This is a genomic window from Psychrobacter pasteurii, assembly GCF_900162815.1.
Lineage (GTDB): Bacteria > Pseudomonadota > Gammaproteobacteria > Pseudomonadales > Moraxellaceae > Psychrobacter > Psychrobacter pasteurii.
Genome location: NZ_FUGD01000024.1, coordinates 1 through 45,659, shown reverse-complemented (window position 1 = coordinate 45,659; position 45,659 = coordinate 1). Strand labels below are relative to the sequence as shown.

General features: G+C 44.1%; 34 protein-coding genes and 2 tRNA genes. 13 read left to right on the top strand and 23 right to left on the bottom strand.

Annotated features, from left to right (window positions below; translation table 11 throughout):
• Nucleotides 1-141 precede the first annotated feature (141 nt).
• Complete coding sequence (locus A1232T_RS00445; RefSeq protein WP_077447524.1) at nt 142-978, bottom strand: TrmH family RNA methyltransferase; 837 nt, start codon at nt 976-978, stop codon at nt 142-144.
• Between the two features lie 213 nt (nt 979-1,191).
• Nucleotides 1,192-2,211, bottom strand: a complete 1,020-nt coding sequence (locus tag A1232T_RS00440; protein WP_077447523.1) for a class 1 fructose-bisphosphatase — start codon at nt 2,209-2,211, stop codon at nt 1,192-1,194.
• A gap of 495 nt (nt 2,212-2,706) precedes the next feature.
• Between A1232T_RS00440 and A1232T_RS00435 the strand changes: the two genes are divergently transcribed.
• From A1232T_RS00435 to A1232T_RS00425, 3 genes are all read left to right on the top strand, one after another.
• Entirely contained in the window at nt 2,707-3,699 is a 993-nt protein-coding gene (locus A1232T_RS00435; RefSeq protein WP_095532704.1) for an aspartate carbamoyltransferase catalytic subunit, read from the top strand.
• A gap of 83 nt (nt 3,700-3,782) precedes the next feature.
• Nucleotides 3,783-4,934, top strand: coding sequence for a dihydroorotase (locus tag A1232T_RS00430; RefSeq protein WP_077447521.1), 1,152 nt, complete (start codon nt 3,783-3,785; stop codon nt 4,932-4,934).
• Nucleotides 4,927-5,397 (top strand): DUF2127 domain-containing protein, encoded by a 471-nt coding sequence (locus A1232T_RS00425; RefSeq protein ID WP_077447520.1) that lies wholly within the window; start codon nt 4,927-4,929, stop codon nt 5,395-5,397. The genes A1232T_RS00430 and A1232T_RS00425 overlap by 8 nt, the downstream gene beginning before the upstream one ends.
• Here the strand turns inward: A1232T_RS00425 and A1232T_RS00420 are convergent.
• The 5 genes from A1232T_RS00420 to paeA all read right to left on the bottom strand — a co-directional run bounded on the left by A1232T_RS00420 (nt 5,394) and on the right by paeA (nt 11,977).
• Nucleotides 5,394-6,194, bottom strand: a complete 801-nt coding sequence (locus tag A1232T_RS00420) for an SGNH/GDSL hydrolase family protein (protein ID WP_077447519.1) — start codon at nt 6,192-6,194, stop codon at nt 5,394-5,396. The two genes, A1232T_RS00425 and A1232T_RS00420, sit on opposite strands and share 4 nt — an antisense overlap.
• 251 nt (nt 6,195-6,445) lie before the next feature.
• Nucleotides 6,446-7,846, bottom strand: a complete 1,401-nt coding sequence (locus A1232T_RS00415) for a nicotinate phosphoribosyltransferase (RefSeq protein ID WP_077447518.1) — start codon at nt 7,844-7,846, stop codon at nt 6,446-6,448.
• A 145-nt stretch (nt 7,847-7,991) separates the two neighbouring features.
• A complete protein-coding gene (locus A1232T_RS00410; protein WP_077447517.1) occupies nt 7,992-9,074 on the bottom strand; it encodes a bifunctional nicotinamide-nucleotide adenylyltransferase/Nudix hydroxylase in 1,083 nt (360 codons plus the stop codon).
• Nucleotides 9,075-9,340: 266 nt separating this feature from the next.
• Nucleotides 9,341-10,339 carry an EamA family transporter RarD gene (gene rarD, locus A1232T_RS00405; RefSeq protein WP_077447526.1) on the bottom strand — a complete coding sequence of 333 codons (999 nt, stop codon included), beginning with the start codon at nt 10,337-10,339 and terminating at the stop codon, nt 9,341-9,343.
• 330 nt (nt 10,340-10,669) lie between these two features.
• On the bottom strand, nt 10,670-11,977 hold the full coding sequence (paeA, locus tag A1232T_RS00400; protein WP_077447516.1) for a polyamine export protein PaeA: 1,308 nt from the start codon (nt 11,975-11,977) through the stop codon (nt 10,670-10,672).
• 360 nt (nt 11,978-12,337) lie between these two features.
• Here paeA and nfuA point away from each other — a divergent pair, with 360 nt between their 5' ends.
• Nucleotides 12,338-12,988 (top strand): Fe-S biogenesis protein NfuA, encoded by a 651-nt coding sequence (nfuA, locus tag A1232T_RS00395; RefSeq protein WP_077447515.1) that lies wholly within the window; start codon nt 12,338-12,340, stop codon nt 12,986-12,988.
• 204 nt (nt 12,989-13,192) lie between these two features.
• A complete protein-coding gene (locus A1232T_RS00390; protein WP_077447514.1) occupies nt 13,193-14,494 on the top strand; it encodes an O-acetylhomoserine aminocarboxypropyltransferase/cysteine synthase family protein in 1,302 nt (433 codons plus the stop codon).
• A gap of 108 nt (nt 14,495-14,602) precedes the next feature.
• On the opposite strand, the gene A1232T_RS00385 is transcribed toward A1232T_RS00390, so the two are convergent.
• Nucleotides 14,603-15,619 (bottom strand): adenosine kinase, encoded by a 1,017-nt coding sequence (locus A1232T_RS00385; protein WP_077447513.1) that lies wholly within the window; start codon nt 15,617-15,619, stop codon nt 14,603-14,605.
• Between the two features lie 576 nt (nt 15,620-16,195).
• Here A1232T_RS00385 and A1232T_RS00380 point away from each other — a divergent pair.
• From A1232T_RS00380 to A1232T_RS00370, 3 genes are all read left to right on the top strand, one after another.
• On the top strand, nt 16,196-16,873 hold the full coding sequence (locus A1232T_RS00380) for a histidine phosphatase family protein (protein ID WP_077447512.1): 678 nt from the start codon (nt 16,196-16,198) through the stop codon (nt 16,871-16,873).
• A 168-nt stretch (nt 16,874-17,041) separates the two neighbouring features.
• On the top strand, nt 17,042-20,062 hold the full coding sequence (locus tag A1232T_RS00375) for an insulinase family protein (protein WP_077447511.1): 3,021 nt from the start codon (nt 17,042-17,044) through the stop codon (nt 20,060-20,062).
• 180 nt (nt 20,063-20,242) lie between these two features.
• Nucleotides 20,243-20,752: a hypothetical protein gene (locus A1232T_RS00370; protein WP_077447510.1), complete on the top strand. Its 510-nt coding sequence runs from the start codon at nt 20,243-20,245 to the stop codon at nt 20,750-20,752.
• Nucleotides 20,753-20,779: 27 nt separating this feature from the next.
• Here A1232T_RS00370 and A1232T_RS00365 read toward each other — a convergent pair whose 3' ends face one another.
• The 3 genes from A1232T_RS00365 to A1232T_RS00355 all read right to left on the bottom strand — a co-directional run bounded on the left by A1232T_RS00365 (nt 20,780) and on the right by A1232T_RS00355 (nt 24,634).
• Nucleotides 20,780-22,138 carry a WS/DGAT/MGAT family O-acyltransferase gene (locus tag A1232T_RS00365; RefSeq protein WP_077447509.1) on the bottom strand — a complete coding sequence of 453 codons (1,359 nt, stop codon included), beginning with the start codon at nt 22,136-22,138 and terminating at the stop codon, nt 20,780-20,782.
• A 38-nt stretch (nt 22,139-22,176) separates the two neighbouring features.
• Nucleotides 22,177-23,565, bottom strand: a complete 1,389-nt coding sequence (locus A1232T_RS00360; RefSeq protein WP_077447508.1) for a WS/DGAT/MGAT family O-acyltransferase — start codon at nt 23,563-23,565, stop codon at nt 22,177-22,179.
• A gap of 229 nt (nt 23,566-23,794) precedes the next feature.
• Nucleotides 23,795-24,634, bottom strand: a complete 840-nt coding sequence (locus tag A1232T_RS00355) for a thiazole synthase (protein WP_425272047.1) — start codon at nt 24,632-24,634, stop codon at nt 23,795-23,797.
• Between the two features lie 342 nt (nt 24,635-24,976).
• Here A1232T_RS00355 and A1232T_RS00350 point away from each other — a divergent pair, with 342 nt between their 5' ends.
• From A1232T_RS00350 to A1232T_RS00335, 4 genes are all read left to right on the top strand, one after another.
• A complete protein-coding gene (locus A1232T_RS00350) occupies nt 24,977-26,308 on the top strand; it encodes a LysM peptidoglycan-binding domain-containing protein (protein ID WP_167367013.1) in 1,332 nt (443 codons plus the stop codon).
• Between the two features lie 283 nt (nt 26,309-26,591).
• Nucleotides 26,592-27,113 (top strand): DUF2726 domain-containing protein, encoded by a 522-nt coding sequence (locus tag A1232T_RS00345; protein ID WP_077447525.1) that lies wholly within the window; start codon nt 26,592-26,594, stop codon nt 27,111-27,113.
• Nucleotides 27,114-27,337: 224 nt separating this feature from the next.
• Complete coding sequence (locus tag A1232T_RS00340; RefSeq protein WP_077447505.1) at nt 27,338-29,425, top strand: catalase; 2,088 nt, start codon at nt 27,338-27,340, stop codon at nt 29,423-29,425.
• A gap of 193 nt (nt 29,426-29,618) precedes the next feature.
• Nucleotides 29,619-30,371, top strand: coding sequence for an MBL fold metallo-hydrolase (locus A1232T_RS00335; protein ID WP_077447504.1), 753 nt, complete (start codon nt 29,619-29,621; stop codon nt 30,369-30,371).
• A 62-nt stretch (nt 30,372-30,433) separates the two neighbouring features.
• Here the strand turns inward: A1232T_RS00335 and A1232T_RS00330 are convergent.
• From A1232T_RS00330 to leuS, 7 genes are all read right to left on the bottom strand, one after another.
• Nucleotides 30,434-30,509 (bottom strand) — tRNA-Lys (locus A1232T_RS00330).
• A gap of 214 nt (nt 30,510-30,723) precedes the next feature.
• Nucleotides 30,724-30,799 (bottom strand) — tRNA-Lys (locus tag A1232T_RS00325).
• Between the two features lie 181 nt (nt 30,800-30,980).
• Entirely contained in the window at nt 30,981-32,975 is a 1,995-nt protein-coding gene (locus tag A1232T_RS00320; protein ID WP_244152314.1) for a MacB family efflux pump subunit, read from the bottom strand.
• A 197-nt stretch (nt 32,976-33,172) separates the two neighbouring features.
• Nucleotides 33,173-34,501, bottom strand: coding sequence for an efflux RND transporter periplasmic adaptor subunit (locus tag A1232T_RS00315; RefSeq protein WP_077447502.1), 1,329 nt, complete (start codon nt 34,499-34,501; stop codon nt 33,173-33,175).
• 220 nt (nt 34,502-34,721) lie between these two features.
• Nucleotides 34,722-35,807: a DNA polymerase III subunit delta gene (gene holA, locus A1232T_RS00310; protein WP_077447501.1), complete on the bottom strand. Its 1,086-nt coding sequence runs from the start codon at nt 35,805-35,807 to the stop codon at nt 34,722-34,724.
• 3 nt (nt 35,808-35,810) lie between these two features.
• Entirely contained in the window at nt 35,811-36,503 is a 693-nt protein-coding gene (locus A1232T_RS00305; RefSeq protein ID WP_077447500.1) for an LPS-assembly lipoprotein LptE, read from the bottom strand.
• A gap of 3 nt (nt 36,504-36,506) precedes the next feature.
• Nucleotides 36,507-39,164: a leucine--tRNA ligase gene (leuS, locus tag A1232T_RS00300; protein ID WP_077447499.1), complete on the bottom strand. Its 2,658-nt coding sequence runs from the start codon at nt 39,162-39,164 to the stop codon at nt 36,507-36,509.
• 223 nt (nt 39,165-39,387) lie between these two features.
• Here leuS and A1232T_RS00295 point away from each other — a divergent pair, with 223 nt between their 5' ends.
• The gene (locus A1232T_RS00295) at nt 39,388-39,756 is read left to right on the top strand and encodes an arsenate reductase (protein ID WP_077447498.1); all 369 of its coding nucleotides are present in this window, start codon (nt 39,388-39,390) and stop codon (nt 39,754-39,756) included.
• A gap of 136 nt (nt 39,757-39,892) precedes the next feature.
• On the opposite strand, the gene argB is transcribed toward A1232T_RS00295, so the two are convergent.
• The 5 genes from argB to A1232T_RS00270 form a co-directional block, all read right to left on the bottom strand.
• Nucleotides 39,893-40,804: an acetylglutamate kinase gene (argB, locus tag A1232T_RS00290; protein ID WP_077447497.1), complete on the bottom strand. Its 912-nt coding sequence runs from the start codon at nt 40,802-40,804 to the stop codon at nt 39,893-39,895.
• 68 nt (nt 40,805-40,872) lie between these two features.
• Nucleotides 40,873-42,558 carry a phosphomannomutase/phosphoglucomutase gene (locus tag A1232T_RS00285; protein ID WP_095532702.1) on the bottom strand — a complete coding sequence of 562 codons (1,686 nt, stop codon included), beginning with the start codon at nt 42,556-42,558 and terminating at the stop codon, nt 40,873-40,875.
• 122 nt (nt 42,559-42,680) lie between these two features.
• Entirely contained in the window at nt 42,681-43,145 is a 465-nt protein-coding gene (gene dut / locus A1232T_RS00280) for a dUTP diphosphatase (RefSeq protein ID WP_077447495.1), read from the bottom strand.
• Nucleotides 43,146-43,324: 179 nt separating this feature from the next.
• On the bottom strand, nt 43,325-44,716 hold the full coding sequence (gene mgtE, locus A1232T_RS00275; RefSeq protein WP_077447494.1) for a magnesium transporter: 1,392 nt from the start codon (nt 44,714-44,716) through the stop codon (nt 43,325-43,327).
• A 298-nt stretch (nt 44,717-45,014) separates the two neighbouring features.
• On the bottom strand, nt 45,015-45,659 hold a 645-nt coding region (locus A1232T_RS00270; RefSeq protein WP_143513923.1), incomplete at its 5' end, for an RNA-guided endonuclease InsQ/TnpB family protein.

Here is a 45,659-nt window from a genome sequence, read left to right as displayed (position 1 = left end):
GTCCTTGCCTATAGTATGCTATGACTTTTATCTTAAAGTCTAGGTCGTAACGCATAAAAATACCCCATAAGTTGTGTCCAACTTATGGGGTTCAGTTCAAAATAGACCCTCCCTTTTTTGTACTTATAAGACAGTGATTAACTAATCAGCATACTGTCTCTGACGCAAGGTCTCATACATACATAAAGCACCAGCAATGGCCACATTTAAGCTTTCTTGACCATTAGGCTGAGGCAGTGCCACTGGGGTAGCTTGCTTCATAATGTCTTCACACACGCCTTGACCTTCGTGGCCCATCACCCAAGCTACTGGACGATTTAGATTTTGCTTATAGATAATATTATCTGTGTGAGAGCTGGTCGCATAGATTGGTAGTCTTAAATAGCTCAAGACTTCATCGGCCTCAATACCTTCATAGATAGTAAGACCAAACTGTGCTCCCATACCGGCACGCATCGTTTTTGGTGACCACGCTTGGGCGCTGCCTTTGGTACAGATGATGTTTTTGATACCCACTGCAGCGGCGGTACGTAATAAAGTGCCAACATTACCATTGTCTTGCACATCATTTAAGATTAAGCAGTCTGTGGTAATAGGCGACTTTAAGGTATGTAAATTGTGCTCTGGCACGTCCACAATGGCCATAATTTCAACGCCATTACCTAAGGTAGTAATACCTTGGTAAACACTGTCACTGACCACAGTGAGTCGGTTATCAAGGTTGTAGTCATTAAGAGAGGCCAGTAATGCCTGAACCTCTGGATGAGATAGACCACTATACGAGATGATAATTTGCTGAGGTAAATGATTGGCTTGAAGGGCGGCTTCAATAAGATGGACACCCTCAAGGACAGTTTGACCTGCTTTTTTACGTTGGCGTGATTGTGTTAGCAAGGCTTTTGCTAACTTTGCCGTTGGGTTTTTGTCTGAAGTAATAACTGGGTTATTAGAAAATTTGTTGCTGATTGCGTCGGTCATTATTTGCTCATTTGATTTAGATATTAAAATATATGGCTGTGATCGGATGGTATGTCTATCTGTACAGCTGTCTATATAAACAGTCAGGTAGACAAAGATCAAACATATAGGGTGTAGGGTAACACACCTAGTGGCAAATGAAGTGATGGAGTTTTGAAATAAAAAAGGCCAACCCGGATTAGGTTGACCTTTATAGGCATAAAATAAGGCTAATTAAGCTTGTTGATGTAGCTTCTGCACCTGTTCAACTTCATTTTTTGCGCCCAGTACAACCGCCACACGCTGGTGGATATCGGTTGGCTCATAATCCATAATGCGATTAACGGCATCGGTAGAAGCGCCGCCTGCACGTTCAATAAGTAGGCTCATTGGGTTGGCTTCATACATCAAGCGCAGTTTGCCGGCTTTGTTTGGGTCTTTGGTATCTTTTGGATAAATGAAGATACCACCACGGCACAAGATACGGTGCACATCACCCACCATAGCCGCTACCCAACGGGTGTTAAAGTTCTTACCACGTGGACCAGTCGTTCCGGCTAATAGCTCATTGATGTACTGCTGCATAGGTGGCAACCAATGGCGCGCGTTAGAAGCATTAATCGCATACTCTTTGGTGTCTTCATCAATAGTAATGTTCTTTTTAACCAGTTCAAACTCACCCGTGGTTGGATTTAAGCTAAACATTACCACGCCATCATTATTGGCGTCTAAAGCGTCAGAGAAGGTGAACGCCAACATCGCTGATGATCCGTAGAGTAAGTAACCGGCTGCAAGTTGCTCAGTGCCTTTTTGTAGGAAGTCAGCATTTTTAGCCGCCTGACCTTTATTGATATGCGGTAGGATAGAGAAGATGGTACCGGTAGGCATGTTAATATCAATATTTGATGAACCATCTAACGGGTCAAATAAAACCAAAAGCTCACCTGATTCATTGGCAGGAGTAGCATCATCAAGCTCTTCACTGGCCACACCAGCACAGTGCTCATTAGCGGTTAGGGCGTTTAGCAATAAGTCGTTAGCAATAACATCCAGTTTCTTTTGTTGTTCACCTTGTACGTTTTCAGCACCAGCTTCACCATGAATATCTGCCAAAGCCCCTTTGCGTAGAAGCTCTGTAATCTCTTTACCAACCGTGGTAATGGTGTTAATCACATCAATGACAGCAGATTTTTCACTGCTGTCTGCAGAAGTGGCCGTTAGGTAACTTTGGAAGTAGTCGTTAAGCGTAGTCATCATGCATTCCTTTAACCAAGGGTCGGGAAGTAGAGGGTTTGTCTATCAATGAATTTTTTTACATAAATTTAGTACGAGAAAATCAATACGGTCACTTTTTGAAAGGCAGCAAATCAGCTAAACTATACCAGCTTCTGATAACCCAGTATGATGTGGGTTAAAGACGGCCACTTGTGCTTTGTTTTGGTATAAAAAAGTGACTTTCAGACTCTCTAAAACTACTGACTATAATTAGCAGTAATGCGTCTGCGCAAAGTGTAGCAAAAACCATGCAATATTTCTTGTGCAAGTTAACTATAATAGCCGATATAAAGAATAATCCTGATAATGGATTGTACAATCTAATACGGTTTGGCCCTAGTTTTACCCGCCCAACCACCCATCTGCTCATAAAGGATACCTCTAACTGCCATGACTGACTCAACACAGAAACCTGAGGCTGGACATCCGTCACAGTCGACCCTATCTGCTAACTTTGACTCGACAACGGCAAGAATGAATGCCTCATTGAGTAAACCCCAATTAAATGAAGACGGTCATATCCGTCATTTTTTGGGTATTGAAGGCTTAAGTCGTGAACAGTTGAAAGCAATTATTGCTAAAGCTGAATCTTTTTTTGATGCCAATGGCCAACTAATTAACAGCCCTGAGCTTGATGGCTGTACGGTTATGAACCTGTTCTTTGAGCCCTCAACCCGTACTCGTACCACATTTGAAGTGGCCGAAAAGCGTCTGGGTGCCAACGTTCTAAATATTGATATTGCCCGCTCTAGCACTCAAAAAGGCGAGAGTCTGCGTGATACCTTGTGGAATCTTCAGGCGATGACGGCAGACATATTCGTGGTGCGTCACTCAGCTTCTGGAGCGGCACACTTTATGGCAACTGAGGTAACTCCAGAGATTGCTATTATTAACGGCGGTGATGGTTGGCATGCCCATCCCACCCAAGGCATGCTGGATATGTTGACCATTCACCGTGAAGCACCTCGTCCGTTTGAAGAGCTAACGGTCGCCATTATTGGGGATATCAAACACTCTCGTGTGGCCCGCTCTGATATTGCTGCCCTAAAGACCCTAGGTGTGAAAGAAATTCGTGTCATTGCCCCTCGTACCTTATTGCCAAAAGGAATTGAGCGTTATGGGGTTAAAGTGTTTGAGGATATCGATGAGGGTGTGGTTGATTGTGATGTGTTGATGGGGCTACGTATTCAAAATGAACGCATTGGCTCTCCATTGATGGCGGCATCAGGGGAGTATTTTAAGAAGTATGGGATTACTCCAGAACGTGTGGCCAAAGCTAAGCCAGACGCCATTGTCATGCACCCAGGACCTATGAACCGAGGAGTGGAAATTGCCTCAACGGTTGCTGACGGTCCGCAGTCAGTAATTTTAAAGCAGGTCAATAATGGCATCGCGATTCGTATGGCTGTATTGTCTATGGCGATGCAAGGGCAACGTGAATATCAAGCGTTGCAAGCCTTATTATAAATTCAGACATTGACTGAATTACCCTTGCTTATAGCTCATAAACAAAAGTCTATTTCTCATACAAAAAAAATACTGGATTTATCATGCTTAACTTACTGCCTAAAGAGTTTACCCAGCCTAAGATCGAAGCCAAAGAAAACCACTGGTTGTTACCGCCACTGGTGGATTTATGTGCTCGTTTACGCGAACCTGGCTTGCAACAACACGGTACTTTAAAAACAGAAGGTCATGCGGCTCGTGCCAATGGCTTTTTGCACGTGGTTACCCCGCCAGATACTAACCCTATATTAGAAAACGGCTCCTTATTAAAAGGCTTAAGAGAACGTGCCAAGCAAGATGGTGGCATCTACCTGCATATCTTAGGCGCTCTAACTGCAGAGCTAAAAGGGGAGCGCCCAGCCAATGTTGCTGGTCTTAAAAAAGGCGGCTGTATTGCAGTGACCAATGCTGGTCGTCCCTTTACCAATGATTTAGTGATGCTGCGTACGTTAGAGTATGCTGCGACTTTTGGCCTAAAGGTGTTTTTCTATCCCAATGAGCCCAGCCTATCAGAAGGTGGCGTAGCTCATGAAGGCTATATTGCCTCTTTCCATGGCTTACAAGGTATTCCTTGGTTGGCAGAGACCGTTGCCTTGTCGACTCAGCTGTTGATGGTAGAAGAAACAGGGATCTCAGCTCACTTTAGTCAGCTAACTTGTAAGTCTTCTATTAGTTTAATGCGTTTGGCGAAAGCTCAAGGCCTGCCAGTGACCTGTGATGTGGCCATGCATCAGCTGCATTTAACCGATGACAATTTAGAAGGCTTTAATGCTCAGGCTTATGTGATACCTCCTCTACGCAGTAACACTGACCAAAATGCACTAATTAGAGGTCTGCAAGATGGCACTATCGATGCTATTTGTAGTCATCATGAGCCGTTAAATGACACGGCCAAGCAAGCGCCTTTCGCGGAGTCTACTCCAGGTATTTCAAACTTCGATACCTTTATGGCACTAGGCTGTAAACTGGTGCGAGATAATATCTTGACCCCTGAGCAATTGGTGGAGAAGATTTGTTTGGCTCCTGCTCGAATTGCTGGCATTGAAGAGCAGTACCATCAAGTTGGGGGTGCGGTGTTGGTTGATCCTAACCAGGAGTGGCAGCTTACCCGAGACAGTATGTTGTCAAAAGGTAAAAATACGCCTTTCTTAAATCAGACCTTACAAGGTAAGGTGGTGGAGACCTATTTTGACTGAGCCCACTAAAGTTAGTGGTTCAATTAAAGCAGTTACCTTTTATGAAGTAATCAAAGGGGTGGGGGCAGTGGTTACTGCCCTTGCTTTATGGGCCTGGCATAATAACGTGCCGCTGTTAATTCAGTCGGCCAATAATGCTTGGGTTCAACATTTTGGCACCTTATTTAGCACACAAGTTGAGGCCCTTACTCGAGTGGCGCAGCAAGCGTCTGAGAACTGGGCTTTATTCACTTTATTTATTTTTGGTTATGCCAGTCTACGCTTCATCGAAGCCTATGGGCTATGGACAGACAAGACCTGGGCGTATTGGTTTAGTGTGCTAGGTTACGGCGTTTTCATACCCGCTGAAATTTATTACCTCATCGCTCGTCCTTTTGATTGGTTTAAGCTAGTGGTACTTCTTCTAAACGTTCTGGTAGTGGTCGTGGTGTACAAGCACATGCGCCGTAAAGGGCTTATCTAAACCAGCTCAGAAATGGTATTGGCCAGATTTTTTGCTAACAATAAGTAAGCGTTTGAGTTGGGGTGAAAGCCATCTTCAGCAAAAAAGTTTTGGTTCTTTAGCTCACTGTCCTCCACCTGAATCTGCAAAGCCAACACCTTCTCATATTGCTCACAAACCTGAATTAACTTCTCATTCATTATCTGTGTTTTTTGTCCCATTAATTTATTTAAAGGGCTAGGGATAGCTGGCATGTTTTGCATCGGCGGTAAGCAAGGGAAAATAACCTGTTTGGCCCCAAATTTACGCTTACTTAAGCTAATGATTTCGCGCAGTTGTTGTTGCCATTTTGTGGTCGAGACATTGGACGTGGTGTCATTTACTCCAATCATTACGATCATGATGTCCACAGGGGTAGAGGGTGTGGGCAACACATAAAGTCTACGTAGCGCATCGAAGCTGGTATGGCCTGAGGTGGCATGCAGTGACCACTCTAGCTGTGAGAATTTTTGTTGAATCTGTGGCAGTAATTGCAGCTGTTCAATCAGTTGACCGGCAAGCGCTTGTTGCTGCGAGCTAACCCCAACGCCAGCTGCTGAAGAATCGCCTAGTAGCATGATATTAAGGGTAGGCTTATCTGGTGATGCATTATCATTTACTTGACTGTTTTCCAATGCATTGTCATTTGCCGCAAGGGTTAATCGGCCCCTACGTTCACCCTCTGCTTCTGGCAGCCTTAAAGCCGTCTTTTTTAGTTTTAGACCTTGATAGAGATAAACAGGAGCTAAAGCGATGTGTTTGGGTTGTAAAGGAATCATAAGTTTTTCACTTAAATAAAGGGTATTTGGCTGTGTTAGGGAGCTATGAGTGTAATACATTTCAAAATTGCAGGCTAGAGCATAGCCACTAGTCCGGCTTTTTACTCTTTTGTCAGGGTTCTTATTGTTAGGGAGTATTTTGAGGTGGTATCTTTTATTTCTCAGACAAAAGATTTAAATCCACCTATAAAAAAGCTTCGCCATAGTAGATGACGAAGCTCTTTTTTAGTTTTTATCTGGTCTTTTAAATCCTACCAACTGCCCGTACGCTGACGAATGGTAGTTAAGGTGTCATCAACCAGTAGCTTACCATCGACAAACACATCGCGTAGTAAGTTATCAGCACTGTTTTGTAGCTTGTCTTCTTTTATGGTGTTCAAGTTACCTTGATTGTCTTTAACCAAGGCCAAACGTCCTTTTTTCGAGCGTTTTGAGCGGCTAGTAATGGGGTCTTTAAAGATATCTTTCCACTCGCCATCAATTTGAATAGCGCTGGCTTTCATTGCCCAGCTCATGGTATCTCGGGTCACTTGTTGTAGTAAGCCACCGCCCATACCAAAGGTGACGTTGTCCGCACTAAAGCCGGCCTTCATTACTGTCTGTAGTATCTTTCCTAGGCTTTGCGGGCTGATACCATCGCCTTGGATGAGACGCACATAATCAGGTAGGATTTTATAGCCTTTACTGTTTACGCTGTAGCCAAATTTGACTGACAAACGCTCTAGGGCTTCACGGACCACTTTAGCCGGATCGCCACTGTCAGGACGAATGACCAAAGTGCCCCCCATGGTTTCGATCTGTTGCTTTAATTCATCGCCCCAAATGTTATCAATGGCATTCCATAAGTCGTAACTGTCTGAGACCACTGCCACCGTATTACCTTCACCCCCAAATTGCTTTAGCATATTGGCATAGGCTTGGCTTTCACGTTCACGGCCCCAAGCGGTCATGGTGCTGTGCTCAGCAGCTGGGATAGAGAAAGCAGGCATCTCCTGATCCATACCATACCAGCGACTGGCAGAAACTAAGGCAGTAATGCTGTCAGTGCCAGAGAAGTTGACCAGATGAGCCAAGCTGCCTAGAGCCACAGACTCTAAGCTTGAAGCACCCCGTGCCCCAAAGTCATGCAACTTAAAGGGCAGGCCAGCTTGACTGTCTGCTGACTTATCTAATGCGGCCTTGATAACGTTTTTACAGTAATAAGATAAGCTTGATACGGTCGAGGGGTACCAAATGGCTCGTAATAAAGAGGTTTCTAAGTAGCTAGGTAGCCAATAAAATTCAGGATCGGTGTTGATAATCTGACACACTACGTTAGAGACAGGAACAATACTGCCCTCTGGTACGGCCTGAATTCTAATAGGCAGATAGCCGCCATGCTTCTCTACTAAGCGCTCCCAGCCTGAGCGGTTGAAAGGAAGACCATGGGCGGTAATGACCTGCTCGGCTTCTTCAATATCTGCGGTGGTAATGGGCTTGCTAAGATACTCTTTGATATAAGCTTGTAAGCCAAAAAATACCACGTCATAGTCGCCTTTACGGGCTTCGACATAGCTCGACATATATTCGCTGCCTGGGGGATATTGTAGCCAGTGCGAAGTTTTGTAGCTGTCAGAGTTTAGAATTAAATTATTCAAATTACTGGTGTACATTACAGAGCTCCTCTGAGGGGTGAAACGACATTAAAGATAAGCTTGAGGCCGTAATGGCTAGAATAAGTAAGCTCAAGTAGCCTCAAGTGTCGTAATGGGGTTTACCGTCTATCGGCTTAGCTGTAAAGGATAGTAGAGTATCAAATCACAGACCTACCATCTTAGTGATAATGGCATAGTGATCTTCAAACATCTTTTTGGAGTCAAGCTCAGCCAAGGGGAGCCAAAAAGCTTTGGCAGCATCATCGCCCCCTTGCACTTTAGGCAAGCCTTTGGGGTCGTTTTTTAATTTAAAGTAAAAAGCATGGGTGATAGTGCGACCTCGTGATGAGCGGTAAGGGTCATCAAAAGTATGCTGACTATGACGAGAGCCATACAGCACAGAGGCAGGCACATCGAGCTTGGTTTCTTCAGCCAACTCACGGATACAAGCGTCAAGTAGGGTTTCTTTTTGATCCACAAACCCTCCTGGCAGTGCCCACAGGCCTCGACCAGGCATACCTCGGCGCTCTACCAGTAAGATATGACCAGACTGTACTACCAAAGCATCAGCGGTCATAAAGGTAGGGGGATAAGGGGCATCACGCCACTGCTTCATATAATCATCAACAAACCAAGCTTCTTCATGAAGGTGTTGGTAGTCTTCAGTTTGTTTGAAAGCATCCATAACTTCACGCGTTGACACTGGGGTGCGCTCACCAGTTGGGGTGGCGCCCATAAGATAGCCTTCGCGAATGGGCGTAGCAGATAGGTTCTTGTAATTGGGAACAGAGATCGACTCCCAAGTTGGGAATAAAGATAAGTAGTAAGATGAGCTGTCCTTGGAGTGACCAATTAACGCAATGTCTTCGCTCAAATCATGAGTCACTGTCTTGATAGAAGCTTGTACATATTGTAGCCAACGGGTGTCATTGTATAGCGCATCATCAAGACCTACACAGTGGATTCTAGCGGCGTCCTCATCCGAGTAAGCGCCTTTAATCATCTGCGAGCGCTCTTCAACCGTGAAAGGGTTACGAAGGCTTCTGGGCATATTGGCTGAACCGATTAGCATGATGACGTTCTCGGCTCTTTTTAAAGCCTCATCCACCACGGCCTTATGACCCATATGGAACGGCTGAAAACGACCAATAAATACTAAGTATTTGTAATGACGATTGGAGGCTGAATTTAAATTATCCGCTTTTTTTTCTGATTGAGTTGGGCTTTGTTTAGGTAACACGCTCATTCTTTAAGCTCCGGCAATACCAGTAGTCAACTTTGGGGTTGGACCATGAATTTGTGATTATTTTAAGATTAAGTTTTAAAGATAAAGGACCTTATAGTGACACACTAGACTTCACAATAACAATAATCAATAGGTTCCAAAACGTATACATGCGGTTAAAAAAAGCCCCTCTAGCTAAAGCGATTCTAGATAATAGAAGGGCTTTTAGGTAGAGGGGCTTTAGTAAGTAGGGCGCTGCGGCTGTTATAAGAGGTTAAGTGCTCTATTTAGCTAACACGGGCCCCTTTCATCCAAGGCTTGTTATTGCGTCTATTGGCACGTAGCTGACGAACGCCATGGGCAATAAGGAACATAATGCCTATCCAAATCAGACCATAACTGTATAGCATCCCCATCTCAAAGCTGTCCCCTAAGACGGTGATGGCTAAGAAAAACAGAAACACCGGCTCAAGATAGCTCATCATGCCAAACACGTTCACTGGCAATATTTGACTGGCATCTAAGTTGGTTTTTAGGGCCAAGACACTTAGCACACCAAGGCTGATGACCAGTAACAGGTACATCCCTGAACCCATCACAAAGGTTAGGTTCTCAGGAGCCACGAACAGCAGATAGCCTAAGGCAATCGGTAAAAATAAAGTTAAGTCAACCAGCATCCCTGTCATGGCGGTAATCCCTTGAAGGCGACGCATAATATAATAGATGGGGTAGGTGCCACATACCCAAAGTGTTGCCCAAGAGACGCTTTGAGTCCGCATCATCTCCAAGCTAATGCCCACTACGGCAAAGCCGACAGCTAGCCATTGTAGTTTGCTTAATCGCTCACCAAAAAAGACATAGCCAAATAACACCATCATCAGCGGGAATAAAAAGTAGCCCATCGCAACCTGTACACCTTGATCATTGATGGGGGCCCACATAAATAGCCAAAGTTGACTAAAAAATATCGGGGTAGGTAACAGCAGCCAAGCCCGCTGCTTAAAAGTTTTTAAGTTGCGTAAGATATCTAGGTGATAACCTAAGCGGCCCCTTATCACCACGAAACCTACTAAGGCTACCCACATAGACAGCATGCGCCAGATGAAGACCTGAGTACCGGTTAGGGGCTGCAGTAAGCTACTATAAAAATAAAGGACACCAAATAAAAGGTTGGACAATACTGCCAGTAAAACACCTACAATCATTGTGCGCTGCTGTGCATCACTAGCAGACCAAAAGGAAGCAAAGGGTAGATTGCTTCTCGTGGTAGAAACTTGTTTAGACATACAATGCACCATAAAAATAGGCATACCGATAGCACAGCCTTTTATAAAGTCGATTATAAAAAAGCAGCCCCTACCAGCATTTGAATAGCCCTTTGATCTAGGCATGGCAGGGGGTGATGACTCAGCCACAAAAAGCAAAGTGCTAAGGGTATGAGATGACTGTTTAAATGATTTAGTTTGTATTTAACAATACAAATTGATAATTAAATATCGGGTAGATATTAGACTATTGCATAAGGGTTAGGCGGTAGCACTTAGGACAGCGTTGACGCCTAACCTTTGGGTGTTACAAGTAACAGGTAAGTCCTTATAGGAATGGACTTAAGGCCGTTACTCTTCAGTGATTTTAGTAACCAGTAACTGATTGACCTTAAGGTTTTCAGTATCTAGGATTTCAAACTTAAAACCAGCATGTTCGATGAAGTCGGTTTTTTTAGGTATTTTTCGCAAAGAATACATCATGAACCCACTTATGGTTTCATAGTTTTCTGAGTTTGGCAAGTTTATGATACCTAAGGTGCGAATGACATCTTCGATAGGGGTCATACCATCGACCAACCAAGAGTTCTCGGTGCGTTGTACGATGGGCTGCTCATCTACCGTAACCAGCTCACCCATCACAATGCTCATCACATCTTTTAAGGTAATCACCCCGACTACTAATGAGTACTCATTAACGATAATGGCAAAGTCAGAGCCGGTGCTCTTAAAGGTCTCTAAAACATCGAATAAAGAGAGCGTATCTGGAATAAAGAGCGCCGTACGTAAAATAGTAGGGTCTGTTAGACGCACCTGCTCTTTTTGTAAAACCATCGCCAAAAAGGCACGAGACTCAACATAACCTATGGTCTGTTCTAAGTCATCTTCCAAGCAAACTAAGAACTTGTGATGAGGCTGACGAATCATGGTTTCAACGATCACATCATGACTTTCATTCGAGTCAAAATAAACGATGTATTCACGGGTAGTCATTACTGAGGTGACGGTACGCTCTTGCATCTCAAAGATGTTGGCGATTAAGTGGTGCTCTTGATGCTTTAACACTCCAGCTTCCGCACCCGCATCCATCACCGCATAAATGTCTTCTGAGGTCAGATCATCACGGCGAACAGTAGAGACGCCAAGCAGCTTAAATAATATATCAGCGGCGCCATCAAACACCCAGATAATCGGCTTAAACACAAAGATGAGCATCATCATTGGGCGCACTAAGCGGATGGCGATGGACTCAGCGTAACTCATAGCAAAGCGCTTTGGCATCAGGTCAGCAAATAGGACAAACACACTGGTGACTAGAATAAAAGAGATCGCTGAAGCTAGCGTTTCATAACCAACGATGACTTGTAAAAACGATAAGGATTCATGCTGTAAAATGGCTTCTAAATAAGGGCTGACAGCAGACTCACCAATGACACCGGCTAAAATAGCCACGGCGTTTAATAGCACCTGGACCACAGTGATAAAGCTACCAGGATTGTCTTGCATGGCCAATACATCGAGGGCTCGTACTTCCCCTTCTTTGGCTAGGATTTGTAGTTTTATTTTTCGGGCAGAAGCCAGGGCAAGCTCAGAACTTGATACAATAGCACTGATGGCTATTAATAAAAAAATAGAGATTACCGCAGTAATTAAGGTCATGATAGTTAACTCTAAACTTTTTATACTCAAAAACTAGGCAAGAAGCGCCATATATAATGAAGCCATAAAAAGCTCGATAGGATAAGCGAAGGGTTTTTGAGTAGCCCAATAAATGCAGTTTATTGGGGGATAGGCAGTTGTGATTTTGGATAGGCTATATTATAGGTCATATTACAAAATTTAGCTTGCCTATAAGCGTTTTTGCCTAGCAACAGTGCTGAGTTATTTTTCTATGTAACTAATTATCATTTTCCTTGATTAATTCTCAATCGCCACCATAATAGAAGTACTAAAGGCACATATTCAGCTTTAAACCCATCAAATTACCCATCCTACAATTTACAATATAAGAGGTCATTTATGACTGATAACGCTCCAGTTTCTGCAATTGATATCGAACAATCAGACATTAAAAGCAACATTACCATCACTCCTTCTGCCCAAGAGTACTTAGCCGAATTACTGGCGAAACAAGAGACCCCAGGTATTGGCGTGCGTATTTTTGTTGAACATCCAGGGACACCTCGAGCGGAATGTTGTATGGCCTATAACCAGCCTGGTGAAGAAGACGAAGCGGATTTACAAATGCCGTTTGAAGCTTTTACCGCCTACATTGAAGCCTCTTCAGTTCCTTACTTAGAAGATGCAGTTATTGATTACAACAAAGACCGCTTTGGTGGACAGTTAACTTTCCGTGCACCAAACTCTAAAGTGCCTAAAGTAGGCGCTGATGCTAGCGTGGAAGAGCGTATTAACTATGTGCTTCAATCTGAAATTAACCCAAGCTTAGCCGCTCACGGTGGTGACGTACAGTTATTAGAATTGATTGAAGAAGAAGGCGTAGGCCTAACTGCGGTATTAAAATTTGGCGGCGGTTGTCAGGGTTGTTCTGCAGTAGATATGACTTTACGCCAAGGTGTTGAAGTTCAGTTGAAGCAGCAAATTCCTGAGTTAACTCAAGTGGTTGATGACACAGACCACTCGCAAACAGCAAACGCTTACTACAAATAAATCCCTCCTATGTGAGCGGAAGTAATAAGTATAATAAGAATTAGTCATTATATTTATTCATTGGCTGGGTTATCATTAGATAATCCAGCTTTTTTATGGCTTTTTGATTTTGCCTTAAGGGATGCTTTTGGCTTATAGTACTTTTGTTGAGAGTGCCCTGAGGGTTTTATTTAAACTTTTATATTAATACGTTAAGGATGCGATATGAGTAATGCCGACAATGCAGTTGAGAATCAGCGTTTAGAAACTTTAGCCATTCATGCAGGCTATAGTGTAGAGCCGACCACCAAGGCCGTGGCTGTGCCTATTTACCACACCAGCTCTTATGCGTTTGATGATACTCAACATGGGGCAGATCTATTTGACCTAAAAGTTGCAGGTAACATCTATACCCGCATCATGAACCCTACCAACGCTGTGCTAGAAGAGCGTGTGGCGGCATTAGAAGGCGGTATCGGTGCTTTAGCAGTGGCTTCAGGTATGGCGGCCATTACCTATGCAGTGCAAACCATCTGTGAAGCGGGTGATAATATTATTGCAGCTTCAACGCTATATGGCGGTACGTACAACTTCTTTGCTCACACTCTACCGCGTCAAGGTATCGAAGTTCGTTTCTTTGATCACAAAACCCCTGAAGCCATTCACGATTTAGTCGATGACAAAACCAAAATGGTATTCGCTGAAAGTATCGGTAACCCGCTAGGTAACATTATCGATATTGAAGCAATTTCAGAAGCTGCCCATAAGCATGGGGTGCCGGTTGTGATTGATAACACAGTAGCCACGCCAGCCTTGTGCCGTCCGTTTGACTTTGGTGCGGATATCGTGGTGCATTCTTTAACTAAATATATGAGTGGTACCGGTACGTCAATTGGCGGTGCTATCGTGGACAGCGGTAACTTTAATTGGGGTGATTATCCAGAGCGCTTCCCGCTATTGAACCAGCCTGATATTAGCTATCATGGCGTAAACTTCGTAAAAGACGTGGGTGCAGCCGCTTATATCGCACGTGCTCGTGTGGCACCGCTACGTAATACGGGTGCGGCTTTAAGTCCATTAAATGCCTTTAGTATTCTACAAGGTATCCAAACTTTAAGCCTACGTATGGAGCGCCATGTACAAAACGCTCAAGCCGTGGCTGAGTACCTAAAAGGTCATGATAAAGTGGCTTGGGTTAAGTATGCTGGCCTATCAGATCATCCAGACCATGAATTGGCGCAGAAATACATGAAGGGTACGCCTTCTGCTATTTTAACGTTTGGCGTAAAAGGAGGCCGTGAAGCCGGCGCTAAATTTATCGATGCGCTAAACTTAATCACGCGTCTGGTAAATATCGGTGATGCTAAATCATTGGCCAGTCACCCAGCTACTACCACTCACCGTCAGCTTAATGACGAAGAGTTGGCCAAAGCTGGCGTGAGTGAAGATATGATTCGTCTGTCTATTGGTATCGAGCATATTGAAGATATCAAAGCTGACTTAGAGCAGGCACTAGCCAACGCTTAAGGCTATCACTGCTAAACAATAAAAAATCCCAAACTTTTTAGTTTGGGATTTTTTTATTTAAATACTAAATCTTAAAAGCTCAATCTTAAAAGCTAAGAGCTGGCATGCTTAAGACAGAACTTGTTTGGCAATGGCTTGGTACTGCTCTACGGTTAGACGAGGGCCAAATTGTTGAACCACTTGACTGGCGACTGTACCTGCTAGTTGCCCACACTCGGTTAAGCTATGGTTTTGAGATAGAGCATATAAAAAAGCGCCAGAATAGTTGTCGCCGGCACCATTGGTATCAATGACCTTATCTACTTTAGGCGTAGGTACCTTGGTTAAAGTCGTCGTCGCGTCTGCGCCTTTTTCACAAATAACCGTATCTTCAGCACTGTTGGTAACCACAGCCAGCTGACAGTATTGAGTTAAGGCTTGAGCTGCTTCAGTAATGTTGCTAGTTTCGGTAAATAGCATCGCTTCTTCAGCATTACAAAAAATAGTGTTTACCCCATCACCTAAGACCTCAAGTAAGCCTTCTTTGGCGAAGTTAACCACGGCAGGGTCAGCAAAGCTCACAGCAATTTTAATATCGTTGTCTTTGGCTTGCTGACGTAGCTTTTGTAGGGCAGGGCGTAGACTTTCTGACATCGCCAGATAGCCTTCAAAGTATAACCAGCTGCTTTGACTTAAGGCTTCAAAATCTAAGTTGTCTTCGTTAATGTCACTTGAAGTGCCTAAGAAAGTTTGCATGGTGCGCTCACCATCTGGAGTAATCGCTACCACGCATGAGCCAGTCACGCCGCCCGCGGAAACTGATTTCTCAGAGGTAGTGGCCACGCCAGCTTGGTTTAGGTCCGCTAGATAAAACTCACCTGCCTTGTCATCTCCAACACGGCAACCATAAAAAGACTTACCGCCAAGGCTAGCAAAAGCAAACATGGCATTGGCAGCTGACCCACCACCAGTTTGTTTTGACGGCTGTAATTGCTGAGCTTCGAACTCTGCTAGCAACTGGGTTTGCTCCTCTAAGCTGGCTAAAGTCATACTGCCTTTGGCCAAACTGGTTTGAGTAAGTTGTTCATCGTTCAATAGATATTCGTGATCTACTAAAGCGTTTCCTACAGCCATAACGTCGTACATAATATTTCCAACTTTTAGTGTTTGTGGTGTGTTTAATTTCAGTGGGGCTATCATACTGTAATTTAGATTAATTGTGTATGTCGGGGTTACAGCGTGGAACATATCCAAAAAAATTAAGGGTATAAAAAAATTATAAAAATTTATTGATAAAAATATTTGTCATGTAAGTCATTGATTTTAAATAATAAATTATTTGTATAAAAAATAGACAATTTTAGGCTAAGCCTTAAGTAATGCGTACTATTTGCTGTCAAGTCGTGAGTTATACACAGACTTATCCACAGCCCTTGGGGGTAACTGATTTACCCTTAGATTTTATAAGGCGTAGCCAAGATAACAAAAACTCACTGTGGCATCGCAAAAGAGAATTTATTGCCTTTTATAACGCTAACTGACTCAGTAGTCTTCTGATGTTCCACGCTATTTATGGCTTAGCTCTTCTTTAAGACACCATAAACTAAGGCAAAATAAATTTGAATTAATTGTCGTCGCTAGTAGACTAAGCCTGTCTTTGTGTGGATTACTGCTGAGTAGCCATTTAGGTGAGGGATTATTGTTTTTTATGAAGGGGGTAGCATGAAAAAAATATATTTGGTTCGACATGGTCAAAGTACCGCCAATGCCGGTGGGGAAGTACAGCCTAATGCTAAGATTGAGTTGACACAATTGGGCCATAAGCAGGCAGAAGAAGCGGCTGACTGGCTGCTACAAACTTTGGGGGAGGATATTAACTCTATCTGCGTCTCAAGTTATATTCGCACTCAGCAAACCGCGCAGCCTTTAGTGAAGAAATTACAGCAGACACCAAGAGTGATTGAAGGCTTACAAGAGTTTGATTTAATTGGCTTTAGTCGTCTACAAGGCACCACCTTTGAGCAGCGTATGGCGCTCACTGACGCTTATTGGCAATCCGCCAATCCGGCTGTTCCCAATGCAGAGGATGCTGAGAGTTTTCAGCAGTTTTATCAGCGTATTCCGCAAGTGCTTGAGCAGTTTGCAGATTTTGAGTCAGGCAATCATGTGGTCTATACCCATGGCTATTGGATCAGCATGTTGATTTGGTATTTACTGGGACTACCCGCAGATGAAACGCAGGACGTGGCTAAGTTTCGTCAATTCGAATTATCGATACGTGCTCAAAACGGGGAGGTGTTTTGTTTAACGCTACCAAATAGTGAGTTAAAAGGACAATATGCCCCTACCATCACCAAAGTGCGTCACTGCGCTGATCAAAACTCAGATTTATCTGCCTAAGACCTCAAGGGGGATTTGATTGTAAGTAAAGTTGTTACTATGGCTTTAAAAAACCACAACTACCCCCCATTAACTAATATCAGCATTTTTGAATGATGCCTCCTAAATAGTGGGGCCTTTAAAATAGTAATAGCTAATAAAAATACGATAAATAATATGAGCGAAAATATGAAACAAGATAATGCAGCGCCAGATTTGACCTTACATCCAAGCTTTGAATTGATTCAGCACCGCAAAATTGAAGCGTTGTCCTTAGATGTCCTCATCAGCAAGCACAAGCAAACTGGAGCCATGCACTATCACTTGGCCCATCCAAGTGATGAAAACGCATTCTTGGTAGGCTTTCGTACTCAGCCAATGGACTCAAAAGGCGAGGCACATATTCTTGAGCATACTGCGCTTTGTGGGTCTGCTAAATATCCAGTGCGTGATCCATTCTTCTCAATGATTAAACGTTCATTAAACACGTTTATGAATGCTATGACTGCGGCCGACTGGACGGCTTATCCCTTCGCAACTCAAAATAAAAATGACTACTTTAACCTGTTGTCGGTATACCTTGATGCCTCATTTTTTCCAAACTTACATCCGCTAGATTTCGCTCAAGAAGGCATTCGTGTTGAGTTGGATGAGAATGATAAGCCGCAGTTTAAAGGCATTGTGTTTAATGAGATGAAAGGCGCGATGAGTGGTGAGATTGACCAGTTATATCACAGCGTTGCGCATCACTTATTCCCAACCACCACTTATCACTACAACTCAGGCGGTGATCCTGCGGATATTCCAGATTTAACCCATGCCGAGTTGATTGAGTTCCATAAAAGCCATTATCACCCGTCTAATAGTGTGATTATGAGCTTCGGTAATATTCCAGTGCAGCAAACTCAAGCTAAGTTACATGAAGATGCCTTGGCTCAATTTGGGGAAGGCAAAAAGCATGAATCACGCCCTGAAACTCGTTTAAGTGCCCCTATTCAAGTAACAGAAACCTATACGGTAGATGAGGTAGACAAGGCGCAAACTCACCATGCGATGGCTTGGTTACTGCCTGAGATTACCGATCCAAAACAGCGTTTGGCCCTGCGTTTATTAGAAGGGGTGTTAATTGAGCATGCCGGCTCACCTTTGCGTGCGTATTTGGACAGTCATCCGCTAGCGACAGGTCCAAGCCCACTATTAGGCTTAGATGACAGTCACTTTGAAATGGTGTTCTACGCCGGGGTACGCGGTTCAGAAGCTGAGCATGCCGATGCCGTTGAGCAAGGGGTTCTAGACTTATTGCAGCAAGTGGCGGATAGCGAGATTGACCCAGAGGCCATTGAGACCATCTTGCACCAAATCGAGATTGATCAGCGCCATATCGGCGGCGACAGCATCCCTTATGGTCTAAATCTAATGTTAGAAGGCTTTAGTACCGCCATTCATGACGGTAACCCCATTGATATCTGGGAAGTGGATGAGCATTTACAGTGGCTGCGTGAGCAAGTTAAAGATCCAAGCTGGTTACCTAGCTTGCTACGAAAGCACTTGATTGACAATCCACACCGAGTGCGTGTGACCTTAGTGCCTGATGCCACTAAGTCTGCGAAGTTGGCAGAAGCTGAGCAAGCCCGTTTGGATGCTATCGAAGCGACGTTAACAGAAGCCGATAAGCAAAAACTCAAAGAGCAAGCCGAGCAGTTAACCGCCCGTCAAGCAGCGGAAGATGACTTAAGCTTACTGCCTAAAGTGGGCTTAGAAGATGTTCCTGACTCTATCAGCTTTATCCATGGCAAGCAGGTAGACATTAAGCTTGCGGGTGATGACAGCGTGCTTTATCAGTATGAAGCGGGTACTAACGGCCTATATTACTATCAGGTGATTATGCCACTGGCCGGTCAAGATGAGCTGATTAACCACCCGCTATTGCCTATTTATTTAGGGCTATTGTCGGAGCTGGGAACAGATACTTTACCAGCTCGTGATTTTCAGGCGCTACAAGCGGCGCATTCATCTGGAGTAACGGCGCGCATTAGTCAGCGTACCTCACCACAAAACCCTGATTTATTGAGCAGTTACTTTGTGGTGGCAACTCGTGCTTTAAATCGTAAGCCTGAAGCCATTGACTTGGTGAAGCAAGTATTAGAGCACAGTATCTTCACTGAAAAAGACCGTATCAAAGAGCTATTGCAACAAAGACGTGCCGGCTGGCAGTCTCGTTTGGCCAGCTCAGGTCATGCGTATGCAATGCAAACGGCAAGTCGTAGTATGAGCCGTCAAGCTGAGCTTGAGTATGTGCGTAGTGGCTTACCTGCTTTAAATGCCCTAAAAGAGTTCTTAGGCAATCCGACTGAAGATGAGTCTAAGTGGGATGAGTTATCTAGCGCGCTAGTTGTACTACACAAGCGCTTGGCTAGCCTGCCGAAGCAAGCTGTGATTGTGTGTGAACCGGAGCAAACAGAAAACTTTAAGCAGTTAATTGAACAAAACTGGGCGCAGTCGCTGTATACCAATAAGGTAGAGCAGGACAGTCAGGCTTTGGCTAACAGTATTCCTGCTGAATACACTCAGCTGCAGCTTGAGCGAGGCAGTGCTGTGCCACAAGAAGCGGATACTCTAGAGCGTCAAGCGGATGACATGGCATGGTTAGTGGCTACCAATGTGTATCACAATGCCGCCGCTTATCCTGTAGTTCCCGCAGATCATCCAGATACTGCAGCCTTGATGGTACTGGCGCCTTACTTACGCAATGGCTATTTGCATGGAGCTATCCGCGAACGTGGCGGCGCTTATGGCGGTGGTGCAGGCTATGATGCCAATGCCTGTGCCTTTAAGTTCTTTAGCTATCGTGACCCACATTGTGCAGAGACTTTCGAGCACTTTGAGCAAAGTGTGAACTGGCTACTCAATGAACCACAAAAGCCTGAACAGTTGGAAGAGGCTATTTTAGGTATCATTTCAGGTATGGATAAGCCAGGATCACCGGCAGGAGAGGCGGTGAAATCTTGCTTCGCCGACTTACACAATCGTGGTGAGGCTTGGCAGCAAAAAATGCGCGGCAATATTCTAGAGGTTACCTTAGAAGACTTGCAGCGTGTGGCGACCACTTATCTAAAAGATAAGCCAAGTAGCAAAGCAGTGTTGGCCCCTCATGATAAAGAAGAGGTGGTTCAACAGCTTGGATTTAAAGTGGCTAAAGTTGCCAGCTAAGCTAAGTAGATCTTAGCTTTGTTGAGTAAGCGTGTCACAATGACATCATAAAAAAAGAGGTGGGCGTTGAGCTCACCTCTTTTTTATGGGTCATAGCTCTATAAATCAAAGCAAAAAATAGCAATTTGTGGTTAGATAGCAGGCTTAATCTGATAACTATGTTGAGAATAAGAGAAAACAATGCAAGATGAGTACCATAAGCCCAATCAGGACAGCGCTACTCCAGATCCTGTGGCGATGACTAAAACCGAGCAAACCAAAAGCTATCGCTATTTATCACGCTTTGCGCTGATGTATACCTTGCTCTATGTTTTCTTACCCTCAAGCTTGTCTCAACTAGGTCTGCCTATTTCTGGGATAGGGTTATCGGCTCTGGTGGTTTTGGGGTTAAACATTGCAGTAATTGCTTTATTTAACAGGATTGAAGCGCGCAGCTTAGAGAAAATAGAGTGTCACCGTATTGGCTTATTAACAGCGGTATTTACCCTGGTGGTGACCTCTGCTTTGATGATTTATTCTTTATACGATCTATCAGCGGCAGAGCTGACGCTCACCGCTTTAAAAGAAAACGGGGTCATCCCTATGCTGGTTATTAGCGGGGCCATTGGCTTTGCCATTAATTATGTGGTCATCACCTATGGGCTGTGGCTACTACAAAGCTTGAAATCACGATTTAATAAATCGGTCTAGCCGGTTATGGATCTGGCTGCTTATAGACTAAGTAAGGTTGCAAAACTCTTCAAGCTTGGACAACTCTGTGTCTAACCAATCGGGTAGGGACTCAAGATTTGGCAGCGTCTTATCGCAGCCGATAATACCAAAGTGCAGCTGATCTAAATAGCTGGTAAAGGTGATGTTTAACGCCTGACCATTGAACACCACAGAAGCCGGGTATAAAGCGGTGAGTGTGGCGCCATTCCAATACAAAGGCTCTTTGGGCCCTGGGACATTAGAGATTAAGATATTAAAGGCTTGTTTTTTGGGATAAGCATTGGTCAATAGATTCACGCCTTCCCAAGCATAGCTTATAGCGCTGTAATTAATGACTTGGGCTTGCTCCATTCGCTCAAACTTATCTTTGCCCAGAGTCATGCTGTCATGGATGGCCTTAATTCGCTCAACAGGGTCGGTAACGTCTGTGGCTAAGTTACATAGCACTAAGGAGGCTTGATTGCCTGATGCGCTGTCATCTTTGCGTAAAGACACAGGAACAAAAGCAATCAGCGGCTCTTTTGGTAGCTGCTGAAGTTGTAACAGATAGCTGCGTAACGCCCCAGAGCAGATGGCCAGAGCCACATCATTGATACTCACTTGTAAGCTTTGGGCTATTTTTTTAAATCTAGGCAAGTTATAAGTGATGGCAAAAAAGGCTCGGCTGTTTGAGATACGTTGATTTAACAGGCTAGTTGGGGCCTGTAGAGTCGAGACAAATCCCGGCTCATTTCGCTCTTTAAGCTCATTTTTCAGCTCACCAAAAACCGGCTTGATGGTACCAAGCTGTTCTTTTATCACGCCGCCAAACGTGCGTTTATTAGGCGCTACGTTTTCTAGATTTTTTTCATCACGTCTAAGTAGTGCCCAAGGCGGTAAAGTCATGACCTCATTTGGAGAGTTAGATAAAGATTTCTCCACAATGCGCATGGCTGCCACGCCATCTACCAGTGAGTGATGAATCTTAAAATATAACGCAAAACGCTTGGGGTTTACCGCATCGATACCCTCAATAATATGACACTCCCATAAGGGATAGTTTTTATCGAGCATATTGGCATGGACATCAGACACGTAGAAAAGCAGAGCCTGGGCAGAGTGGGGCTTAGACAAAACGGTATGATGGAAATGGTAGTGCAGATCGAAGTTATCTGTGGTTTTCCAAAAAGTTAAGTTGTGCAGCACCTGATTAAAAGGAAAGGTAGGCGGAGTCTTGCCTTTGCGCAGTTGACGAACTAAGTTGGTCACAAAGTCAGGCCCTGCAGAGGCAGGAATATCAAACAAAAACAGCCCACCTACATGCATGGGCTGTTTGTGCTTTTCAATTAAAAAAAACAGCTGTTCTACCAAAGAGACTACGCGCATATGACCTCTTGCTGTTTTAGTTTGTGTTACAACCAAAGTTATTCACGAATACCCAATCTTCTTTCGTTGCAAATCTGCTCTAGATTGGCTAATTCACTTTCTAATAACTTCAATAGATTTTGAGTTTTTGGTAGGGTTTTACTACAAGCGACGATACCAAATTCAATTTTATCCAAATAACTGGCCAAGGTTATGTTCATGGCTTGACCATTGAATAAAATAGAGGCCGGATATAGCGCTCTTAACTCTGCGCCATTCCAGTACAGCTTTTTCTTAGAGCCCGGTACGTTTGAAATGATGAGGTTAAAAGCCTGCTTCTTAGGATAAGCACTGGTCAGTACGTTAACCAACTCCCAGCTATAAGCCAGCAAGCTGTAGTTAATGACCTCTGGCTGAGTCATACGACCAAAGCGACTCTTACCATCATTCATACTGTCATGAACCAGCTTCAAGCGGTTAAGCGGGTTTTCTAAATGGGTACCAAGGTTACATAAGATAAAGGCAAATTGGTTGCCCGAAGCACTCTCATCTTTACGCATAGAGTAAGGAACCCAGGCGATTAAAGGATCTTCAGGTAGCTCGTTAATTGAAATCAGATAGTTGCGTAACGCACCAGAGCAAACGGTAAGTACCACGTCATTGATACTGACCCCTAAGTTTTGGGCCACGTTTTTGAATCTTTCAAGCTCATAAGAGTCTGCAATAAAGCGTCTTGAGCTAGAAATACTCTGGTTCAATATGCTGGCTGGCGCTTGAGTGGTTCTAACAAAGCTTGAGTCTTTGCTTTGATTTAGGGTTTGAGCGATTTCCTGTAGGACAGGTTTGGCCGTTTTTAATTGATCTTTGAAGATACTCAAAGCAGAGTGATCTTTGCTCGGCAGAACCGTCTCAATCTCATAGCGATGACGCATCATTAACGCCCATAAAGGCAGGGTCAAGGTCTCGTTTGGAGACTGAGACAAAGACTTTTGTACCAAGCGCATTGCGGCAATACCGTCCACCAATGAGTGGTGAATCTTAAAGTATAGGCCAAAGCGTTTTGGACGTCCTGGCGACTCAGGCTCAATGCCTTCAATAATATGACATTCCCATAAAGGACGCGCGCGGTCTAATAGGCGGCCATGTTCTTTTGAAATATAAGACAGCAGTTCACGCACCCGTGCTGGTTTCGGTAGCGCGATATGATGGAAGTGGTGCTCAACATCGAACTCTTCATCCTTAGCCCAATAGGTTAAGTTGTGAAGCACTTGGTTAAAAGGGAAGGTCGGAGGAGTCTTTGAAGACTGCATTTGTTGTACCAGTGACAGAACGAAATCTTCATCGGCTTCTGCAGGAATTTCGAATAAGAATAAACCGCCAACATGCATGGGTTGTTTACGTTTTTCGACCAGCAAAAACATAAAATCTAGTATTGATAATAAACGCATAGCATTCCTTTGCTCAGATAAATTGGAGGTATAGTGAAAATTGTGACTGTAAAGAAGAGCTTATAATCATTTTAGGTGATGATATCCATATTAATGCAAAACCTATTTGAGTTAAATAGGTAATATTGCTTTTAATCATTGCTTTACATTTAGGGCTTAGTCAGCCCCCAGCCTCAAAAGCAATGACCGTTAATAAGAGGCCGGTTTGTGAGGAGTAACTTATAACAAATTACTGAAAAAAGTAGCCAGTCTGTGGCGAGCTGGGCAGAGCCATTCTACGTTTTGGCATACGGCCTGCTAGATAAGAGGCACGTCCCGCCCAAATAGCGTGTTTCATGGCATGGGCCATTAAGACAGGGTTGTCTGCATTGGCGATGGCTGAGTTCATCAATACGCCATCACAACCAAGCTCCATAGCAATAGCTGCATCTGACGCAGTACCTACGCCGGCATCTACTAGTACTGGAATGTTCAGTTCTTGAGTGTTCTCAATGATAATACTTAAGTTGTGCGGGTTTAACAATCCCAAACCAGAACCGATGAGGCTACCTAAAGGCATAATCGCCACACAGCCCATGCTAGCAAGCTCTTTGGCAACGATGGGGTCATCAGAGGTGTACACCATAACCTCAAACCCATCTTCGATTAATTTTTGGGCTGCTGCCAGCGTTTCGGTCACGTTTGGGTATAAGGTCTTCTCATCGCCTAGGACTTCTAGCTTCACTAGATTATGTCCATCTAGTAACTCACGCGCCAGCTGACAGGTACGTATCGCAGTATCGGCGTCAAAACAGCCAGCCGTATTGGGTAAGATAGTGTATTTTTCAGGAGAAATAACATCTAGTAAGTTTGGCTGATCTCTATGTTGACCAATGTTGGTGCGGCGGATAGCCACAGTCACAATTTCTGCACCAGAGGCTGCAATGGCATCCCCTGTCTGCTGTAAATCCTTATATTTACCGGTACCGACCAATAATCGGGAAGAGAAGGTACGGCTACCTACTGTGAAGCTATCGTTTTTTAAAGGAGTCATAAGAGCGGTGTTTTGAGTGTTGTCTGAAGCTTGCATAGTCATTCCAGTTACCTTGAGGTGAGAGGAGTAGGTGTTATAGAAGCTTAACACGTCACAATCACCGCTCCTCGGGAGATGTTTTTTTATTATAACAAATAAGCTAGGCCCACTGGTTTTAATATAGAACAGCAGGGTTAATTAGTGTTATTTACTGTTTAATTGATTGATATTATTAGTTATTTAGGGTCATGCATCCCGTTTACCAAACTAAGCAGGCTTGACTACACTTGATAGCAGACATCCCTTGAGTAATCCTTTATAATCCATAAATAAATATTACTTATTAACAGTCTAGTTGAATCAAACTGTTTAAGCATGAGAGATTACAAGGGGTTGGATATGGATTCATCACGACAATTACTATTGGGTACAACCGTATTCATTGGAGGCGGCATATTGCTGTTGTCTTTGGTGAAACAAATGGATGCCCCAAAAGATGCTGACATTGATAATGCCATAAAAGTTGAGCAAGTAAGTACGGCTGTAAAAACGGATCAGGATCCCTTAACTGCTGATCTTGAGACAGAAGAGCGTATCTTGGCGCAAAAGCGACTTGAGCGTGAAAAGAAGATGGCGCAGTTGGATCAAAAAACACGTGAGTTTTTGACTGAGCAAGAAAAAGCAGAAGCTTTGGCCATGCAAAAAGCACGTCTAGAAAATGAGCAGTATCGCAGTGGAGCCGCTGAACCTGTTGTCGATGAAATGCCAGAATCAGAAGAAACTTCTAAGGCCGCTACGCCGGTAACGCGCCCGGTAGTCACTGCAAGACCGGTTGAGCAGACGGTAACACCAGTGAGTAGCACGCAGCAGATGCAAGCCCGCAATGAGACTCAGACGCAGGCGACACAATCAAAGCCTGAGCCGAAGCCACAAGCTGAAGTAGCTTCTTCAAAGGCACCCACCAGCACCCAGAAGCACACGGTACAACGTGGTGAAGGGTTAATTAAGTTGTCTCGTCAATATAATGTGCCTGTCGAAGCGATTTCTCAGGCCAATAAATTGTCGAAAAGCTCTACCATACGCGTAGGACAAGAGATTACTATTCCTTCGCAAAGCCAGATAGACCGTTTGGTACGTGATTATAATGCTAGCAATGCCAGTCAGTCTAAGCCGCAACAAACCAAAGCTGCTGAGACCAAGCCTGCTGCGTCTACCAATAAGGCGCCTACTAGCCAGCAAGGTTATGAAGTAAAACCAGGTGATGGTTTAATCAAGCTGGCACGACAGTATAACGTACCAGTAGAAGCCTTGGCTCAAGCCAATAACATGAGCACCAACTCATCGTTAAGAGTGGGGCAGAACATTACCATTCCTTCTCGTAAGCAAGTAGAAAGATTGCAGCGAGAAGCAGAGCAAAAAAGAGCCGCTGAGCAAAATAAGCGAGAAGCACAGCAGCGCTTAGCAGAAGCCCGTCGTAAGGCGGCCAGTGGTGAAGCCAAAGGAACCTTCGGAGTACAGGTGGCGCTTGCAGATAGCCAACAAAAAGCCGATGACATTGTCAAAGAGCTTCGTGCCGCTGGTTATCCTGCTTCGACCAGTAATACCAGTAAAGGGGTTCGAGTCATTGTGGGGCCTGAAAAAGGCAAAGAAGCTGCTTTGGCTTTAAAAGATAAAATCAATGCGGATCCTAAGGCCAATGTGAACAATGCTTGGGTGCTATATTGGCGCTAAGCTACCCGTATTTTAACTTGATTTACCTAAAGAGCTACTTTGCAATCAAACACGACACTAGCTGTCGTGTTTTTTTATGAGTAGCCTTAAAGTATAGGCCAGTATCGCTTAGAAATGCGATAATACAAATGAATATAAGGGTTTGTTTTTAAAGGTATTTAAAATAAGAACAAGTATTCAATGATTTTAAAATTTAGCGGTAACAAAGGATTATAGATAAATTCTTTATTACTTCATGTGGTAAGTAGTTTTTGAGTTAAGGCGGTAAGATTTAGTGGACTTTATGATGTTAGGGGTCATGGTGTTGGTCGCACTCATTATTATGATGAGTATTGTTGCTCAGCGTCGCCATGACAATAAAAAAGAAAAACCGGTAAAAGGAGATGATCTAGCAATTTGGCCTTTTGAGCCGATGCCGATAATGACCGATACAGAAGTGTTGTTTTTTGCCAAATTGCAACAAGCAGTACCAGAGTATTATGTTTTTAGTCAGGTGCAGCTCTCACGCATTATTGCACCCAGTGAAGATGCTGGAAGTGACAAAAACTTTTGGTTTAATCGCATCTGCCGTCAAAGCGTGGATTATGTGTTGGTGGATAGAGATGCTCAAACTACCTTGCTTGCCATTGAGCTTGATGACTGGACGCATGACAGTGTCGCCAGACAAAAAGCAGACGATAAGAAGGATAAGGCTTTGGCCAGTGCTGGCATTCCTATCTTAAGATTTCATGCTGAGCGTATGCCCAGTGTGTCTGTGATACGCCATGATATTGAAGCAGTGATTAGTAAATATTTTCACAATTAAATCAATGGCTTAATCTAAATATATCCTTGAGTAAAGTTTGAGTGAGTTAAATAGAAAAGCTTCTTAACACTGCGTATACATATCTAACTAAACCTAAACAGGTATTTTGGCTATTTTGTTTAATATGTAGATTGGCTAGATAAGTAGTTAGATAAAAAAAGCTAGCATTTTTAGACTAGAAGAATTGTGAAATAACTCACTCAGCAAGCAAGGATGATATAAGAATGAAAGATAATATTAATCATAATGATCCCGCTAAAGATATGAACCCACAAACGGGAAAGGGCGGAGAGCCCCAATATCAAGCAGGGCAAGATGTGCCCAACTTAACCACACAGCAAGGTGTGGTCATCTCTGATAACCAAAACTCGCTCAAAGCCGGCCCAAGAGGCCCCGCCTTATTAGAAGATTTCGTCTTACGAGAAAAAATTACCCACTTTGATCATGAACGTATTCCTGAGCGTATTGTCCATGCTCGTGGCTCTGGTGCTCATGGTTACTTCGAATTAACGGAATCTTTAGAAGAGTACACCACAGCCAAGATTCTGACAGAGACAGGCAAGCAGACTCCGCTATTCACCCGTTTTTCGACAGTCGCAGGGAATAAAGGCTCAAAAGATACCCCTCGTGATGTGCGTGGGTTCGCGGTGAAGATTTATACTTCTGAGGGCAACTGGGATATCGTTGGCAATAATATGCCCATCTTCTTTATTCAAGATGCGATGAAGTTCCCAGATTTCGTTCACGCCGTTAAGCCTGAACCGGATCGTGGTTTCCCGCAGGCCGCCTCAGCGCATGATACTTTTTGGGACTTTGTCTCCTTAACGCCTGAAACCATGCATAACCTAATTTGGTTAATGAGTGACCGTGCCATTCCCCGTAGCTTACGCATGATGGAAGGCTTTGGTATTCACTCTTATCGCCTTATTAACAAAGAAGGCAAGAGTACTTTCGTTCGTTTCCACTGGAAGCCCAAATTAGGGGTACAAGGTTTAACCTGGGATGAAGCGGTGAAGATTTCAGGGGCTGATCCTGACTATAACCGTCGTGATCTATTTGAATCTATTGAAGCTGGCGACTATCCTGAATGGGAGTTTGGCGTTCAGTTATTCACTGAAGAAGAAGCAGAAAAATTCCCATTTGACCATTTAGATGCCACCAAGCTTATTCCCGAAGAATTGGTACCGGTTAAGATTATCGGTAAGATGGTGTTAAACCGTTATCCAGATAACTTCTTTGCGGAGACTGAGCAGGTTGCCTTCTGTCCCTCGCACTTGCCACCAGGCATCGACTTTAGTAATGACCCGTTATTGCAAGGCCGTCTGTTTAGCTACCTAGATACTCAGCTTTCTCGCTTAGGATCACCAAACTTTGCACAAATTCCGATTAATGCGCCAAAATGCCCGTTTGCTCATAACCAACAAGATGGCCATATGCAAATGCAGGTACCAAAGGGCAGAACGCTATATGAACCTCAAAGTTTAGAGCCGAATAAGCCTCGTGCCAACTACAAGCAAGGCTTTAAGTCTTATGATGAGCAGTTGGATGATGGTGTGAAAGGACGAGTGCGCGCTGAAAGCTTTGCAGACCATTATAGCCAACCTCGTATGTTCTATCGCAGTCAGACGGCAACGGAGCAAGCACACATTGCTTCTGCCTTTGCCTTTGAGTTGGGTAAGGTGGACACCGCTCACGTTCGTACCCGTATGCTGGGTCACCTCATCAACATTGATCAAGAGTTGGCAGAACGTGTGGCTAAGGCTCTAGGCATGGAGTTACCAGAAGCGCCTAAACCAAGTGCTCCTATTCAAGACTTGCCTACATCGCCAGCAGTACAAACCATTGGCCTGTCACCAAAAACGTTAAAGGGTCGTCAAATTGGTATCTTGATTGGTGAGGGCTCAAGCCGTGAACAAATTGAGAAGTTTGAAAAGGCGGCGAAAGCAGCAGGGGCAAGTGTCAAGATTGTGGCTCCAAGCAAAGAAGCTGTATTAGATGAAGGCACGCGAGTACAAGCCGATGAGCGAATCGCTGGTGCCCCTTCTGTGCTGTTTGATGCTGTGGTGAGTATCATTATGCCAGATGTGGCTAAGAAGCTTGCTAACGATAGCTCAGCACTAGATTGGTTCAATGATGCCTTTAACCATTGTAAGGCGATTGCTTATTGTCCGGCGACAGAAAAGCACATCTTAAGTAAGCTACCAATAGAAAAAGATGAGTTTGTGACACCACTCGATGCAGTAGATGAATTTATCGAAAATGCTAAGACTCGTTTATGGGAGCGTGAGCCTAAGGTGCGTGACTTGGCATAAGCTTTTTAGCTTACGACCTTAATTTTTTATTAAATAAAAACCAGCCTTTTAAGGCTGGTTTTTTACATCTATATCTTCGTATTCTGCGAGTAAAATAGACAGTAAAACTTATCGGTCAACATGGAGGCTTAAACTATCTATACACTCGGTTTACTATGATTCGATTGTTTTTTGAGCAGGGATTAGGAAAATTATGAGTTTAGTAGAAATAGTGGGTATCGAAGGCTACATTCAGACCACCTACCTTGCGGTATATCCTGATAAGTTATTGTTATTGGATTCGGGCTGTTACAGTGATGTAGAGACCATACTGAATTACATCACCAAGACGCTAAAACGCCCTGTGGAGCAGTTAAGAGCTGTGGTAGTGTCTCACATGCACCCAGATCATGCAGGAGGTGCTGAACTGTTACGGAAGAAGACAGGTTGTCAGATTGTGGCAAGTGGCAAAGCACAATCCTGGTATCAGGGCGTATCAGGACGTATTAGTCATATTAATGATCTAGGTTTAACCTATTACGTTGCTAACCGCCGAAAACAGAAGGTTAAATATCAATGGTACTCTCCATCGATAAAGCCAGATGTGGTGGTAAAAGAAGGGGAGGCCATTCCTAATTTTGAAGATTGGGTAGTATTTGAGACGCCAGGACATACCAACTGCGACTTGTCTTTATGGCACCCACAAACTAAGCAGGCTTATACAGCGGACCTCATTTTAAAAATTAAAAATAAGTTTGTGTCCCCGTATTTGATAACCTATCCGGAAGAGTACATAGCTTCTTTAAGGAAAGTTCAAGACCTACAGCCGTCTTTGTTATTGTTAGCACATGGTGAGAAGTCGACCATTAACAATGAAGATTTTCAGAGCTTGATTGATAAGGCGCCCACGGCCCCTCGCAAACTAGGATTATTAGAAGCGTTACAGTCAATGGGTAGCAAAAAATAGCCCAAACGATAGGCAAAGAAAAACCCCAATTAAACTTAAGTTTAATTGGGGTTTTTAGTATTTGGTGGGCCGACCGCGACTCGAACGCGGGACCAATAGATTAAAAGTCTACTGCTCTACCAACTGAGCTATCGGCCCTAAAGTACTTGAAGAGTTAATGTGTCTCTCTAACAAGAGAGGCATATTATACTTATCAAATTTAAGAATGCAACATAAATTTAAAAATAATTTCAACTTTATGGCATCTTATCAACAGTCTAAATAGAATATGAATTCTTAGTAGAATATAACATATTAAGACAAACTGTTGGAAAGAAAAACCCCGACTGACTTAATCGGGGTTTTAAATATTTGGTGGGCCGACCGCGACTCGAACGCGGGACCAATAGATTAAAAGTCTACTGCTCTACCAACTGAGCTATCGGCCCTAAATATTACCTTAAAGGGTTTGCTGTATCCCCTTAACGTGAGAGCACATTATACGCCTCAAAAATGAGAATGCAACCCTAAATATAAATTTTTTCGATTTTTTTCGAGATTAATCCGTTTTTTATATTTCACGCCTTAATTTATGGTTATTTAAACCCCAGTACCGGCGTGCAGAACAGATTAGTCTCTAGATAAAGCCTCCACTGGATTAAGCTTGGCTGCGTTACGGGCAGGCAGGAAACCAAAAATAATCCCGATTAAAGTAGAGCAAATAAAAGCGGCGATAATAGAAGTAGGGGAGTAGATAACGCTAAAGCTGTCAGAGCCTAAGCTATTAATCCCCTCTCCAATCATAAAGGCCAGCAATATCCCCAAGCCACCGCCTAAAATACAAACCAGGACAGCTTCTATCAAAAACTGCTGCATAATGTCACTTTGACGCGCGCCCACCGCCATACGCACCCCAATTTCATTGGTACGTTCGGTTACTGAGACTAGCATAATGTTCATCACCCCGATACCGCCCACCACTAAAGAGATAATCGCAATGGAGGAGATGAGTAGCGTCATGGTGTTGGTGGTAGACTCAATGGTTTGACGGATTGAGTCAGAGTTACGGGTTCTAAAGTCATCAGCGCCATGTCGACCTTCGATCAGCTCTGAAATGGCGGATTCAGCGGCACTGGTTGAGATTTGGTTATCAATCAGCACCACAAAGCGGTCAATGGTATCACCCCCCACAATACGCGACATCATGGTGGTATAAGGCATATAAATTGTGGGGCTATCACTAGAGCGTCCAAAGCCATTGTCGTTAGGCTCTAAAACTCCAATCACACGGCCTGGAACATTACCAATTAGTAAGACTTCTCCAATTGGATTTTCTAATTCAGGGAAGAAAGTGGTTTTGGCATTATCATCAATAATGACATCTTGCATACGCAGAGAGATGCTTTGCTCATCGAATCCTTGGCCCATTGCCAGCTTTTCTCCAGTGACCTCTAGATAATCAGAGCCGACACCACTGATGCTAGAAGACTCTTGGACATTGCGATAGCGGACGCTGGCACTGGCATCTAGCTGCGGGCTGACACTGACCACATAAGGCTGATCGGCCACAGCTTTGGCATCATCGGGAGTCAGGTTGTCATCATTGTATCGCCGTCTGGGGTCACCATAAGGATAGCCGTCAATAACGGTGATGGTGTTGGTACCTAGGGAGCTGATATTGGACAAGATTTGCTGTTGTGACCCTTGACCTAAGCCCACCACAGAGACTACTGAGGCAATACCAATGATAATACCTAACATGGTCAATAAGGTGCGCATCTTATGAGCACGCATCGCCAATACGGACATTCTAAAGGCTTCAGATAAGCGGTCAATTAATGAGCCCAGACGACTTTTTTGTTTGTGGTGTAGAGTTCTTGAAGGACTAGGCGAGTCAGCTTGTGTGGTCTCTTTAGAAGCGGAGGTTTCAGTACTTTCTTCAGCTCTAAAGTTATCATTGCGGTAATCGGCAATAATGCGTCCGTCTTTAAGCTCAATGACCCGCTCTGCTTGCTCGGCAATGCTCGGGTCATGGGTGACCATAATTACCGTATGACCTTGTTTGTTTAAGTTATTTAAAATCTGTAAGACATCTTTGCCTGATTTACTGTCCAAAGCCCCTGTGGGCTCATCGGCTAAGATGACATCGCCGCCATTCATCAAAGCTCGGGCGACTGATACGCGCTGCTGTTGTCCGCCAGACAGTTGGCTTGGTCGGTTATGAACCTTATCACCCAACCCTAAGTCCGTAAGAAGCTGCTCGGCACGCTGGGCGCGAACCTTATTGTCCATTCCTGCATAGACGGCTGGTACAGCAACGTTATCGCGAGCGTCAATATCGCCAAGTAGATGATACCTTTGGAAAATAAAGCCAAAATGTTCACGACGCAGCTTAGCTAACTCATCAGCGTCAAGCTGTTTGACTGATTTACCGAAGATTAAGTAGTCACCCGCAGTGGCTTTATCTAAGCAGCCTAAGATATTCATCAAGGTTGACTTACCAGAGCCAGACTGACCAATGATGGCTACCATTTCACCTTGATAAATAGTCAAATCAATATCATGCAAAATACGAATGGTTTGTTCACCCGCGGGAAATTCGCGGATGATGCCCTTAAGCTGCATGATCGGCTCTGCCCCAGATTTTGGCGATGAGGCGGTCCTGTTTGGCACTAGGTCGGATGCAGTAGGGTTACCTATTGGTGGCTTAGGTGTGGTCATAGCAAAATCTTCAGTTCAGGCAAAGGTAATAAAAAACTGGCCTAAGTCTAAGTTAATTTCAAAGTTAAAGTCAGTAAGTAACAGGTTAGGGGTGCTAAGCATTACATACCAGGCGGACGACGGCGACGGCTTTGCTCCTGACCGGATTTGCCTGAGTTCTCGCCAATAATGACTGCTTCGCCTGCTTTAAGCCCGCTTAAAATCTGGGCATTGACTCTATTATCAATACCGACTTTGACAGGACGATCTTCGACACTCTCATCAGCTTTTAGGACTCGGACATAAGTACCGTTAGGACTAGAGTCAGAGCCGCCACCTTTTCTAATTGCCGCAGAAGGTACCATTAAGGTATTGCTTGCCTTGTCGATAACCACATAAACTTGCGCGGTCATATCAATACGAAAGCGGCGTTCAGGATTCGGGACTTCGACGTACCCAATATAATAAATGGCAGAGTCGGTCGAGCTGGTGGTACTGATTTGCTCTGGCGCTGGCTCAATAGCCGTTAACACAGCATCGTATTTTTGATCAGGATTACCAATGGTATTGAAATATACAGGCATTCCGGCTTTGACGTTGATCACATCTGCTTCAGAGATTTGGGCATTGATGCGCACCGTTGATAAATCGGCTAAAGTCACAATAGTTGGTGCGGCTTGATTGGCGTTAACAGTAGTCCCTTGTTCAGTGACCACAGCCACCACAGTGCCGTCAATAGGGGCGCGAATGGTGGTGTAGCCTAAGTCGGTACTGGCCGTACTTAAGTTGGTCTCAGCTTTGCGAATGTCTGCCTCGTTACTGGCAATGTTAGCTTGAGCGGTTACCACAGCGGCTTGGGCTGTTTTAATGGCGGCTTTCGCTGCAGCCACACTGGCCCTAGCTTTATCCACATTGGTTTTTGCAGTTTGAACTTCTTGTTGGCTAATCGCATCTTGCGCCAAAAGGGGTCTTAAGCGGTCATAATCAGAGATGGCCTGCTTTAAGTCCGCTTCACGGCTGGCGAGATCGGCTTGGGCGCTTTCTAACCCAGCTTTTCGGCTATAGTATTCAGCTTGAGCACTTCGTAGACCAGCTCGACCTTGTTCTAAAGTGGCTTGCTGGTTGGAGAGGGTGTTTTTTTGGGTCACTTGATCGATTTGGGCAATAAGATCGCCTTTTTTGACTTCATCTCCAACATCCACGTAGAGTCTTGTGACTTCCCCTGAAACCTGAGCCCCGACATCGACTGTGTTCAGTGCCTTTACTTTCCCTGAAGCCATCACATTACGCTCAATGTCTCCTGTCTTAGCAGGCGTGGTAATGTAGTTTGGCGCCTCTTCTTTGGGTTTGAATTTGTTATACAGCAGTATGCCTAAAGCCAAAACAACTAAGCCTATGATGCTCCATTTTATAAGAGACTTTCGGGTTTTCTGATTAGAGATAAAAGCCATGTCACAGTCCGGAACCTAATTTTAAATAAACTTATGATACCGCAGTAGCATAAAAAGACCATGGTATTAAGTTTAAGAAAGGTTACAACAGTCTGTTAATACTGAATAAAAGATTGGAGAGAAGTGGTTGGTAAGAGATAGGGAAATAAAAATTGAGGTGGACAGAGCTGTTATTTTGAGTAATAACAAAGATGATTGGGTGTAATAAGCTTAATTGGGCTTAATAAAACAGTCGATGTCCGGTGACTCTAAGAGCGGCTTGCAACATAAGCTCCCAAGCCGGTTGGCGTACGATGCCTTTTACTGCTTTGTCACATTGATAAAGAATGTCTGGCCAATCGGCAATGCTCTGAGGGGTCTGGCGTCGGCAAGCACTTTGATATAAGGATTGCTTGCTACTCCAAATCCCTATGCTTTGTGGGTTTTCACCTGCCATAAGCTGCATAATCAGGCGCATGTCTTTACTAATGGCCCAAAGTATCAAAGGGGTGGGCTCTTCTGTGGCTTTTAATTGCTCGATAATTTTAACCACTTGAGCGGCATTACCAGCCAGCATGGCATCGGACAAATCAAATACACTGTATTGTGCATCACTGACCAAGGCGTTTTTTAAGGCCGCGACATCGATTGTGGTAGCAGTGTTCGCCGCAGCAGGGTCTAGCTCACTTGTATCAATGGCTGACTCATTTGGAGAGATGGTCTGTGGTGAATATAAATAAGATAAGCGCCATAAGGCTTGATAGGCACTGAGCAAATGATGCTCGGTCTGTACCATCAAAAATTGCCAAGCTTCGGGTAATAGGTTTAGCCCAAATTTTTGTGCTTGGAAGGTTAGAAGCTGTTGGCGCTGATTTTCATTGTATAGATTACAGTCAATGACATGCCCTTGTTGAGCAAAGGGCACGTACCATTTACTGCTTTTTGAACGGTTATCTACTTTGCCTGTTAGCCATAGCATACAGTTTTGGTTGTCACCGCTATTGGCCATACTGGCAAAGCTCTCAAGCTCCTGTAGCATGGCTTTATCAGGCTTATGGTTGCCAGTGACGATAACTGCTGTGGCATCGTCAAATAAAGATAAGCTGTTAAGCTCACCCATGACTTCTTGCCAGGTTTTACTAGACACCAATTCTACACGCTTGATGGCCAGATTTTGTGCCCGCCAAGAGCTACGCATGGCATCGATGAGCCACTGTTGTAATAGAGGCTCATCGCCATGAGCCAACCACAATCCTGTTAAGTTAAGAGGGTTGTTAGTGTCAGCAGCACTGAGCTTTGGGTAGACATTTAAAAAAGTATCTTCCATAGCTTAGGGCGTAGACTCTGTATCAGCTGAGGCTGAGTCGGTAGGGACCAAGACGGCAATCTTAGAGTCATCAGGCTTAGCTTCTGGCGCAACGCGAGGTAAATTTAGTGCAACGTATTGATCGGTAATACGCTGGGCTAAGTTTCTATACAGCCATTCTTCAATCTGCTTACCTTGCTTATCGTCCGTACTGACTGAAGCTTCATCAAACTGATAAGTACGCTCTACTTGCACCTGGTTTTTTACCGTCATAGGCTCATTAGGCTGGCCTTGAGTGTTATTTAGCGTTTCGTAAAACACATCGGCCGACAATACTAAGCGAACCTCAGTCAAGACACCGACCAATTCGTAGCGTTTAAGCCTTATATTTTCTACACGAATAGTAGAAGTATACTGCTTATCACTGCTATTAATTTGACGGCCAATGTCATCAACCACATTGATACCAACCGCATTCAAGCGCTGTGTGAGCGGCTGTTTTAAGCGAAAGCTGGTGGGATCATTGTCATTAAGACTCAGTCGAGTGCTTTGTACTGCATAAGTCATAGGACTATCATAGCCACGCAAATGAAAACCACAGCTGCTCAACATAAGCGGGGCTCCAACTAGAGCTGCCGTTAATAGCGCAGTGCACAGAGCACCACGCTTATTTGTAGCAACAGAACGAGTCTCAGTTTGGGCTGATAGATGAGTCATGATTTATCCTACCACTACAATGTTAACTAGCTTGTTAGGCACAACGATTTCTTTTTTAATCTCGCCAGTTAGGTACTTAGCGACAGTCTCGATTTGTTTGGCCTGTGCTTTAAGATCTTCAGGGTCGCTATTAGGGGCCACTTCCATCTTGCCACGTACCTTACCATTAACCTGAACTACCATAGTGATGGTGTCTTGAACCAACGCAGATTCATCTGCAGTAGGATAGGTTAAGTTCAGGGTGTCTACATCCAACTCTTCAAGTAGATGCTCTGCAATGTGCGGTGCATAAACCGATAAGATAGTCAGTAACGTGGTGATAGCTTCATGCTGCACGGCTAACGTTGTGACGTTAACTTGTTTGTTTTTGGCAATGAAAGTACCGATCTCGTTGGCCAACTCCATTAAGCTTGAGACAGGTGTATTCAGCGATAAACGATCGCCTAAGTCATTATCAATCTTGGCAATAACTTCATGAGTCTTACGGCGTAAGTTTTTCGCTAAGCTGTCAAGCTCACTGCTATCGATGGTAGAAATAGCTGGCAAGTCAGTAACCGCAACCCCTTGTTCTTGTAAAGACTCAATGTGGGTTTGTACTTCACGCCACACTTTTTTCAAGAAGTTATAAGGGCCTTTTAGTGAGTCATCTGACCACTCTAAGGTTTGATCAGCAGGTGCGGCAAACAGGGTGTACAAACGAACCGTATCTGCTCCATACTGATCAATAGTGGTTTGCGGGTCTACGCCGTTGTTCTTCGACTTCGACATCTTCTCGATCTTACCGATAGTGACAGGTTGGCCATCTGCTTTTAACGTCGCATTGATAGGCTGACCACGGTCATCATAATTGATGTCTACATCTTCGGCGAAGTAGTAGGTTTTACTGCCGTCTTCATTGCTACGATATAAAGTGCCGGCCAATACCATACCTTGAGTCAGTAGGTTCTTAAATGGCTCATCACCTGATACCAAGCCTTCATCACGCATTAGCTTGTGATAGAAGCGGGCATACAATAGGTGCATTACCGCGTGCTCAACACCGCCCACATACTGATCGACAGGAAGCCAAGTGTCGGCAGCTGATTTATCGACCATTTGAGTATCATCATTGGGGCTAGCAAAACGCGCATAGTACCAGCTTGATTCCATGAAGGTATCAAAAGTATCGGTCTCACGCTCAGCTGGGCCACCACATTTAGGACAAGTGGTGTTTACAAAATCAGGGATATTCTTCAGTGGGTTACCGCGGCCATCAGGTACGACATCTGTTGGTAGCTTGATAGGTAAGTCGGCTTCATCAACAGGAACGTTACCACAGTACTCACAGTTAATCATTGGGATTGGGCAGCCCCAATAACGCTGGCGTGATACACCCCAGTCGCGTAGACGATATTGAATCTTACGTGAAGCTAGGTTTTGAGATTCAAGTTTGGCTAACATGGCTTCAAATGAGCCGTCAAAGTCTAAGCCGTCAAACTCACCTGAGTTAACTAATTTACCACGCTCAGTGTAAGCGCCTTCATGGCCTTCTGGCGTTTCGATGACTGTTTTGATTGGCAGGTTGTATTTACTAGCAAATTCGAAGTCACGCTCATCGTGAGCAGGAACTGCCATCACAGCACCAGAGCCGTAGCTTATTAACACATAGTTGGCTACCCAAACTGGTACCTCTTCGCCAGTTAATGGATGGGTAACGGTTAGGCCTGTATCCATACCAATTTTTTCAGCTTTGGCAAGGTCAGCTTCCGCCACAGAGCCTTTTTTGCATAGCTCGCAGAATTCAGCGATTTTTGGGTTTTGCTCAGCGGCTAACTTGGCCAAACGGTGTTCAGCAGCCACAGCCACGTAAGTCACGCCCATTAAGGTATCAGGGCGGGTAGTGAAGACGTCTAAAGTGCTGATGTCATCGCTGTTTTTGTACGGGAAATGAACTTCCATACCTGGGCTGCGACCAATCCAGTTGCGCTGCATGGTGATAACGTCGCTTGGCCACTGTCCTTCTAATTGATCTAAATCATCTAACAGCTCATCGGCGTAATCTGTGATTTTGAAGTAGTACATAGGGATGTCGCGTTTTTCGACAGGAGCCCCACTGCGCCAACCTTTACCATCAATGACTTGTTCGTTAGCCAATACTGTATTGTCTACTGGGTCCCAGTTTACGGTGGCCAGTTTTTTATAAACCAAGCCTTTTTTGTAAAGCTGTAAGAAGAACCATTGCTCCCAGCGATAATATTCAGGGGTACAAGTAGCAAACTCACGTGACCAGTCGATAGATAGACCCAAAGTCTTTAACTGGGTACGCATATTGTCAATGTTTGAGAAGGTCCATTTTGCAGGAGCAACTTGGTTGGCAATGGCCGCGTTTTCGGCAGGCATACCAAACGCATCCCAACCCATAGGCTGTAAAACTTGGTCACCTTTTAAACGATAATAACGGCTGAGCACATCTGAAATAGTGTAGTTACGAACGTGTCCCATATGCAGCTTGCCACTTGGATAAGGGAACATAGACAGCATATAACGCGTTTTTTCATCTTTGCTGATGTCGTTGCTTACTTCAAAGCGCTTATCCGCTTCCCATTTAGCCTGTTGTTCAGCTTCGATTTGTTTTGGGTGATAATGATTTGAATTTGTCTGTTCAGTTGCTGTGGTGCTCATAATAGGCTCTAAGTTAGATGTTTTTTAAAGGTTTGAATAAAAAAAGGGTAATAAATAATAGGGAAATTCAGATACGATAGAATAGCTTAAATTGACTAAAATTGCGATGGTAAGCACCAATTTTAACCGGATATTGGTGGTCACTGGATTTATAAGGCGCTAACTATTAAGCTTGTCAAAACTTTTTTCAATATAACGGCTATAAAAACACTAGGAGATATCCATGGCGATAACCATTTATGGTATTAAATCTTGCAGCACTATGAAAAAAGCCTTCACCAAGTTAGACGAGTTTGGTGTTGACTATCAATTCCATGATTATAAGAAGCAAGGCATCGATAAGCAAAGTGTGCAGCGCTGGGTTGATGAGTTAGGCATTGAAAAAGTGCTCAATAAACGAGGGACCACTTGGCGCAAGCTTACCGATGAGCAAAAAGCAGCGGCCGATGCTAATGTTGACACAGCGATTGAGGTGTTGGTTGAAAACACCAGTATGATTAAACGTCCTATCGTAGAAGGCGAGGCTCAAGGAGGTAGAGTCCTACTTTGTGGCTTTAATGAGTCAGAATTTGAGCAAGCTTTCACCGCCTAAACTGTGAGTTAAAGCTTTGATAAAATAGTAATTTTAGTAAAAAGCAAAAGGGCACGACCATTACGGGTGCCCTTTTGTTTTTTAACTGGTTTACTAAATGCTTTGTTAAAAACCAATCCCTAAGTTTAGGGGCTAATTAGCTTAAAGCAGAGTCTAAATCACGGCTAATTAGGGTGCCCACTCCTTCATTGGTAAAGATTTCAAGTAGGGTCGCGTTAGGCACACGGCCATCAACGATAACCGCACTTTTTACGCCGCCCAGTACCGCATCTAACGCACACTGTATTTTTGGAATCATGCCCCCTGAAATGGTGCCATCTTCAATCATTTCGGCGACTTTTTTCGGAGTTAACCCAGTGACTACGTTGCCTTCTTTGTTCATAACGCCTTTGATGTTGGTAAGTAGCATTAGTTTTTCAGCATGTAGGAATTCAGCCACTTTACCAGCCACTAAGTCAGCATTAATGTTGTAACTGTTGCCTTCATTATCCACACCAATTGGGGCAATAACCGGAATAAAGTTTGATCCAATAAGCATCATGATAACGTCTTTATTGACGCTCACCACTTCACCCACAAAACCTAAATCGATGTCACTGCTATTGCCTTGCTCGTCTGTCTTAGTCATAAGCAGTTTTTTGGCACGAATTAAGTTGGCGTCTTTACCGGTTAATCCAATAGCACGGCCCCCATGCTTATTAATCAGGCTGACAATAGACTTGTTGACGCTACCGCCTAATACCATCTCCACCACGTCCATAGTGGACTTGGTAGTAACTCGCATGCCATCAATTCGATCTGACTCACGACCTAGCTCTTTTAGTAAGTTATCTACTTGAGGGCCACCGCCATGAACCACAACAGGGTGCAGTCCCACTGTTTTTAGCAGAACCACATCACGCGCAAAAGAGCTTTCAAGCTCTGGGTCAGTCATGGCATTGCCACCGTATTTCACCACAATGATCTTGTCTTCAAAGCGCTGAATGTAAGGTAGGGCAGTGGTTAATACTTGAGCAGTGGTTTTGGCTTGGGCTAGATTTAAGGACATGAGGGACTCTTTTTTTTGTGATATGAAAGTCGGGAATTTAAAAAATAGTTTACATACGTTTTATTATTCTACTGATTTACCTGGATATTGGCTACCTGATTGGCCAAATCTTGACTGATTGACTGGCAAAGGCTGACAAAATAGCCCTGTATTTGAGTTAAGTCAGATAGGGAGTCACCGGCAAAGCGTACCGTCAAACTGTTGCTGGTGTTTGAGGAGCGAATGATGCCAAATCCGTTGGTGAAATCCAAACGTAAGCCGTCAATGCAGGTGAGTCTAGCATCTGATGGCAATGAGACGGGCAAATCTTTTATGTTGCTCTGAAGCTTTTGACACAGAGCAGACAGCTTATCTAATATAGGCTGAGAGCTCTGCTGATCTTCAGAGAGAGTCGTATCTTGTGACACACTATATGAGTAGTCAGCCAAAGGCAGATAGACGTCTGGGGTGCTAACCATCTCTGGTAAAGTATCGATGATTTCAGATAACGTTCTAGGCTGATGGTGTAGCCAGTTTAACAGGCGCAACCCGGCATACATGGCATCGTCGTGCAATAAAAAGTAGCCATCGTTAAAGATAAAATGCCCTGAAAGCTCGCCGGCAAATAAGATATGAGACTCTGTGCCGTCTTTTTTGGCTTGTAAGGCGCGGCGTAAGATGCTGCTGCCGGTTTTACTAATTTGGGCCTGAGCTCCAGCTTGTTGTATCAAAGTGGGCAGATGATGTGAGCATTTCACATCGAAGATAACGGTCGGAGAGCACGCATCAGAGTTGTTACAAGCGGTAGACTTAAAATGATCTTCTATGGCTACCCGAGATAAAAGGTATAACAAGTGATCCGCTACCAAGGGCTGGCCGCTACTATCAACCACCATCAATCGGTCGCCATCGCCATCGAAGCTTAATCCTAGATCAGCTTTATGATTTACTACGGCTGCAGAAAGCTCATGCAGGCGATTGTATTCCATCGGGTCGGGATTGCCTTTTGGAAAATTACCATCAGTATTGGCATTCAGCAAAATAACTTCTGAGCATAAACAAGGATGTGCTGTGTAAAAAGCTTCAGCGAAGAGCCCAGTAGAGCCATTTAAACAATCAATGACCACCTTAAAAGCAGAGGCTTCAGGCTCGATATTAGGCTGGCAGGCGGGGAGGGTTGCCTTGAGACGTGATTGATTGATACGGGTAATAGCTTCGACAGCTTTATTGATATAAAGATTTAAAATATCTTTTTTCGGCAAGAGGGTTTGCTGAGGGGTGGGGTTAGGCAGCGCAGTGCCTGGCTTAGAATTGACCTTAGCACTATTCTTGTCTGCAATTCTCTCGGTATCACTAGAGTAGTCAAACAACTGCTGATACACCTCTTGGATCTGCTCACTGCTTGGAGACTGACTATTTATCAGCCACTTTATGCCGTTGATATGCGGCTCAGAGTGACTGGCAGTAGCAATAACCCCATGGCCTTGATATTGATTGGCCCAAAACGCCATCAGTGGTGTGGTCACTAAGCCTAACCAGATAACCTCAAAGCCATAAGCTTGAAAGCTAGAGGCCATCTGCTTAGCAAGCGTCTCGCTATAATGACGGGCATCAAAGCCAATGACGACCTGGCTGACATTAGCATGATGAACAAATTGACGAGCAAGCGCATCACTTAATGCTGCCGTGAACTGCGCCGTGAATAAGGCGCGCTCACCACGGATATCATAAGCTTTGAACAGGGCGCGTTGGTCGCTAAAGGCAGTCAAGGACAAAGCGAAGCTCCAAAATATAAGAAACCATCATTATAACTTTATAAACCTATAATAATAGCACTTTTAAGCCCAGATGCTATCTTCTAAAAAAATCCCGTCTTGATACTCTGAAGTTAAGCGCTCTACTGACGGCCTGAGTGACCGAAGCCGCCAGCACCACGTTCGCTGAGCTCATTAAAGTCGTCAACGATTTCAAAGGTTGGGCGTACAACAGGCACCACCATGTATTGAGCCATGCGTTCTGCTGGGTTCAAAACAAAGTCGCTGTCGCTACGGTTCCAAACACTCACCATCAGCTCACCTTGGTAGTCGGCATCAATTAGGCCAACCAAGTTACCCAGTACGATGCCATGCTTATGACCTAAGCCTGAGCGTGGCAGGATAATGCCAGCGTAGTTTGGGTCAGCAATATAAATGGCCATACCGGTACCAATTAATTTAGTTTCACCGGCTTTAATAGTCACAGGCTCATCGATGCAAGCACGCAAATCAATCCCGGCTGAGCCATCGGTAGCCCGTGTTGGCATAGGGAAGTTAGGGTCAGTACCAATTTTTGGGTTTAAAATTTTAACTTGTACAGAGTTCATAATTTATCCGTTGTTTGTGTTTCGTTGTTTTAATAATGGTTTAAAGGGTTAGACTAAAGTTGATTGAGATAAATAACGTCAAAATCGAGATTAAAGTGCGCCCAGTCTAATGTATCTGCTTATAAAATCAATCGCTATTAAGCCAATAACCTTTAAATCAATCTGCTTTAAATAAAGCGTTATAGAATTAACCAACTGGCCAAACCTAAGAAGGACATAAAGCCGACAATATCCGTGACTGTGGTCAGAATAACGGAAGCGGATAGAGCAGGGTCAATATCTAGACGCTTTAAAAACAGCGGAATACCAATACCAGCTACGTTAGCGGCGGTCATATTAATGGCAATCGCACAGCCAATGACCAAGCTAATCTTGGGGTCATGGAACCATAGCTGAGCTATACCAGCCATAATCACTGCCCAAATAACGCCGTTAATGGCACCAACCCACAGCTCTTTATTCATGAGCCACAAGCGGTTGGAACCCCCGATTTGACCCATGGCCAAACCACGAATAACCACGGTTAGGGTTTGACTACCAGAGATACCGCCCATACTAGCCACCACCGGCATTAATACCGCTAAAGCCACCACATGAGCGAGCACTTCTTCAAATTGACCAATGACAGAGGCAGCGAGTAGGGCGGTTAATAGATTGATACCGAGCCAGACGCTACGGCTTTTGGCACTACGTAAAATAGGCGCAAACAGCTCTTCGTCATCGCTAACACCGGCTAAGTGCTTCATGGTGCTGTCCACATCATCTTGGATAATTTCCATGATGTCCTCGGCGTTTAGCTGACCGACTAGCTCGCCAAAGCTATTTACCACTGGCGCATAGCGGATATCGGAGGAGCGAAATACTGCGGCCGCATCTTGGATATCCATTCTATCGTTGATGGTAATGGCAGGGTCAATCCACTGCTCAACCAAAGATTGCTGCGGATACTTAATCAGATCCACCAAGCTTAATAGCCCCAGTAGCTGATGGCTAGCATCGACCACGATAAGTTCTTGAGTCTCATCATCTAGTAGATCTTCATCTTGACGCAGCCAGTTTTGGACTTCCTCTAAGGTAATATTACCTTGAATCTGAATGGTATCTGGATCCATATAGTCACCCACTTCATACTCTTCATAAGTATTCAGTTGGCTGACCTGCTGACGAATATCCTCATCAAGGTTAGACATGACCTCCGAGCGCACCTTGTCATCAACGGTGTCTAGAATCTCAGCAATGTCTTGAGCATCTAGGTCTTCAGCAAGCGTTTCAATCTCTTCTGCTTGCATATTTTCCATCAAGGAAGGGCGAATGTCATCGACTACTTCAGCCAGTACTTGACCTTTTAAGTCGACAGGTACTTGCTCCCAAATTAGCTGGCGGGAGTCGTGAGGGAAGGATTCTAATAGGCTAGCAATTTCATACTCAGACTGCTCATTTAAGAACTCAGCCATCGTAGCCAGATCTCTGTCTGCTACTAGCGTTTGTAGAGAAATAAGCTTGTCTTCAGCGCGATCATAGCTTTCTGAGAGGGGTTCTGGTTTGACTTTATGCTCAGTTTGAGTAGACATAGGCGCCCTTAGATTGCTTGATGGTTGGATGAGGTAGATAATAAAGAGGGCTATTAACCCCTAAAAACAAAAATGACAGGAATGCATCCTGCCATTATTATTTTATTTTACAATATTTTTAGCCTTTTTAGGGGCAATCTGCTATTTGGCTAGCCGTTCCGAAAAACTTACCTAAACCTACTCACATAGTTTTAGCGTTTTCTTCCTGCTTCATAGACGTCTGCCATTGTGATTACACTCAGGTCTTACATCGTCTCCACAGGCTAACACGGTGGAACTCACCGCTTTTTTTAACCCATCAGTGATGGGTTAACACTTTATCTGCATGTTGCAGTATATTGATACTGGCATTGACATCTCTATCATTTGCCTGCTGACAACACGGACACTGCCATCGTCTAACTGATAAGGGTAATTCGTCTTTGGTCAGCAAGTGACCGCAATTAGAACAAGTCTTAGAGGATGGAAACCATCTATCTAACTCTTTGACGGTTTTACCGTATTGATTGGCTTTATAAACAAGCTGACGCTTAAACTCATAAAAACCTAAGTCACTGATCGCTCGACTTAGCTTACGGTTTTGCATCATGCCTTTGGTGTTTAGGTTTTCAATTGCAATAACATCATACTCACTCACCAAGCCAGTAGTAAGCTTATGTAGAGCGTCTTTACGGATATTACTAATTTGCAGGTGCAATCGTGATAGCTTGGCTTTCGCTTTAGCACGATTGTTACTGCCTTTTTGTTTACGGCTTAATTGACGACTCAACCTTTTGAGTTTGTTGAGTTTCGTCTTAAGGGGCTTGGGCGCTTTGACTTTAGTACTGTCTGACAAGGTGATTAAGTCAGTAATACCTAAGTCTACACCAGTTTGCTTACCTGTGTGTCTGCCTCTCTTTTTGGTAAGGTTTACAGCATCTATTTCAACTGCAATAGAGACAAA

What these genes read in the sequence shown, in the direction of transcription:
- A1232T_RS00445 (WP_077447524.1), bottom strand. Translation starts at nt 978, where the DNA reads ATGACCGACGCAATCAGCAACAAATTTTCTAATAACCCAGTTATTACT.
- A1232T_RS00440 (WP_077447523.1), bottom strand. Translation starts at nt 2,211, where the DNA reads ATGACTACGCTTAACGACTACTTCCAAAGTTACCTAACGGCCACTTCT.
- A1232T_RS00435 (WP_095532704.1), top strand. Translation starts at nt 2,707, where the DNA reads ATGAATGCCTCATTGAGTAAACCCCAATTAAATGAAGACGGTCATATC.
- A1232T_RS00430 (WP_077447521.1), top strand. Translation starts at nt 3,783, where the DNA reads ATGCTTAACTTACTGCCTAAAGAGTTTACCCAGCCTAAGATCGAAGCC.
- A1232T_RS00420 (WP_077447519.1), bottom strand. Translation starts at nt 6,194, where the DNA reads ATGATTCCTTTACAACCCAAACACATCGCTTTAGCTCCTGTTTATCTC.
- A1232T_RS00415 (WP_077447518.1), bottom strand. Translation starts at nt 7,846, where the DNA reads ATGTACACCAGTAATTTGAATAATTTAATTCTAAACTCTGACAGCTAC.
- A1232T_RS00410 (WP_077447517.1), bottom strand. Translation starts at nt 9,074, where the DNA reads ATGAGCGTGTTACCTAAACAAAGCCCAACTCAATCAGAAAAAAAAGCG.
- rarD (WP_077447526.1), bottom strand. Translation starts at nt 10,339, where the DNA reads ATGTCTAAACAAGTTTCTACCACGAGAAGCAATCTACCCTTTGCTTCC.
- paeA (WP_077447516.1), bottom strand. Translation starts at nt 11,977, where the DNA reads ATGACCTTAATTACTGCGGTAATCTCTATTTTTTTATTAATAGCCATC.
- nfuA (WP_077447515.1), top strand. Translation starts at nt 12,338, where the DNA reads ATGACTGATAACGCTCCAGTTTCTGCAATTGATATCGAACAATCAGAC.
- A1232T_RS00390 (WP_077447514.1), top strand. Translation starts at nt 13,193, where the DNA reads ATGAGTAATGCCGACAATGCAGTTGAGAATCAGCGTTTAGAAACTTTA.
- A1232T_RS00385 (WP_077447513.1), bottom strand. Translation starts at nt 15,619, where the DNA reads ATGTACGACGTTATGGCTGTAGGAAACGCTTTAGTAGATCACGAATAT.
- A1232T_RS00380 (WP_077447512.1), top strand. Translation starts at nt 16,196, where the DNA reads ATGAAAAAAATATATTTGGTTCGACATGGTCAAAGTACCGCCAATGCC.
- A1232T_RS00375 (WP_077447511.1), top strand. Translation starts at nt 17,042, where the DNA reads ATGAAACAAGATAATGCAGCGCCAGATTTGACCTTACATCCAAGCTTT.
- A1232T_RS00370 (WP_077447510.1), top strand. Translation starts at nt 20,243, where the DNA reads ATGCAAGATGAGTACCATAAGCCCAATCAGGACAGCGCTACTCCAGAT.
- A1232T_RS00365 (WP_077447509.1), bottom strand. Translation starts at nt 22,138, where the DNA reads ATGCGCGTAGTCTCTTTGGTAGAACAGCTGTTTTTTTTAATTGAAAAG.
- A1232T_RS00360 (WP_077447508.1), bottom strand. Translation starts at nt 23,565, where the DNA reads ATGCGTTTATTATCAATACTAGATTTTATGTTTTTGCTGGTCGAAAAA.
- A1232T_RS00355 (WP_425272047.1), bottom strand. Translation starts at nt 24,634, where the DNA reads ATGCAAGCTTCAGACAACACTCAAAACACCGCTCTTATGACTCCTTTA.
- A1232T_RS00350 (WP_167367013.1), top strand. Translation starts at nt 24,977, where the DNA reads ATGGATTCATCACGACAATTACTATTGGGTACAACCGTATTCATTGGA.
- A1232T_RS00345 (WP_077447525.1), top strand. Translation starts at nt 26,592, where the DNA reads ATGATGTTAGGGGTCATGGTGTTGGTCGCACTCATTATTATGATGAGT.
- A1232T_RS00340 (WP_077447505.1), top strand. Translation starts at nt 27,338, where the DNA reads ATGAAAGATAATATTAATCATAATGATCCCGCTAAAGATATGAACCCA.
- A1232T_RS00335 (WP_077447504.1), top strand. Translation starts at nt 29,619, where the DNA reads ATGAGTTTAGTAGAAATAGTGGGTATCGAAGGCTACATTCAGACCACC.
- A1232T_RS00320 (WP_244152314.1), bottom strand. Translation starts at nt 32,975, where the DNA reads ATGCAGCTTAAGGGCATCATCCGCGAATTTCCCGCGGGTGAACAAACC.
- A1232T_RS00315 (WP_077447502.1), bottom strand. Translation starts at nt 34,501, where the DNA reads ATGGCTTTTATCTCTAATCAGAAAACCCGAAAGTCTCTTATAAAATGG.
- holA (WP_077447501.1), bottom strand. Translation starts at nt 35,807, where the DNA reads ATGGAAGATACTTTTTTAAATGTCTACCCAAAGCTCAGTGCTGCTGAC.
- A1232T_RS00305 (WP_077447500.1), bottom strand. Translation starts at nt 36,503, where the DNA reads ATGACTCATCTATCAGCCCAAACTGAGACTCGTTCTGTTGCTACAAAT.
- leuS (WP_077447499.1), bottom strand. Translation starts at nt 39,164, where the DNA reads ATGAGCACCACAGCAACTGAACAGACAAATTCAAATCATTATCACCCA.
- A1232T_RS00295 (WP_077447498.1), top strand. Translation starts at nt 39,388, where the DNA reads ATGGCGATAACCATTTATGGTATTAAATCTTGCAGCACTATGAAAAAA.
- argB (WP_077447497.1), bottom strand. Translation starts at nt 40,804, where the DNA reads ATGTCCTTAAATCTAGCCCAAGCCAAAACCACTGCTCAAGTATTAACC.
- dut (WP_077447495.1), bottom strand. Translation starts at nt 43,145, where the DNA reads ATGAACTCTGTACAAGTTAAAATTTTAAACCCAAAAATTGGTACTGAC.
- mgtE (WP_077447494.1), bottom strand. Translation starts at nt 44,716, where the DNA reads ATGTCTACTCAAACTGAGCATAAAGTCAAACCAGAACCCCTCTCAGAA.